The following is a 57671-nucleotide window of genomic DNA, read 5'->3' on the forward strand; positions in this document are numbered from 1 at the left end:
ACAGTCTCTCGCTCGACGAAGTGCTGCCGGGAACAGACGGATCGGCGAAGGTCAGCTCTGTCGTTGTCGTGACCGAGCCCACCGTACCAAGGAGTATCAGCTCACCGTCACCCTGCCTGTATTGCGCATGCCCAAGCGTGGAGAAAAAAAAGCACATGAGGGAAAGAATCAAGAATTGTCGCATGCATCCTCCGCTTGCTGAAATTCATGGCTGCTGGTACGTGGCGTACGTGTGTGTGCGCTAGACTGAAAGTGACATCGGCGGAAATATACGATGTGCTCCGTCAAGGTTCAAACGACTGCCACGAGAGCCAAAGACACGGGATACCGGCCATCGGTTTTTGTCGTGTCCCCTAATACCCCCTATTGATTTTTCACCCCGTCTCCCCATCAACGAATCACCTTGGAGGCGGCCTTGCCAAGGCGATTCATAACCGCATAACCGATGCCCTCCTCAGGAATGCCGGGACAGAAAATGATGTCCGCACCTCCGGCGTCGAGTGCCCGTAGCCCTGCGTACATCATACGCGCATAGTCCACCGCAGCGCCTTCCCCAAGACTGAAGCGCAGATCCGCCCCGGTGGAATCGAAACGCTCTGGTGCGAGCAAAGCCGTCCGTTTACCGGTGCGCTGTGCCTGAAGCATACGGCGTTTGAGAGTTCCTTCCGCATCGGGATGCTCACTGCGTATCACGACCAGCTCCGCCTCCGGAGCATAATGCTTGTACTTCATTCCCGGAGCGGCCGGCCGGTCAGGGATGTCTGTCGCGAAATAGACGCGTGATTGAATAACATCTTCGAGGTCTTCGCGTGTCACGGTACCTGGACGGAGTATGGTCGGCAGATCTGTGGTCAAATCAAGCACCGTGGACTCTATTCCGACATCACAGCTCCCTCCGTCGAGCACGGCGAAGATCAAGCCCTTCAAATCGTGATACACGTCGAGACCGCTGGTAGGGCTGGGCCTCCCCGATATATTCGCCGATGGTGCGGCAACGGGCACAGCTGCTGCACGCAGAAACTCCCTGGTGAGCTGGTGATCCGGCATACGCAGCGCGACAGAGGAGAGCCCCGCAGTCACGATGTCCGGAACCGCTGCATTGCGCGGTACGACCATCGTCAGCGGACCCGGCCAGAATTCATTGGCCAGTTCGGTGAACAGAGGGGGCACGTCCTGCATTAGCTCTGTCGCCTGTTTGCGTGAATGTACGTGCACGATCAACGGATTGTCCTCAGGGCGCCCTTTCACACGAAAAATTTCCCGGACTGCCCGCTCGTCAAGCGCGTTTGCTCCGAGCCCGTACACCGTTTCGGTTGGAAAGGCGACAAGCTTTCCCTGCCGCAATGCGTCCGAGGCTTTGACGACACTGTCGCTGCGTTGCGACGCTGTCTGTGTCTGGAGAAAAATGGTTCTCATACCGGGCTGCCTGCAAGCGGTTGGAGTTGCCAGCGGAACGGGAGCGAAAAAATGAATGGATCGCTCCGATGTATTTCGAGGAACGGATTCCGCAAAAAGTCAGAATAGTTCTTCCTGTTCCAGAATACGGTCACCGGAGGTGTTCTTGTCCGGGGTCTGATACAGTTCTTCCATGAAAAAATCGTTGGCGCTGCGAAGGAGACCGGTCACCTCGCCCACGGTGTGCGGTATGCCCTCAAGAGAGTCCCGCGCGAGCTGCGCGGCGACGGTGGTAAACGCCCTGCCAAGTATCAGCGTGCGCAGGATGCTGTCCGCACTCCAGGTGTGCAGCGCTATGCTGCAGTGCAGGGAATTCCCGCCGGAAAAGCTCATGCGGATTCCGAAGGTTTCCGCTGCCTGTGCGAGTGTATCCCAGCCAACATAGGCACGGATGAGAAGATCGGTAAGCAGAAAATGATCGTCCTCGACGACAAAGCGCACCTCCTCGCGGAAACCCTCGCGAAACACTCTGGCCGGGAAAGGATACACGGTGTCGAAGAGGCGGAGGAGTGCTTCGTCCTCGTGCTCTTCGAAGCGGACGCGTTGCAGCACCTTGCCCTGAATGCGGTAAAACACCCCCGATTCGGAAGCGAACGGGTGCCAGCAGCCATCCCGCTGCAGCCAGGCGGAGGCTTTCGAAAATCGTGATGTCGGTGTCTGCTGGTATTTCATAGCCGGTCTGATAATACGAAATTTTTCGATGCGGGGGGGACGCTGAGTTCGCAGATCAACGAGGAGAGTGAGCATGGCTCCAGTCAGACCTCCTCGGCCCCCGTAGACAGCAGACAGAACGCTCTCTTGCATTTTCATTCCGCAATTCCTATCGTTCAGGCGGTACTTCCATTTCAGTTGTCGCAGGAGTGTTCGCATGAAGATCAAGGATATCGTCAAAGCCAAGGGCGCCACCGTGTTCAGCATCCACCCGGACAAGACGGTACGCGATGCCATCGGCATGCTGGTGCAGTACAACATCGGCTCGCTGCTTGTCGTGGAAGACGCGCGCCCCGTCGGCATCTTCACAGAGCGCGATACGCTGCGCATCTGCGCGAAAGAGGATGTACGCCTGGAGGACGTCCGCATTGCCGATGTCATGACCAGGGATCTCATTATCGGAGAGCTCGAAGACGACGTTGAAGACATGATGAAAGTCATGACCTCCAAACACATTCGCCACCTCCCCATTCTCGAAAATGGGTATCTCGCCGGCATGGTGTCCATCGGTGATCTCGTCAAATCCCAGTTGGACGAAAACGCTGTCACCATCCATTACCTGCGCGACTACATTACCGGGAAGGACATGCGGTAGCGGAGAGCGAAGAGCGAAGAGCGAAGAGCGGAGAGCGGAGAGCGGAGAGCGGAGAGCACGCTCGTGCGTTACGAACGTCCGTGTAGCGAACAATATCCGCTGTTTGGGTATTGTGCTCATCCGACCGTCCCGCCTTCTGAAGTCAGGTGCCAGCACGATTCGAGCCCCCCGCACGGCTGTGCGCTTTGCTCTACATTTCCCGCCTGCGCCAAAACAAATTATCGGGATCCCGCAGCGCTGTGCAATGGCTTCGGCGGGCAGGCCCTATCCTCCTGAACTGGGGTGCTTGTACAATGCGAGCGATTCCGCACAGACATGCTCTCTGCTCTTCGCTCTCCCCGCCTGCGCCAAAACAAATTATCGGGATCCCGCAGCGCTGTGCAATGGCTTCGGCGGGCAGGCCCTATCCTCCTGAACTGGGGTGCTTGTACAATGCGAGCGATTCCGCACAGACATGCTCTCTCCGCTTCGCTCTCCCCGCCTGCGCCAAAACTAATTATCGGGATCCCGCAGCGCTGTGCAATGGCTTCGGCGGGCAGGCCCTTTCCTCCTGAACTGGGGTGCTTGTACAATGCGAGCGATTCCGCACAGACATGCTCTCTGCTCTTCGCTCTCCCCGCCTGCGCCAAACAAATTATCGGGATCCCGCAGCGCTGTGCAATGGCTTCGGCGGGCAGGCCCTATCCTCCTGAACTGGGGTGCTTGTACAATGCGAGCGATTCCGCACAGACATGCTCTCTACGCTTCGCTCTCCCCGCCTGCGCCAAAACAAATTATCGGGATCCCGCAGCGCTGTGCAATGGCTTCGGCGGGCAGGCCCTTTCCTCCTGAACTGGGGTGCTTGTACAATGCGAGCGCAAATCGTTAATCGGCCTTCGTAAATCGTTTTACCGCTTCGCGAGCCATTGCAATGGATCGAGCTTTTGGCGTTTATACCAGAGTTCGAAATGCAGTCGAGGACCGCTGATGCCTTCGCCGCTCCTCGCTATGCTCTGACCTGCCGTTACCTGCTGGCCTTTGCGGGCATTGATCTGCGAAAGGTGGGCATACACAGTAAAGAAGCCGCCCGCATGCTCTACGATGATGAGACTACCGTAGCCGGGAATGAACTCCTGCATCTTGACCGTACCATCGGCGACGGCCTTGACGGTGGATCCAAGTGGCGCCGCTATGTCAATCCCGGGACTGATGGTAACGGTACCAAGTGTCGGATTGACGTTTTCTCCGAAAAATTCGACGACCGCCCCTGTGCCACCGGGCCAGGGAAGCCGACCTTTCAGTTTTCCGATAGCGGTATTCGCGATGGGTACGCTGGGTAATTCCTTATAGTCGCTGCCTTTCTTGCCGCCCGGAGTTTTTTTCCTGGATTCACTTTCCATGCGACGACGCTCACGCTCGATGAGATCGGCAATGATGCGTTCGACACGTTTGGCTGCTTCCTGCTTGCGGCGAAGCTGTGTCTCGTACGACTGCCTGTCCTGACGCACCTTGACGAGCAGTTGTTGATGCTCCTGTACTCGTCGCTGCAGATTCTGCTCTTCGCTCCGTTTTTCGCGGATGTTCTGCTGTTGTTCGTTCAACTTCTGCTCAAGCAGAGTCTTCTGCAGAGCGATCTTTTCCTTGCGTAAGCGGATTTCCTCCGCATCGAGACGGGCACGTTCCGAATAGGCTTTCAGATATTTCGAACGGATGAACAATTCATTGACACTTCCTGAGCTGAATAACAATTCGGTATCATGCGTCCGTCCGCGACGGTACATATTCACGATCGTGCGCGCGTACTCGCGCTTCAGCTGTTTAAGCTCGTTCTCGGCGACACTCAGATTCAATTGTGCAACGGCGATTTCCTTCTGATTCTGAGCAATATCCTCGGTCAGTTTGTTCACCAGCGACCGAATCAGCAGTGTTTGTCTGTCGAAGTCGTCAAGACGCTGAATGGTGCTCTGTTCACGTTTCCGGTTTTCCTGAATCTGCTTCTCGAATTTTTTGATTTCCTCGCGCAGGGATTTCAATTCGGCCTCTCTGCTCTTGACCCCGCCGGAGCGCTTCTGAGCGGATGCATCAACCGATACCAGAAGTTGCTGGAGTGCAAGGAAACACACGATGGAAAATATGATGCCGGGACGAGCTTGCATGGGGTGAGGATATGCTACAGATATTCGCAAGTTACGTGTTTTCACCAGCATTGACAATGTAAAATGAATGGGTTACGGCGATGAGCTGACATCTGGCTTCAAGAATTTGCGCAAATGCATAGCAATTGGTTGTCTGATAGCAAACGAACGCCTGCCTGCTGGAACGGGATCCAGCCAATGGATGCTCCATTTGATGTACACCGGATCAAGGCGGAATGTCGTAGTTTTCGGCGCCCCGTGGCGCAGGCAATAGGCGGGGCGACAGACCTTCATTCCGACCTCCGGGATAGGAACTGCGCGTGCCGGACAAACAACCGTCGGTGCGCACGGGACCGCACCCGGACAGCACGAAGAACTGAAGACTTCCGGTCTATGTGTCGAAGACCAGATTTTCAGGGAAGGAGTCGTACGGGAGACCCGCCGGTCAATCGTGTATAGATCGGCGGATGTATGAAGTTCCTTGGGGAGAAATCAGAAATACACGCGTTTGGCCGACCGCGGTGCCGTGAAGGAAAACTGCACCGGATAATCGTTCACCGTCTGGTTCTGAAACACGAGCGAGAGGCTTTCCTCGGAGGCCGGCCTCGAGATGGACATGACTTGTGGCAGATGATGCTGTCCGCGCTTGCGGAAGTCTTTGTAGTTGACTTCCTCCAGAATGTCGCCCGTACTGTCGCGACGGATGTAGCGGCGGACAGCGCGGTATCGTAAATCAACGGTATACTCCCTGCTTCCTGCGTTGTCCTTCCAGGTGAGAACGTAATTGTCATTGTCGCGAAAGCCTTCAGGCGACGCGAGAGACTCGTCGGGCAAGCGGATAGCACCGGAGACAATATCCAGGATATCCTCGAATTCCAGACCCACACGGAGCACTCTCCGCAAATTCTCCGACGTCGTCGGACCCTCGGCTACCGTATTGTTGAAACCATCATAAAAAATGAAGGAAGACCTGGTGACGAGACTGCGCACCACGGTGACACCGAACGGGCCGTTGATATCCAATTGCAGGGAATCGGGCCGGAGCATCTTGACGGAGATCGAAGCACTGTTGGACATTTCCGGTGAGTCGATGGAGATGGTGCCATATCCTTCCACGGCATTAATGGCCTTATTCCTCTCTGCAACGAGGCGGAGCACCTCGCGCGTTTCGATTGGTCCGGACGTATCAATACCCGGCGTGGAAGAGCAGGCGGCGAGCAGGAGCACGCTCAAAACGAATGAAAGAAAAGGAAGCACGTGGTTCGGACGTTGAAATTCAATGGCCATGTTCTGCGGGTAATTGTTGGAGAAGTTTCCTGATACGGTCATTGTCGGGTTGGAGTTCCAATGCGCGCGTCCAGGCGCGTCGGGCGTAGGCGTGTTTTTCAAGGGCATGAGAAATGGCACCCAGGTGTTCGAACAGTACAGGGTTGTTTGGCGTGCGTGCGACCGCGTCTTCGGCGAATGAGAGCGCTTCAGCATTTCTTCCAAGCCGATGCAGCACCCAGGCACGCGTATCGAGATAGGAGCTGTTGTCTGGTTCCTGTTCGCAGGCTTCCTCGCTCATTGCGAGCGCCCGTTCCAGTTGCAGCCCGCGTTTCGCAAGCGAGTACGCCCAGTTATTCAGGAGGAGATAGTACGTATCGTCCTTGACGCTTCCCTCCAGTTGATACGCGTGCACGGATCGCTCGTACAGCGGATCAGATTTCTCGAAATTCCCGGATTCATCGTAGGCGAGCGCAAGGGAAACGAGTGCTTCCATATTGGATGGATCCATGTGCATCGCACGCTCCAGTGCCTGCATGGCCTCTTCCTCGTTCCCACGGCTGGACTCGGCGTATCCGAGCAACAACCAGGACTCCGCCGACGCGGCGTTGCGATCGATGAGGGCGTGAAGCGTATCCACGGTTTCGTCGTAGCGCTCGAGAGTCAGCAGGGTGCGAGCAAGGATGTTCGCAGCGTCCGTATTGGAGGGAACGCGTTCGAGCACACGGGAGAATGATCGGGCCGCGTTTTCGAAATCACCTTTACTGAATTCCACGGCGCCACGGAACCACAGCGGCCGCCAGTCGTCGGGATACTCGCCATGGATATGACGGAGCACATCGATTGCGTCGTTGGACGTCTCTGCATGCTCCATCGCGTGTTGAAAAAAGAGTCGTCCGATTTCCACCTTGTCCTGTTGACCGACATCCTTGTGCATCACTGCGCGTTTCATTCGCTGCGAGGCCTCCGTCCATTCACCCATGGAAAGAAGGGCCTCGGCAAGCTGCAGCTCATAGGCGGGTTCGCCCGGATGCAGCGCGCAAAGTTTTCGGTACTGTGTCGCCGCAGCATTCCAATCGCCCCGTCCGATGGCTATCTGCGCGAGACTCTGCAGGAGAGCGTCGCTCTCTCCGTCGAGTTTGCGGAGCGTCTCGAGGACGGCTTCCGCCGAATCCGCTTCACCGCGCAGCGAGTAGAGGCGGGCGAGGTTGAACGCTGTCTCAGGCGAGGGAGCGTTGCGCAGCAAGTGCTGATACAGGAGGATAGCTTCTTCCGGAGAATGTTCTTCAAGAAGACCGGCCAACATGTCCATCGACTCCAGATCGCTGCTGTCAGACCGCAGCAGACGACGGTATACGACAGCAGCCGAGTCGTATTGTCCGGCTTGGATATGGATATCGGCAAGCATTCGCAAGGCGACACTATTTTCGTCCCCGGTGGCGGTTGCGGCACGCAGATGCTCCGCCGCGGCGTCGGCTTTTCCGGCCGCAGCCGCACAGAGGGCGGCAACAAGATGAATGGCGGGATTGTCGTCGTACAGCAAGGCCGCTCGGTATGCGGTGAGCGCTTTGTCCGGCTGCTCGGAGATTTCGAACGCGCTACCGACGGCAAAGGCGTTGAGCGCGATGTCCCGCCGCTGCTCGAGGGGCATGTCCGGGGCCGGCGGTTGAATCCATCTCCCGGACTGCGCCGCGGCGAGATGTACCGACATCAGGAGAAGTGGAACAACGAAGAAACACGTGCGGATCATCAGACAGCTTGCCCTTTCATAAGAAAATAATATAGGCGCGCATCGCAGGCCGAACAAGCGCATTCCGCGTGACCATCACCCAATACCGCCTTGACTGCGTACCGAATGACGGGCAAATCCGCCGGAGATAACTTCGGCCCGAAAGCGGCGATTGGAAAGAATATGCGTGCGGATTTTGCGGGGGGCATGCCTGTCATACACAGGATCATCCCGGCCACTCATGGGCTTTGCCCGGCTTCCTGCAGCAAAAATTCATGCACACTTGACTCTTGTCCGGAAATTCCCTAATTTCAATATTCTTGTAGAGTGCAGGAAAATGCAGGAACAAAAGGAAAAACAATGTACGCGATCGTGAATATCAGCGGGAAGCAGTTCAAGGTGACGACGACGGAAAAAGTATTCGTCCCGCTTCTCGAAAGCGCGCCCGGCAGCAAGGTGGAATTCTCCGAAGTCATGTTGTACTCCGACGACAGTGGTGTGCTCGTGGGTTCGCCCACCATCGCTTCCGCGAAAGTAACCGCCACCGTACTCGAGCATGTCAAGGATGACAAAGTGCTCGTGTTCAAGAAGAAGCGCCGCAAAGGGTACCGTGTGCTCAACGGTCACCGTCAGCAGCTGACGCGCATCGAAATCGACAGTATCGAGAAATAATAGAACGGAGTGTAGCATGGCTCATAAAAAAGGTCTTGGAAGCTCCCGCAACGGACGCGACAGCAATCCCCAGTATCTCGGCGTGAAGGCCTACGGCGGCACGTTCGTCACCGCTGGTTCCATCCTCGTCCGTCAGAGGGGCACGAAGTTTCATCCCGGCGTGAATGTCAAGCGCGGCAAGGACGATACCCTGTTTTGCGTTGTGGACGGCACCGTCACATTCGAGCGCGTCGGTCGCGACCGGCAGCAGATCAGCGTGTATCCGGCGTCTGCGGACGCCTGATCCGTACCAACGACGATTGTAAAAGGGATGTCGAACAGACATCCCTTTTTTCGTATATTCCTCTCATGGTATCACGAGGATCACTTTCTCATAGGAACAGGAGTTTTTACCGTATGAGCTTCCGCAGAATAGCCACGCTGCTGCTGGCCTTTGCCATGCCGGCTACGCTCACCTTCATCGGGTGCAGCGACGACGACACACCAACCGATCCCAATGCCGGAATTCAGCAGGTGAATATCCGCATGCATGCCGGTGATCAGTTTACCTACGACCGCTGGGACCTCGACGCCAACAACCAGAAAATCGCGACGTCGAAACGGGGATACGATATCGAGATCAACAAGGGTGTCGGTCTTGTCGGGCAGTACAGCGACTGGTTTTTCCGTCTTGGTAAAGATCAGCAGTCGCAAAAACGGGACACGCTGTTCATCCGCACCGAAACCGTCACACGCCAAAGTAACGGCTCATCCTACACGGAGGAGGTCATGGCGTATGGTTTCGGTTACAAAGTCCTGCAATCCTTCATTGCTGAAGTGATGAAGCTCGGCAATGTCGGTGTCCCGACCATCGCTGCGCCGCAGTGGAACACTATCGCGCGGTACTACGACAAGAGCGGCAATGCCATTCCCGTGGGCTCCGAATGGTTCATCGGTCCGGAAGATGGCGTGACTATGAATTTCACCATCAACGGATTCCCCATCGGCGTGAACGCCAAGATCAAGGGCACGTATGCCGCGCGAGAAGAGAAGATTCAGGCCGGGAACCAGCAGGTAACGACGTGGAAATCCACGATCACCGCCAGTTTCACCCTGCAAGGACAAACGATCGTTGAGTCCAAAGTGCATCTCTGGTTCTCCGACGATCCCGACGGTCAGATCCGTGTCCTGCAGGAAAGCGCACGCGCCACGATTCCGGTCGTGGGAATCACCTTCGACATTCCCGGCGAAACGCAGGAGCTCGTCTCCTGGTTCTGAGAAACGTAGAGGTGGCTCCGTTCGTGTAGCTGCCCCGCAGACCAAAGAGTCACGTACAAGGCGGAGAGCCTCAGAACTCTCCGCTTTTGTATTATTATGAGCCTGAATCGCGGGTATTGCGCACACAGGGGAGTACGGGCGGTTGCGTGATCGCCAGGGGCAGGAAGTCTCGGCCAGAAAAATCCCGACGAAAACGCGATGATCAAGCGGGATGATGCGCTTCACCAGGGCGGTAATATAAAAGGCCCGGCTGACGCCGGACCTTTTCGCCTGATAGTGTGATGAGAGGAATAGAGGAGGAGGGAAGGTATGTGAGCGGAGTGTGGCGCGGGGCCACACATTCTAGGGATTTCGAAGTTTCAAAGAACGTTTATGCAAACATACACATTTCTTTTGCATAACGCCAGTAGTAAGGCAAGATATGTGCCACTTTTTTTATCGCTTTCTAAAATGTTTGTTTTCAACAAAATGTTAGATTAGCGGGAAATGAGTGTTCGGATATCGAACAACATCGCCGGACACATGTTAAAAAATAAGACAGCAGGCGCGCTTATGCGTACCTTCTCAGGAACGTTTTTCCACAGGGCAACTGCTGATTCCAAGTATGGAATACAGCGGACAGCTACGCATGAGCGCTGTAGCAAGAGGGATTATTCCGATCAGACCGAAGAAGCGCACATTGCCTTCGAGGAGGAAGAGAAGGCTGAAAAGCCCTGCGCCGACGATGATTCGGATGATGCGGTCTGCCGACCCGACATTGGTTTTCATATGGTATTCTCCAGGTGTTAGGTAGAAAATGTATATCGAAAGGTAACACAGCTTGCGCCGGACTTCAGTGATTTCGTCACGCTCTTGCCTTGGACGGGTAGCGATCAGCGCAGAGCGATGCTGATTACACGAAGCTCGAGGGTACAACTCATGCTAAGGAAAATGGGTTCTAAAAGCGCGATCTGCGTCTGTGTGAAACGGCGACCTGGCGGTGAGGTCGAAGCCGCTTCCAAAGGACGTGTGTGCAACTGCATTGACAGGATGACGAAGAGGCGCGGAGTCCGTATATTAGTCAGATCATGGTCGCATACAGCCGTGCCGAAAAATACAGGATTTCCTATGTTCAACCGCCACCTGCTCACTGCATGCATTGCTTCGCTTTTCATGGCGATATCTGTTCATACATCATCCGCGGGTCCCGGTGACACGCTGGTCGTACAGACGTTCACCTGGGGATGGCCGGTGAATCCCGGCTGGTTGAGTCCGAAGGAAGGGAAATTCTGGTTCCCGACGCAGGGAAAACAATTTGAAAAAATACTTCTCTATTACACGCTGAAATGTGATCCTTCGCAGAACCCGGCTTGCGGCGAATGGGATTATCTTACCTACACGCGGCTCTTTGAACACACCGGTGTGTTCGATTCCACACAACTCACGCATCCCAATTTCACGGTGTTCGGCGCCACACCCGATACTTTGCATTACATGAACGCACCGCTGCCCACACTGCACCGGCGGCAGGAAAGGACGGCACGCTACGCATCGGTCACGCGTCTCGATTCCGCAACGCTCGGAACCGGGGTAAGTTCAACGGACGCACTGTTCTCGTCGCCGGTGGATGATACACGCAGCTATATTCTCTGGACGCGATCACAGCTCGAAGCGGCGGGTATTTCCACGGACACGCTCACAGCGCTGCGCTTCCGCGTCGAAGGTGCGGGCGGACGGGCCGGACGCGTCACCGTACGCCTGAAACGATTTACCGGGACGCAATGGCAGGACGACATTCCGCTGCAGCGTAGCGGCTACACGACGGTGTATGATGCCGCACTGGATCTGCCGGAGAATGACTGGGTCTCCGTTGTGTTTACGCAGCCCTTTCTTATTTGGGGAGGAGGTCTCCTGGCGGAAATTACCGTGGACGGAGCGCCGGGTGTACGCGTGGCGGCAGATCCGCTCGCCGGCGAAGGTTTCGCCTATGTCGCACGCGATGAAGACCGCTTCCTCAATTTCCAGTATCGCAGTCATGTGCAGTGCGGTGACGTAGCGGAGCTGAACGCTGCCCAGTCCTTTACTGCGGAAGCATGGTTCAAGGCGGACGTGTTGCGAAACTGGAGCAACGTTGTCATTCGTGCGCAAAGCAACGAACATCGCATCGCGATTCAGCTTGGTGGTCTGGAAGCGGGCAGAGTCGATGTGTACGGCATTGTCGGTAACGGCGAGAATTCCTACGGCTACACTAGCGGACGTCCGGTTGCGGAGGGAAATTGGTATCATGTCGCGCTGGTGTATGACGGAACGGCGAATCAGCAAGCGGAGCGGTTGAAAATCTATCTCAATGGAGTGGCGCAAACGCTGCGTTTCAACGGCACCATCCCTTCAATCACAACAACAATTTCGCAACCCTTTACCATCTCCTCGTCGGGTACGAACACGATGACCGGCGGCATGGACGAGATTCGCATCTGGCGCAGCGCGCTTTCCGCTGCGGATATCCGCTTGCGCATGCATGCACACATCACAGCACAGGATCCGTTGTACGCCGATCTCATCTCGGCATGGTCCTGTGATGAGGAGAGCGGCGATGTGCTGACGGACCTCACCGGACGCTATCCCGGGCGTCTGGCTTTTCCGCAGCGCAGCGCGTATCGGGGAGACAGACCACGTGGTTATGCACCAATGGACGCTCGGCCATCCGTGGTACTGGAACGTGGCAATGTGACTCTGACCACCACGACGAGGAACGTCATTGATTCGCTGCTCCCCGCCCCTTTGATGATCGTCCTGTACGGCGATACGTCACGCGCAAATATCCCCACGGATACCGTGGTGGGTTGGCCGGCCGGCTTCACGTATAGGTTGACGCCGGATAATTCCATTCAGGACTCTTCGGCCGTGAACCCCGATCACACGCTGCTCAAGCAGCTGCATTTCTACTACGGGACGCCCTTCGAGCTCACCAGGCGGTATGAGCTCGGCCGCTATATCACACCGTACGGAATCGGGTTGAGTCTGGGCGAAGGCTGGACCTGGGTTTGGGATGTGACGGATTTCGTCCACCTGCTCAAGGACACCGTGCATCTGACTGCCGGGAATTTCCAGGAGCTTCTGGATATGAAGTTCGTTTTTATCGAAGGTACGCCCCCCAGGGATGTCGTGCGCATAGAGAATGTCTGGCAGGGGGATTTTGCGCTCAAGGATTTTGCGGCTCGCGTACAGCCGAGGCGGATCGCGCTCGATCCCGCCGCAAAAACCTTCAAACTCCGGACCACGGCCACAGGACATCAGTTCAGCAATGCGACGAACTGTGCCGAGTTCTGTCCGAAAATCCACTCCGTGCTCGTCGATGGTCAGACACGCTGGAGCTGGCAGATCATTCAGGAGTGTTCCACGAATCCGCTCTATCCGCAGGGCGGCACCTGGATTTACGCGCGAGCAGGGTGGTGTCCGGGCATGGAGGCCATGACCAAGGAATTTGAGTTGACACCGTTCATCACCGGTTCCGAAGTGGAGATCGATTACGAATCCCAGTACGACGAATTTGGCAATTATGTGTTCGAGTCACAGCTGGTATCCTATGGTGAAATCCATCATCAGCTCGACGCTGCCATTGATCGTATCATTGCTCCGAGCAATTATGAACTCAACGGCCGCTTCAATCCGACCTGCGGTCGGCCACGCATTGCCTTGCAGAATCGCGGTGCGCAGAATCTGACGAGCGTGGACATCACCTACGGGTATCGCGGTGGTGCGATGCAACGCTACACCTGGCGAGGGACTCTCCGCTTCATGGAGAAAACCGAGGTGTGGCTCCCGCCGCTGGCGGAGCAGCCACCGGCGGAGAACCGGATATTCGATGTCGTGTTGAGTGCGCCGAATGGAGGTACGGATGAGTACGCACGGAACGATAGTCAGCACAGCCACTTCACCACGGTACCAGTGTACGACAAGCGTTTGATCGTGCTGTTTCGGACGAATAACGCGCCCGGCGAGAACCGCTACGAAATACTGGATGCGGAAGGCACGGTGGTGCACAGCCGTTCGGGCTTCGCGGCGAATACGACGTACCGCGACACCTTGCGTCTTATGCCCGGGTGTTACGAATTCATTCTGCACGACAGCGGTGAGGACGGCATCGCGTGGTGGGCGAACAATGATGGAACCGGATCGTTGCAATTCCGTCTCGATGGCGGCGAACTTTGGAGTACGGTCAATCCGGACTTTGGCAAGCAGGCGCGGTATCCGTTCATCTACTCCGGTCTTGTGGCTGTGGGAGACGTGGCAACTCCCGCAACGTCGCTCGACATATTTCCGAATCCAGGAACCGACGTATTGCACGTACGTTACGATGCTTCCCCGGGCCAAAGACTTCAGTATATCATCCACGACATGCTCGGGCAAATCGTGGCGCAGGAAGATTTCAGCAAGGCGAATGATGGAATCACAGTATCGACGTTACTGCCCGGGACGTATGTTCTGAGCATTGTCAATGGTGCGGTGGTGCAGGCGCAGCGGCAATTCAGCATTGTGAGATAGTGCGTCGGTCTCCTTCCGGACGTCGGTGCGAAGCCTTCTGAACGCACTGTTCTGAGTTCTCCCTATCCAAGGAAATGAACGGACGCATCGTCATAGTACTTCTCTTCCAGACCTTCCTGTGCGGAGTTGTTACCGCACAGGAAACGCCGGACAGTCTGGTCTCCACCGCCGGGCTCTCACTGCTCACGCCAGAACATCGGCTGCTTCTTGCTTATCCATCCGAATTGAAAATCCTGGCATTCCGCTCCTACGACATCTCCCGGGAAATGGAAATCGCTGAGCAGTCGGAGTTCGCGGCGATGGATTTGCCTGTACCGGATCACAGCGAGAGCTCAGGGATAGAGACGAGAGGTCATCAGCGTGCGCATCTCACCCTGCCGCTCAACCCGCGGGGAGATCAGCTGACGCTCGAAGGCGCTGGTCGTTTTGTGTTATTACAGGCCCTCCGTCTGGGATATCAATTCTTCAGAGAATCAACGAGACGCGGGTCGCTCACGGAATTCGATTATCTGGAATTGCCTCAGGGAACAGGGATGCTGCGTACCTTTGAGGAAGTGCAGCGTGAAGCGCAACTTCGCGGTGAAATGCAATCCCTGCGTACCCATGAGGATAAACGCGAGCGGGAAAAGAATAAGGTTCCGAAGGAGGAATGAGTAGCTGTATATCCCCGCGGTGCATACCGCATCATTGCAACGCAAAGGAATATTCGTACCAGGGTCAGGAGTGCGGCTTCATGTGATGACCCGAATTTCGGGGGGGAGATGAGAGACGATTCAAAGCTGCATGAACCGCGAGGTGATGTATTTCACCGAGTTGTGATGATCGTGTGTGATGCGTGGAACGTGGCGCTCGCAAGACTGTAAACAAGGTCACAATCTTCCATTTCAGTATCCAGACGGGTGTCAACACGCCCGCGAAAGACAAATCCGTTGCGCTCCACCAAATTGAGCGCAGGCTGATTCTTGCTGAAGATGCGCGCGGTGATCATATGCATATGCATCGTAGAGAAACAGTACCCGATGAGCCCGCGTAAGACCTCACCCGCAAATCCCTGATGCTGCGCTTCGCGTTTTAGCGTAATGCCGAGCTCGGCACTCGCAGGATCGTCAAGTGACACATGTACTCCACAGTCGCCCAAGAGATCATCCGAGTGCAGGGAAATTATCGCCAACTGATACCAGATTCCCGGCATACCGGGGATGCACCCGCTCTGTTCTCTGATGTAGTCGCGTATTTCGCGGAGATCGACAGGATGCCAGGTCTGATAGCGGATGATGTCGGGATCGGAACGGTAGGCCAATACCGCCTCCGCATCGGCTGTCCGCAGAGGACGGAGCAGAAGCCTTGGCGTCGAAATTGTAAGCATGTATTTCCACCTCCATGAATATCGAAATATACGATGCTCCGGTGACTCGCTCAATCGGAATATTGCATCCGCAGGTACGAAGCATCGCGTTCCCCCCCGGATCGGGACACAGTGACTGAGGCGGGTACCTCCGAAGCTGCAGTCGCACCCCTCTGGGTGTCACCGAAGGCACGTGTGCAGACGCTCCCGGGTATGCTCGACAGGAGAGGCGTTCGAAGTCCGGATGTTCTCCTTTTCCGAAGTGTCCATCGGGTTCGATTCCGCAGGGCAGCGCATTGACAGGACCGTTTCCTGACACCGGGCATTGATCGTCTCCTTCACGAACGAACATCGTGCCGCAGGTTGAGACGATCAGAGGAATCCCTCGCGACGCTGAGCAAAGAAGGGCGACGTTGAAATGCGTTGCGTACGGGACAGCTTTTTGCTAATTTTATTTTCTGTATGAAAAACACCGACGCAAGCTTTCTGCTCCGTTTTTTGGTCGTCCTGACATCGGGAATACTTCTCCTGACACATGTTGTCCAGGCGCGCCAGGGATTACTGCCTGGCGGCAACGGTGAGTGTTTCGAGGAACTCGATATCTTTGAAGCGGAATACCGCCTCACACCGGTGGATATTTCCGGGGGCGACAAGGAAGCGAGCATTATTGAAGCTCCGCTGCTCATTCCCGCCCTCACAGGTGTTTTCCCATCGGTTGATCACACACTTGCCTCCGCCATCGCAGGCCTTGCCACGAACGCGAATCCGACGATCCACGGGACGCGGCGGGACTATTGCGGGGATGGACGGCAGTCATTGTTTTTTATCCCGCCGCTTCCTTTCTCCTCGGTTCTTCGCTTATGAGATACGGCAGAATTCCGCGATAGCGGAATTCACGTGACGTTTTCCGCGCCGGGCTCGAATTCGGCGCGGCCGTTTATCCGTATCAAATCCACATTCAGAAGAACACCACAATGGCGAACAACACACAGAACACCAAACCGCAACTCGGTTTCTACGCATTCATGGGGCTCATGCTTGTCGGCTTTGTCGGCATCCTGGGCTTTGTCATCTATTTGATGTTCCAATAAGAAAAGTTCCAGAAACACATCCTGGACACGACACACTGATGCGCGGCGAGGGCATGCTTCATGCTCCGCCGCGCATCGGTGCTATTATACGGTTTGCCATGTTGGGGAGGGAGAGGGCTTGCAGCTGTCTCCATGCCACGGTGTTCAACGCGTTTCAGCGGGGACCTGTCAAGCATCCTCCGCTTGAGCGTGGGCCGATGATGGCGTGTCTGATAGCTCGTCCATCGAAGACCCCGACCACACGCTGCCGTATGATGATCAGCAGGAGATACTCGTTGCTGCTCGCACGACTCATCGCAAAATGACTTTGGAGGCCCGCACACCGTCCACACCAACGAGCCGCAGAATGTACACACCCGGAGGCATGACCGAGGAGCTGCGGCCTGTCGTGAATGTTGCGACGTGTAGTCCGCGTTGATGCACCCCTTCGGTAAGCACGACAGTTTCGCGGCCGAGCATATCGCAGATACTGAGACGTATGTGCTGCTCCCGTTCCAGCGCGAAAGGGATACGAAGCACAGCGTTGGATGCCAGAGTCAGGGGATTCGGCCAGGCGTCGCCGAGTTGCAGAGCATCGGAGATGTCGCTCAGAGTTTCGACTCCCACCACGCCGCCGGTTGTGGTTTTTTGTATCAGTCCGCCATAGCTGAACGCCCAGCCGGTATGCCGGTCCAGGAAGAACCAACCGTTCCAGTACACCTGACCGCCGAGTGATTCGCGATTCCAGGTGCCGCCTCCATCGTTCGTCCTGTACAGCCAGGCCCAGTCGTCGCTGCCGCTTTCGCTGGAAAGCAAAATGCCATTTGATGCATCGAAGAAATGGTACAGTTCCGTATTGAGCTGGGAGATCCGTTTCCAGTTCTGCCCCCCGTCTGTTGTGGAGCAGAGGCGCCCCTGTATTGTGGAGAAACCACGGTTGATATCCAGAAAACGCATGTCCAGCATCGAAGAACCGGAAGGATCCTGCCGCACATCCCAGGTCTGACCGTCATCCGTGGACACCGCGAGCGCATTATACAGACTGTAGTAAATCGTGGAGGGAGGGAAAAACTGCATTTCCGATCCAGTGAGAAAAGGCATATTCCCGGCTGTCCTGACGAAGGAGGAATCCCAGCTCATACCCGCATCCGTACTTCGATACAGCCGCGCATAGCTGACACCGATAAGCAGCTCCTGGTCGGATATCGCAAGCAGGGATTGCGGGATCAATTGATCGAACGGGGTATACCGGATGGGAAGTGCGGTGCCGACGGCTTCCCAATTGTGGCCGCGATCCGGACTGCGGAAGAGCTGGTAATCGTTGGACGTCGAGAAGCCGATGGCATACATCAGTCCGGACGGTGCGACGGAAAATTGCCGCAGCGTGTGACCGCTCGAAGGAATGGACTCATCCCAGCGGTCGCCCCCGTTCGTGGTGAGCAAGACGGTATTGGAGTATGTGAAAGCGATACCGTCCCGCTGATCGAAGAAATGAATGCCTGCTATCGTACCGATATAGCCCAGCCCGTGGACTACAGACCAGGACTGCCCCCCATTCTCCGTTCGTAAAATGCGTCCGCCGTCACCCACAAGAAAACCCAACCGGCTGTTGGCGAAGGTCATGGCCGAAACGTTTGCGTCGGCGAAGGCGGACTCCGTGAGGCTGATATTCCATGTCGCCCCGGCATCGGAGGATTTGTTCACCAAATACCTGCCGGTGCTGAGGCAGTACACGTCGTTGCCGAGAGCGTTGCCGGCCGCGACATCCATTACGACGCCGAAGCCGAAAATATTCATCTCTTCCCAGGTGGTGCAGCCGTCGAAGGTACGCAAAAGTTGTCCCTCGCGACATTGGAACCCGGTGAGACTGTCTGTGAACACGAAACGTTGTAAGCCACGAGCAGGGTAGGCATCATTGGCCAGATTCCAGGTCTCTCCCGCAGTATTGGTCACCCATGTGTTGCGATTGGTGATCAGCCACCAGGTGTTGGGAGATTGAATGGATATGGACCGGGGTGTTTCCGAGAACAGACTCAGCGATGTGATGGCTTGCCAGGTCAGACCGCCATCAACTGATTTGACCAATTCAGCGCCATTGAGAAACGCAACGACGGTTCTTTCGTCCACGCGGGCGATCTCAGAGGTATAGCCGGCGGCCTGCGTGCTGCCTTGATACACGAGCGTCCAGGAATATGCATTGTCCGTGGATCGGAGGATACGCCGTCGATCCGCCGCAATGAGCAGGGTACCGTCGTCCATGCGCACAATATCATGGAGGTCCACGGTGGCGATACGGTAAGACGCCCAGCTGTTCCCTCCGTCGGCGCTCCAGAGCATAATGCCGTCGTCACATACGGCAACACCGCGCAACTCGTCCAACATGGTGAGGGCATGGACTGTATTGCCACGTGGCAGAGGATTCTGCCATTGCCAGCCTTGCGCGGAACTGAGCAGGGGAAGCAGTGGAAAGATGACGAACAACACGCATATTCGCTTCATGGCGCACCTTTCAGTTTTCGGGTGAAGCACAATTACGAAAGGTGCGCAGAAATTTTCGCAGGTGCAATCACATTTTCCGTCCCTGTGCTGTCCGGAAGAATGAATCGTTCAGGAGTATGCCGGATGCGGCCGCCATGCATTGCAGCAAGGTAGACGCTCACAGCCGCGAAGGTAATGACGAAAACGTAGGCGACTTTGCGCTTGCCGGTATACTGTCGTTTGAAATGCAGGAAAGTCCGCCACAGGGCAGCGGCGAAAAAAACCCAGACGGCGATATTGGCATACGAGATATGGTTCTGCAGATGTGCTGCGGGCGTCACGGCGCGCGCATAGGGCTCGGCGAGGTTTCCGCTCAACACCGCAAGGAGAAGGAATGGCAATGCCGCGATCATGAGCGTAAGACCTGTTTCTTCGAAGCGGCGCCGTTGCAGGAAAAAATCCAGTATGTCAAAAACAGCGCTTCCAATAGCGAACGCGACTGCAAAGTGCACAAGAAATGGATGCCAGGATGCTATGGTTTCGGTCATGATGTATGCATGGCTGTAAATGCGTTTTCGTAATGTACGATGTGCGGCTTCCCCGCGCGAAATATCACGACAATGACATCGAAGCGGCAGTTCAGTTCGCCGAGGTTTTTGACGTACATGTAGCCCTGTGCTACACGCATCAGTTGCTTCTGCTTTGCAGGTGTTATGGAGTACAGCGCCTCCTCCGGAGCACCGTGACTGCGCGTTTTCACTTCCACGAACGCAGTCACCTCGCCTTTGGACGCGACAATGTCGATTTCCCCATTGCGACCGAAGTGGAAATTTCTGGTGTGTACGTCGTACCCGTTCCGTGCAAGGTAGGCCGCCGCTGCGTCTTCGCCCTCACGGGCCAATTCCTGGGTTGTCATCGAATATCCCTGTTTGTGATGAGATGGATTTGAGAATGAAGCTGCGTCGGTGCTGCGGACATCTGCCGTGCGCGCGTATCGCCTCGATATGCGCGCGTGTCGCGTACCCCTTATGCACCGCGAAGCCATATTGCGGAAATTCCTTATCCAGGCGGCGCATGATTGCGTCCCTGTGTGTTTTTGCAAGTATGGACGCGGCGGCGATGCTGAAGCATTGACTGTCGCCTTTTACCACCGCCGTGGCGGGAATATCGGAGGGAAACTTCTTATTACCATCAATAAGCAGATGTCCGGGACGGACGCGCAGTCCGTCCACCGCCCGCCGCATTGCCAGCAGTGTGGCCTGGAGAATGTTTCTGTCGTCAATTTCATCCACCGTGGATTCTGCGATCGCAAAGGCGAGGGCTTTCGCGCGAATGTCCATCGCCAGTAAATCACGACGAGCTTCGGAGAGCGCCTTGGAGTCTGCGACGCCCCGGATGACGGTACCGGGTGCGAAAACCACGGCTGCGGCGACAACGGGACCGGCCAGAGGGCCTCTTCCGGCCTCGTCCACACCGCACACCAGCACCGAGCCGCCCATCATGTACCGCTCTTCGATGCTGCCGTGAGTCTGAAGAAGCGGGGCGGTCATCGGAGACTCCCCGCCGTAAATGCCACTATGCCCGCAACCATTCCCAATTTCAACAGGATACTGGAGCGGCGCAGCACTGCGGGCTCTGTCGTGCGGGTGAGCGGCAGGACGGCCGCCAGAATGAGCGCATCGACCAGAAAGACGAGAGGCAGGTACCAGAAGGTGAATTGCCGGAGGGTCCACGGCAGCACGGTGGCCACGGCGGTGGCGAACAGCAGAATGCCGGCAAGTCGAAGCGATGGCTGCGCCCCGATGAGCAGCGGCAGGGTGCGATGACCGCCCGCCTGATCGCCCGGCATGTCCTCTACATCCTTGATGATCTCCCGTCCGATATTCACAGCGCAGGCGAAGAAAGCCGGTACGACACCGGCAAAGGGCGCGCCTGCGGCAACTCCGCCATAAAGGAATGCCGCACCGGTAACGAGACCGACAACGAGGTTACCCACAATAGGTATGCGCTTGAGCATCGCACTGTAGAGAAACAGGAGCAGTACGCTGCCGAGGGCAATGGCGAATGCTCCCGGTCCGAGTATCGAGCCAAGCAGCACTCCCACGAGTCCGCATATCGCAGCCCAAACCATGCCTGCTCCGGGAGAGACCATGCCTGAGGCGATGGCGCGCCGTGGTTTGTTTATCCGGTCGATACCTCTGTCGAACACATCGTTGATAATGTTACCGGCGGAACCGATCAGCGCAGCCGATACGGCGGCCAGGAGCATCGCGGTACTGCTCCACCATGTACCGGTCGCAAGTATGCCGACGGAGAGAATCGCCAGAACGGTCACCATCGCATTCAACGGACGCATGAGGGACAGATAGCCCTTCATCACCGTCAGTGCAGGTATGGAGTCAGTTTCCCTTCTCATCAGAATTCGTTTATCAGTCCGAAATGAATCTTTCCGTCTCCCAGCGCATCACCGTAGCCCAGTGCATAGCTGACGCTCATGATACCGAGGCCGGTTTCCAGACGCAGCCCCAGGCCGTAACCGCCGCGGGAAAGAGACGTCTCTTCGCGTCCCTGTTCCGGGTCGGCGGATTGAAACATATAACCGATATCGTAGAAAGAAAAGGCGAAAGATCGTCGCCCCAGACTGTAGCGCATTTCGGCGTTGATCCAGCCGAGCCGTGTTCCGGTGAATTGCTCCTCTCTATAGCCCCGCAAGCTGGCGGCGCCGCCCAGGCGGTACAAGTCGCTCAAGTCCAATGCACCTCCGCGCAACTCGCGCCCGTGCAGAGAAACAGCGGCGACGACACGGGGCAGAAGTTCGCGATAGGCGGCCGCATCGAGCTCGATGCGTTGCACGAAATGCGTGGTACGTTCCGATGTCGCGGTGATCGTACGGGTTTTTGTACCGCCATTCCAGGAGTTGCGCAGTTGAATGCCGCTGCGCGGATTATACACATCATCCCTGGTATCGATGAGCAACTGTGCGCCGCCGCTCCACGTCGTGCTGGAAGTGAGGCCCATGATGGTGCTGAATTCCGAAGGGATGACGTCGGTACGTATCCCACGGGCGGTGAGCTGAACGTCGCGGCCGGCGAGCAAGGTCACCGATGCATCGACGCTGCGGCGTACGTAGGAAGAGTCCTGCTGACGCTGAAACAATCCCGCCTGAATGTTGAGCGGAAGGCCGAGCAACCAGGGTTCCAGATAGCGGATTTCAAGCTCGGATATGCTCTGTGTTGTCCGTTCCCAGCGAGCGTCCATGCGCCTGCCGGTACCGAAAATGTTCCTGAACGACACATTCACCAGGCCGGTCAGGTACCCCTCCTCGCCGTCTCGTCGCGGCGGCTGATACCCGATGACGCCATCGAACAGGTTGGTGCTTCCTTCAGCCACACGCAGCAGGACGCCACCGCGGCCATCGCGGACGTACAATTGCGGATCGGCGACAGATGAAAAAAAGCGCAGACGCTCGAGACTGCGGCGTGCATCACTCAGCTTCTCGGGGTCGAAAATGGATCCTGTTTCAAGACGCGTTTCACGAAGGATGACCTGTGTTTTCGTCAGCGCGTTCCCCTCGACGGTGATTTCCGAAATGACGAACAGCTCGCCTTCCTCAATAGTGACGCGGATGTGCGCGCAGGCAAGGTCATCACGCTCTGTTACATCGAATGCGGCGAGGTGCAAGGACGCGAAGGGATAGCCCCGCTGCTCGTACAGGTCGAGAATGCGTTCCATGTCTGCGGCGAATACCGCTTCCGAGAAGAGAGCATTTTCTTTGCTGTCACAGGCCTCGGCCAGCTCCGCGCCGCTCACCGCCGTGCCACCGGAGAAGAGAAGCTCACACACGACAAGAGCGGGCCCTTCATCCACAGCTATCCGTATGGTCACGTCGCTACTGTCTGTACTCCAGATGTACTCGGAACGGATTACGGAAGCGAAATACAACCCCTGCTGCAGCGCTCTTGCTTCGATAATACGCGTCGCGGCCAGAGACGCGACGCTGTCGGGACGCAACACACCCGCGGAGCGCAGTTCGCGTTCCAGGTCGCGGTCATTCAGGCGCGACAGTCCTTCGAACGCGACATCGACGCGCGTCTGCGCTTCGAGTGCCGAAGCCCGGCAGAAGATGGCCAGCGGAAGAAAAACGTAGCGCAGCAGGAAAGTTATGTGTCTGTGACTGCGAAACATATTGAGACAAAATACGGCCCCCGGCAGCGCAGAGAAAGGGTAAAGCGCAGAACGCGCAGCGGGCGTCTTCACACGACGGGGCTTCATTCCTTCATCGTCCTTCCGTAGCTTGTAAAGGTACATTCCGGAGTCCCGATGCGCACGGTCAAAACGCTCGCGCTTCTTCTCATGCTCACTGCCTCACTCTCCGCGCAGCATCATCCGGGGGAGGGGTGCGTCGACTGTCATGCGAATCTTGCGCTCGGTGGAACGGTGTTCGTATCCAACGATGGAGGCGGCACCAGCGAGGGTGCGGCCATTTCCCTTGTTCGGGAGGACGGTAGCCGTATCATCCTTCCCGCCTCGGACGGAGACGGCCGTATTTTCTCGCCTTCGCTTGACAGCGGACGCTATCTGATGCGGCTTGGAGCGATCCGGAGCCGTAGCTGGCATACGCTTCCCGCACAGCGGAACTGCAACTCGTGTCATATTCCCGGCGGCAATCCGGAGGGGATGCGAAGCAAGCGTTTGCCATCGCTCCACACGGAAATTCCTGCGGACAACAGCTGTTTGCCTTGTCATCACTATCCGGCCAGTATGAACCTCGCGCAGCTGGTAACCCCGGGGACGCTCAACGCCACCGCCATCAGACCCGCGACGCAGAGCTCCGCGGTAGTCATTCGCGGAAACACGTATACATTCGATCCGGCGGATTACCGCATTCAGACCCTGCGACCCGATATTTTCGCGGAAGGTCATTACTCCCTCTTCGATGTACTGATCGCTGTTGCCCGGAGAAACGGCCACAGCGTTGCCCTGCACTGGGACGCCGATTGTATGACGCACTTCATCGATTCCGTGGACGGTATCGCGGGGGATTTCTGGTATCATTTCAGTTATGACGCGGGAAGCGGAACAGCCAACGAACTGCAGCATCGTCGTCAGATTCGCTGGGACGAACTTCTCTATCAGCCAGGCGCATGGGTACGGCTCGTGGTCGGCGAAGCGGTAAGCGAATTGAAGCAGGAATACCGGGAAGAAATTCAGCGCCAACGCCAATACGGTCACATGATCCCCCAGGTGCGCATTGCTATCAACCCCTCGAACTATCACGGAAATCCACCGGAGAGCAATCGGATTACCGTCACACGGAACTGGAGGGACGTGACCGTCAGCGCTCATGACCTGCGGGCGGAGGGTAGTGATTCTCTGTATCGTTCACCGTTTCAACCTGGTGTAGTCACCGCCATGGACGTGTTATTCTCGCTGCGGGCTCAGGGTTTGCTCGATGTTGTCGGTACAGCCTATTTCACGCATCTCGCCGGCAAGGTGATGGAAAGCTATCGCGTGCGCAGTCTTGGCTTCCCCGATGCTGGTCTGGCGCATGCGTCGGGCAGGCAGGGCTTCGTGTATACGACGGGTAACGGGAGCTTCACGCGACTGGCCAACGATGCCGATGCCAAGCAGCATGTCCATGCGGATATTCACGTGATTCACGCCCCCGACTTTGCCGTATGGCGCTGGATCGAGTTGGGAAATCCTTTTTACGAGACGGAGACACCCACAGGACTGGACGAGGTGCTGGCGGATTACGAGGCCCGGGACAGAGGGTTTCGCTTACAGAGACCCTGGCCGCAACCTTCATCCGCCGCTGTCAACATATCCTGCAATATTTTCGAAGCGGGCAGCTTCGTGATCGATATTGTGGATGTCGCGGGTCGGCGAATCGCCCTGCTGCATGATGGACCTATTGACCATGTCGGCGTTCATCGCTTCATCTGGGAGGAAGGGCGGGATTGTATTTCATCCGAATGACGGACGGGAAGAACCTGGATATGCAGAGGGCGTTGAGCGGTATCCGCTGAATGCGGTCCACAGCACGATCAGCGGCGCTTGCGCCTGAAAAGCGCGACACATTTTCTAAGCACGCATTCGCCACGGAGGAATGATGCGCTATACGATTGATCTTCGTACATTGATCGTTGCATCATCGTTCATTTCGTCATGGAATTTCTCGATATACTCCTTCTCATCGGCTCAGCGCAGGGATTTTTTCTCGCCGTGTTCCTGCTGCACCGCCATCGCCGTCTGTATGCCACCCGCTTTCTCGCCGCGTTGCTCTTCCTCTACTCGGTTGTCCTGCTGCATCTCTTCATCGGCGACAGAGACTGGTACCACGCCGCCCCGCGCATCATGCTGGTGCTCAGCGGACTTCCGCTGGTAACAGGACCGCTGCACTATCTGTACGCCCGTCATCTCATTGATCCAGCGCGCCGATTACGGCAGAAGGACGCAGTGCACGGAATTCCGTATGTAGTGTACCTTCTTGCGATGCTGCCTCTTTTTCTGCTGCCGGCCGAATCCATTATTCCCGCGTTATTCCGGAATTCCTGGTACGGTTTTCCGCGGCATTTCATGGTGCTCAACTGGGTGCTTGTGGTACAGGCGCTCAGTTATTTAGGGGCAACGTTGCTGTTGTTGTTTCGGTATGAGCGCGAGGTGTGCGATTTATTTTCCTGCATTGAACGCGTGCGCCTGACCTGGCTGCGGAACATCACCCTCGTCGTTATCTCCGGCTGGGTAGCGTTCCTCGTGGAAAATATCCTGCTGGTAAGCGGACTCCATTCACCGCAATTGTTTGGCATGTCGGGTATTCTGGGTGTGGTATGTGTCTATGCGATGGGCTATCTCGGGCTGACGGCTTCGGGGGTGTTCAGCGATCCCGAGGTGGACGCTTCCATTCGTGAGATCGCCGCCAAACATGAGCGGCACGTTCCCGAAAGCACACCGCAACGGACGGCGCGGTATGAAAAATCCGGTCTGAGCGCAGAGCGTGCCGAAGACATCATGCATCAATTACTGGACGTGATGGAAAACGAGCGCCCGCATCACGACAGCGACCTGACCCTGCCCAGATTGGCAAAGCGTCTGGATATTTCGCCGCATAATCTTTCCGAAGTCCTGAACACCCGCACCGGGATGAACTTTTTCGATTTTATCAATTCCTATCGCGTGGATCAGGTAAAGCGCGATCTGGCCGATCCCGCAAAGCAACAGTACAAGGTTCTGGCCCTGGCCTTCGATGCGGGCTTCAGTTCAAAAACCACCTTCAACACGATTTTCAAGAAATTTACCGGTATGACGCCTTCCGAGTGGCGGGAACACGCGGAGCGGGTGGAGCAAAGAGCGTAGAGCAAGGAGAGCCGAGAGCAAAGAGCTTAGAGCAGAGAGTTCTCATCTCGAATATCCCTGGCCATTGACAGCTACCCGTTCTTCGCATACCCGGGGAAGTAGCACCAGAAATAAAAAGAGGGATGAGTCTTTATACTCGCCCCTCTTTTGTTTAGAGCTCGATTCTTAGAGAGACAGGCGCTTCCGCTCTCTGCTCTCTGCTCTCAGCTCTACGCTCCTGCCGCCGCAATGAGATTCAGCGCGCTGCCGGCTTTCCACCACTCGATCTGTTGTGCGTTCATGGTGTGGTTGAGCATAACGGTGTCGGTGCCACCGTCGGCGTGATGCAGAAGCATAGTGAGCTGTGTGCCGGGAGCGAGTTCGTCGACCTTCAGCGTGATACGATCATCTTCCTGAATTTTGAGATAATCCGCCGGATCGTCAAAGGTGAGCGGAAGCATGCCTTGCTTCTTGAGATTGGTTTCGTGAATGCGCGCGAAGGATTTTACGATAATGGCCTTTCCTCCGAGATGACGCGGCTCCATAGCTGCATGTTCGCGGGAGGAACCCTCGCCGTAGTTTTCGTCGCCGATCACCACCCAGCCCTTGCCGGCGGCTTTGTACTCGCGCGCCACCGCCGGTACCTCGGCATACTCTCCGGTGCGCTGGCTCTTCACTTTGTTCGCGACACCGTTGTATTCGTTGATGGCTCCGATGAACATGTTATTGGAAATGTTGTCCAGATGACCACGGAATCGCAGCCAGGGACCCGCCATGGAAATGTGATCTGTTGTACACTTCCCGCGTACCTTGAGGAGTAAATGTAACTGCTCGTAATCTCCCGCCTGTGGCGGGGCGAACGGCGTAAGCGCCTGCAGACGGTTGCTCGCGGGATCGATGATGACGTCAACGCCGGAACCGTCTTCGGCGGGCGCGACGAATCCTTCGGTATCCGGAAGAAATCCGTTGGCGGGGAGTTGTTCGCCCTGCGGCGGATATAATCGTACCTCCTCTCCGCGATCATTGCGCAGCGTATCTTTCGTGAAATCAAACGTCAGCGTACCAGCCAGTGCCAAAGCTGCCACGGTTTCCGGGCTGGCGACGAATGCGTGTGTGTCGGGATTCCCGTCGTTGCGTCCGGTGAAATTGCGGTTGAAGGAGGTGATGATGCTGTTCTTGTCGCCCTTTTGCACGTCATGACGTTTCCACTGGCCGATGCACGGCCCACAAGCATTTGCGAGCACCGTACCGCCTATGCCTTCCAGCAACGCGAGCTGTCCGTCGCGTTCGATGGTGGCGCGCACCTGCTCGGATCCGGGGGTGATGGTGAACTCCGAACGGGCCTTGAGGCCGTTGGCTTTCGCCTGACGGGCGATGGAGGCCACGCGATCAATATCTTCATAGCTGGAGTTGGTACATGAGCCAATCAGTGCGACGCGGAGTTCCTCTGGCCAGCCGTTTTCGCGGACGGCATTGGCGAACTCCGAAATCGGAAAAGCGCGGTCGGGTGTGAAGGGTCCGTTGATATGCGGTTCGAGCGTATCCAGATCGATGTGAATGACCTGATCGTAATACTTTTCGGGATCGGCTTCGACTTCCGGATCGGCCTGTAAATGCGCCGCGACAGCATCCGCCGCGTTTGCGACATCCTCGCGATCGGTGGAGCGAAGATAGGCCGCCATCTGGTTGTCGTACGGAAAGAGCGAGGTCGTAGCGCCGATCTCTGCGCCCATATTACAAATTGTACCTTTACCCGTTGCAGACAAGCTCCGCGCACCATCGCCGAAGTATTCCACAATGGCGCCGGTCCCGCCTTTCACGGTAAGTATGCCAGCCAGCTTGAGAATGATGTCCTTGGGCGAGGTCCAACCATTGAGGCTTCCCGTCAGTCTGACGCCGATAAGTTTCGGGAATTTGAGCTCCCAGGGCATGCCGGCCATCACGTCCACGGCATCCGCGCCGCCGACGCCAATGGCGATCATACCGAGACCGCCGGCATTGGGAGTGTGGGAATCCGTGCCGATCATCATGCCGCCGGGGAAAGCATAATTTTCCAGCACAACCTGATGAATAATACCCGCACCTGGTTTCCAGAAGCCGATGCCGTATTTCTTCGAGACGGATGCGAGGAAGTCGAATACTTCTTTATTCGTGTCCAACGAGGATGCGAGATCCTGCGTTGCGCCATGCTCGGCGAGAATGAGATGGTCGCAATGTACGGTGGACGGCACAGCCACCTTAGGGATACCCGCGCTCATGAATTGCAGTAAGGCCATTTGCGCAGTGGCGTCCTGCATGGCTACACGGTCGGGACCGAAGTTGACGTAATCCTTTCCGCGTGTATATGGGGTTCCGGTCGCTTCCCACTGATGCGAATAGAGAATTTTTTCGGCAAATGTCAGGGGACGGCCGAGCAGCGCACGGGCAGCGGCCGTCTTTTCCGGCAGGTTCGCGTACACCCGCTGGATCATGTCCAAGTTCATCGTCATAGTGTCCTCACTGGGATAAAATTCAGGGTCAATCTCTTAATATAGAAATTTGATGCGCGAGGGGCAAAAAGTGCTGGTATCCGTGGAGCGGGTACTCAGCGTTCGGTTTGCTACATCAGTTGCTGATGAGCAGCACCCCGAATGACCCTACCAGTACGTGGGATCGCCATACCGCCAACATCATGTGACCGGATGGGTGCTACCGATGTACTCATCGGCTCGCACCTCCCTCTTTGCTCTCATCGGCCCGATGAGGTCTCCGTATGTCTGGATGACCACGGTCCATCTGAGGGAATCAGTATCACCAATTGAAAGGTACTTTATTGTACACTTTCGACATGCTTCAATACCATGCTCAGATCGGGCCTGGATTGATACGTTAGCGCTCCAGCAATAAAGCGTTCTGCCAGATGTGCAAACCATGACGTACTCGGCAAAAATACAGACCAGCCGACAGCGATCCGGAACGAAATTCCAGGCTGTGTCGCCCTGCCTCGAAAGGTCTCTCCGCAAGCAGTGCCACCTCACGACCCAGCATATCATGAACACTGATACGTAACGCTGCGTTGCTCGCCGCGGTAAACGAGATCGTGGTAGCATTGGAAAACGGATTGGGGTAGTTCTCCAGCAATAGAAGTTCCGACGACAGACGGTTCATTGGCTGTCGTACTACCAGTACCAGTTCTGCGATTGGACGGGTCCAGATACCACCAACCCCACCTGCGACAACATGGGTCGTAGTGAGCGTAAGAGCGCGGATGTCGCTGTTCTCCATACCTTCACTTGCCATTGCCCACGTCCCCCCGGCATCTGTGGAGAGAAACACTCCTCCAGCGGTTCCGGCCAATACCGTGCTTCCATATAATGCGAGTGAATGAACGTTGGTGCTACTCAAACCGTTGTTCGCTGCGGCCCACGTCGTACCCTGGTCCTGTGATACGTAAATCCCCTCGTTCGTCCCCGCGATTACCTGCGATGAAGACGCCACGAGCGAACGCACCTGTGCATAGATCATGCCGCCGTGTGCGGCCGTCCAACTCCCTCCGCCGTCGGTTGAGCGGAATACACCATCGCCGCCCGTCCCTGCGTAGAGCATACCATTCGATTCCACGAAGGAGTAGATCCGACTGCTCTGCAAGCCGGTGTTTGCAGGCATCCAATCCAGCCCATTGTCCAATGACCTGAACACACCGTTTGCGTCTGTTCCACAGATCAAAAACTGTCCGTGGTTGACGAGCGCGTTGATTCTCAAGTTTGTCAGGCCACTATTGCGTTGGTCCCATGTCCTTCCGCCATCGATTGAGACGTACACTCCTCCGCCTCGTGTGCCGGCAAAAAGCATGTTCCCCTTGCTATTAACACATCGCACATCCGCTACACCGATGCCAGCGTTCGTCGGCACCCATTCACTGCCATTATTTTTTGAGACGAACACCCCCCCGGCGCCGCTGCCGGCAAACAGTTCCGTCGCGGTAGCATGCAGTGCGAACACAGTGTTCTTCCGGATTCCTGTTGCTACCAACTCCCAAAGCGCGCCCTCATTCGAGCTTGCGAACAGGCCGGCCCCGTAGGTGCCGATATACAATCTGCCATTGTGAGATGCCAGACAGTTTGCCCCACTGAGCGTTAGACCAGTGTTCATCTTTGACCAGTTGGATCCCTGGTCAGACGATACATACAGCCCGTTGTTCGCTGTACCGGCGAAGAGCTTCGTGCCGGCAGAATACAGAGAATGAACATATTCACCAGCCATCCCGTTGCTCACAGATGCCCAGGTCAATCCATCATCGATGGATTTGAACACACCGTCACCATCTGTACCAGCATATATACCTTCAGGAGTGACCAGCATGCAGCGTATGTATGGATTCGAAAGACCTGTGTGTGCTGCTTCCCAGCTTTCGCCGGAATCGGTGGAACGATAGACCTTGTCTCCAAACGTCCCTGCAAGCAGCGAGCCTCCCGTCTGTACAAGAGTGTATATTTGCTGACTCGCCATGCCAGTGGTGTTTACGGCAGACCAGCTGTTTCCGGCATCAGCCGACTTGAAGATGCCGCCGCTCGTACCGATAAACACTGTGCTGCCATCCACCGCCATGCACCGCACATCATTTGTGATTGTGCTGCCGCTTCGCCTCGTCCAGGATGCGCCATCATCTGTCGAGAAGTACACGCCTCCTTTCTCTGTACCGGCAACGAGCAGCGATCCGTTCGCTGCCAGCACCCAAACCGTCATTGGTCCCATGCCCTCGCTCGCCGCGGACCAGCTCTGTCCGCCGTCTGTGGAGCGGTACACGCCCGCTCCCTGGGCTCCCAGGAAGAGCGAATTACCGCTCGAAGCAAGACAGAATATGCTGCCTCCTTCGGGTCCCGCAGAGGGCGACCACTGCGCGGAAACCGTTTGAAATGCTCCGACAGCAATAATGCAAGCAACCATGAGTGGAGACGATAGACGCATGACAGGTACTCCTTGAATGTGTAATACGGTACTGATGGAATATTTCTGATCGCAACGTTTCCTGCGGCGACATTCCCCCGACCGCTCCGGGACTCAATAACACGAGGAAGCGCGACCTTCCAGCCTGACGCATGCAGTCGACAAGTGTGTGATGCAGATAGTGCAGTACTGAATCATGTAACCTGGCCGGGGTACGACAATTCAAATGGGATAGTATGAGTCAAATATCAGGAATAATCGGATCAGCTGCAATTCGCGTGAGGCATCCTGCTCTAACGAGAATGGTGCTGCAGACAGCGCATAAAAGAGTTTGATTCAGGGTTGTTGTTCGGATCAATTGCGGATTGTCAGCGAAAGCGCTGCAACAATGCGCTGCTGCTTCCTCCTCCCGTTACCACACGGCAGATGTACATTCCAGCCGGCAAAATCGACGCATCGAAGACCGCAAAATACACGCCCGGACTCCGCCTCGCATCCAGCACCACGACGACCTCCCTGCCGAGCATATCGTGAACACTGATGCGAACAGATCCATGCGAGCGTACGTTATACTCGATCGTCGCAGATGCGGACACAGGATTGGGATAGACGAACACCGGTGTCGAGGCATTGGCGACGTCCCGCGCTCCGATGGTGTTAACTGCATCCATACGTTCCCATCTGACATCCGCGCTGTGCTCCTGCCCCATTTCATCAATTTCGTACCAACTGTAATGCTTGCGAATAATTCCCTTACCTCTGGCTGCGGTAAATGTTATCAGGGGATACGCCCACATCCGGAGACCGATGGTGAACTGCATACTGTCCGTATCGGCAAACACGGATGAGGGATAATGGCATAGAAATGGTCCGGAGGATTGGTAGAGCATAGTGGAATCATTCTCGATTTCCAGCGGCGTCAGTCTTTCAAAGCCGAGAATACCGAAGGATGGAAATCCACAGGGCTGTGCAAAACTCGGTTCCGGACCGCGATATTCATGAAGGCAGTCCCGTGCCTGCAGTGTGTCGCCTTTAGGAGAGATCACTGTAACTTCAAACGTATGCACCCGCTCCCACCTTGACGAGTCGACGTAACCACGATATGTACAAGTCAGGATGTTGGCTGCAGGTCCTCCACCACCAGCAGCAACTGGATATCTGAATTTGATTGGCTCATCTCTGGGTTGAAGGATATAGGACAGAAAATTCACATACACATCCGGCAGCGCTGTGAGTGTATCAGAGATTTGCCGTATCGAACCTTCGGGCGTAATCAGCGTCACGCGATAGCGGACCGAGTAACCAGGAGTGAGCATCTCATCGATGAAGTACTGATCCGGCGGTAGCACAGAACCGACGTGTACCCACTCTGATCCCGCATATGATCGCTCAACGGCAGCACTCTTGTAGCTACCACAGCTCGGATCGCTCCACGTGAGGGTAATCCGCGGAGCATCGAAGCTGCTCGTGTTCTTTGCTGTGAGAATGAATGACCTCTCATCGGTGAGCGTTACCCGCAGCAGTCTGTCTTCCCGTGTTCTGAAAAGTACCACCCCCGGTGCAATACCGATGGCTGTGTGCAGCGCATCCGGAGCTTGGGTCCTGAACCAGCGCTCCCCGCCATCACTGCTGAAATAAATGTAGCCCTTACTGTGACTACGTCCGGGATATGAAGGAAGCCCGATTGTGCTGTAAAACCCTCGATGCAGTGAGTCGATATAGATGTACTCGCTGTGTTCCGAATAGGCGAGTTCCCAACCCGAAGGAACCCCGGTCGGTTCCAGAGTAATCTCGTGTGGTGCTGTTGCATACACATCCCGCGCGACTGGGCCACCTTGAAGTATCCCTCGCCCGCTGGGATGCAATTCGAATTTCCTGACGATCACCGGCAGCTCAGGTTGTGACCAGGTAGCACCGCCATCCGTCGTTACATGAAGCTCTGTGTCGTTTTCCCTGATATGCCTGACAATCTGCATCCATCCGAATTGACCGTCGAAATGCAAATTGTTCACATACCCCGGTTTTTCGATATGATAATAGGTCCTGCCTCTGTCCTTTGTCCCGTACAATCGTGCATCGACAATGGTGAAGAAGCTTGAATCTCCGGTGAGTTGTATTGGCGAGAAGGCACCGTACGTTTTGGAGAATCCAAAGCGCTCGCTCGGGATGAATTCGTCAACAGTCCAATGCGCGCCGCAGTCCTCCGTCCACGCGAATACATAGCCTCCGGCAATCGTGGATGAAGCAGCGTGTAACAGTCCGGAAGCATTGTCCCGCCACACCATCGCGATTTTTCCAACATCTCGCATCTGATCCGGCAGCGGCAGAGGCTCCCAGCTTTGACCATCGTCCCTGGAATGGAGCACGGCATCATTGGTTTTCAGGAACAGATCGCCTGACTTCAACCGGACGAGCGAACTCACTCGCTGCGCATTCAGTAAGGTATCGATGCGCAGCTGGGCGATGCAGGGTGTAAGCAGCATGCTCTGCAACGCGAGCAACATGAGCAGTCCGGTACGCAGCTTCGAGTCAGTGCGTCCCTTTTGTGTCATCTCATTCATTGCGCCCTCCTATGGCCACTGTTCAGTACTGGAGCAATTTCGCGCCATCATTTCTCAGAGAAAGACGGGGCGATCCGCGACGCCCTGTATCCACCCGGAACAGAGGTCTGTCAGTAATTTCGACACTGCCCATCTCCCGCGCCTCCCATAGATATGTGATTTTTCATCGACGCTGAAAATATTTTCCGGATTAGCAGAGCCTCGATGTGCGGAGTGATTCTGGCGGATTGCCGCTGCTTTTGCTTCGCTTTCTGCCCGTTCCGCGCTATTTTCCTGAAGATCCATATACGAAACAGGATATCCGCGATGCCTCAACTTCCGGGAGACTTCGATACAACCTTCCTCCCCTTCCAAACGAAGATGGAAGCAGCCGGCATGCCGACGCTGCTGATCGAAGCATTCCGGCGAAATTTGGTTCAGCTTGTCTCGGGCGCATCCGTCACGCTCGGTCGTGAGCAACTCGCCGAACTCGCAGACGTCCCCGACGCGGACACGCTCAACGGCTATGCCGCCACCGGTGCCGAGGCGCTGAAGCATACCGTGCTGATCAAGCTCAACGGCGGACTCGGCACGAGCATGGGGCTGGACAAGGCGAAGAGCCTGATCCGGGTGCGGGACGGCCTGCGCTTCATTGACATCATCGCGAGGCAGGTACTGAAGCTGCGCGAGCGCGCGAACTCTGCCATCCCGCTGCTGCTGCTGGACAGCGCGACGACGCAGGCCGACAGTGTCGCCGCTCTCGCAGAATGGGCGATACAGAGGGATGATCTTCCCGCAAGTCTCCTGCAGCATCGCGTACCGAAAGTCGTGGCCTCGTCGCTCGCGCCGGCGGAATGGCCGGAACAGCCCGCGCTCGAATGGTGTCCCCCGGGTCATGGCGATCTGTACCTCGCTCTCGAAACCTCCGGCCTGCTCGACGAATTGCTCTCGCGCGGCTACCGCTACGCCTTCGTGAGCAATGCCGACAATCTTGGCGCCGTCATGGACACCTCCATTCTTGGCTATTTCGCGGAAGAAAAAATCGACTTCCTCATGGAAGTGGCCGATCGAACACCGGCGGATCGCAAAGGCGGCCATTTGGCGAAGTTGAAAGATGGCCGTCTTACTCTGCGGGAACTCGCACAGTGTCCCGAGAATGAAGCAGAAGAGTTTCAGAACATCACCCTGTACCGCTATTTCAACACGAACAGCATCTGGCTGCATCTGCCCGCCCTTCGGGCGCTTATCGACCGGTACGCCGGCATTCTGCCCTTGCCGTTGATCCGCAACCGGAAGAATCTGGACCCGCGCGATCCTGCCTCACCTATAGTGTATCAACTCGAAACGGCCATGGGCGCAGCCATATCCCTGTTTGATCGTGCGTCGGCACTGCGGGTATCGCGGACACGCTTTGCGCCTGTGAAAACCACCGACGATCTGCTGGCCGTGCGCTCCGATGCCATGATGCTCGACGAGCAATTCCGCATCGTGCCGAATCCCGCCAGAACTCTGCCGCCGCTGCACGTGTCCCTTGATCCGAAGCACTACCATTTCGTGGGTCAACTGGACGAACATTTTCCGTACGGAGCACCTTCATTACTCAATTGCGCTTCTCTGCGCATCGATGGCGACGTCCGTTTTGGTCGCGATGTCACATTGCGAGGTGATGTATACCTCGCCGCAGATGCAGGAGGGCCGCGAACTATTTCTGACAACACTGTTCTGGAGGGATGATGAAGACGAAACTCAAAGCCTCGCTGCTCGGCATCATGGTTGTCGCTGCATTGTTACAGACCGTGCAACCTGATCGCAGCAATCCGGAAGTCACTGCGCCGCTCGAGGCGCCCCCCGAAGTGATGGCTGTACTGAAGCGTGCCTGCTACGACTGCCACAGCAACGAAACGCGTTGGCCATGGTACAGTTACCTCTCACCCGTTTCCATCCTGGTCGCAAATCACGTCCAGGAAGGGCGTGAGCATCTGAACTTCTCCGACTGGACGACCATGGATGCCGCAAAACAGATGCATGCGTCCTCTGAAATTCTCGAAGTGCTCGAATCCGGAGAAATGCCGCTCAAATCCTACCTGCTGCTGCACGGCGACGCGGAGCTGAGCACTGCGGACAAAGAACTGCTGCGGAGCTGGGCAGCGCAGGGCGAATAGATTACGGTCATGGCACAACGATTCGACTCACGCACGATGAACATGCACAGCGGCTTCCTCCCCATTCACCCCGGCGAGTATCTTGCAGAACTCCTTGAAGAACTCCGCATTTCCCGGGCTGCCCTGGCCCGCATACTCGGAGTCTCGCCTATGCGCATCTCGCACATAGTGAATTGCGGGCGACCGGTCACAGCCGAAATGGCCTTGCTGCTCGGTAAGGCATTCGTGCAAACCCCCGGGTACTGGCTGAATTTACAGAGCAGCTACGATCTTAAATCCGCCGAAGCGACGCTGGCGAAACGCCTCAAATCCGTTCGCCGTTTTGCTGTCGACTGACGATAACTCCGCACCGGAAGCACCATGAGCAGCACGCGCTTCACCTTAGTCCCCGCGGCAGACAGTGCGCTGCACGATGCGTCCGATGTCCGGTTTTCGCTCAAAGATTCGCGACTGTTCGCTCCGCTCTTTGCCCTCTCCGTCATCACGCTGCTTGTGGCCGATGCTCTTCTGCACGGCAGCACCGAAGGGATTGCGGAAGTCACCGCAGTGACGTCGGCGTTCACCGCACTGTACAGCGTTTCGTGGAAACTCCGCCATCGCTACCCGCGCAGCTCGAATTCCATCCGCGCCTTCGCACCGATACTGATGTACGGGCTCATCTACGGCTTTATCCACGCCGTGATGACAGGCGCGCGTCCGTCGGATGCGCATCTCGTCGATGCCGCACTGCTGCGGATAGATGAATGGATGTTCGGTGTGAATCCTGTCGTGTGGATGGGCGCGCACGGACACCCGCTTCTCACAGACCTGCTCTACCTCTGCTACTTTTCCTACTACTTCGGAATGCCCGTGTTGCTCGTGCTGATGTTCCGCGGAAATCGCGCACGAGATTTCTTTCAGGTGCAGTCCGTCATGGTTGCCGGATGGTATGGAGCGCTGCTCTCGTATGCGCTGTTCCCTGCTCTGGGTCCCTGCCGCTGGATAGCCGACGAACTGCCTGTGCTCACCGGGCTGTTGCCAACGACGCAGTGGATACAGGCCTTTCTCGACGCCAACCTCACGCCCGTCGTGCGCGACTGCGTACCCAGCATGCATACCGCCATCACCTTGCTCACGCTCGCGTATGCGCGGCGCTTTCAACCGATGTACTTCCGCATATTTCTGCTGCCGGGCATAGGCATCATCATCGCAACCATGTACACACAGGCGCATTATGTGATCGATGTGCTGCTGGGAGTGGCGGTTGCGGCTGTGTTGTATGGGGTGATGGAGAAATGGAAACGGAGTGCGGGTTCGGTGTAACGCCATCCATACTTGACGGAGCTATATGTTGCTTTCGAATCTGCATTGCGGCATATCCAGCCGTCGTCTATCTTCAATGTGAATAAGCATGACGCACCAAGCCAGGTTGCATTTGGAGGAATCATGGAACTGACCGCCATTCTTACGGCAGACCCCGATGGAGGGTATGTCGCATACAATCCTGAAACCGGAACAACAAGCCAGGGTGAAACCGTCGAGGACGCGCTGACGAATTTGCGTGAAGCGACTGAGCTGTATTTGGAGGAGTTCCCTCTTCGCGAAACCAGCAGACCCTTATTGACAACGTTTCATGTAACCGCACATGGCTAAGACACCCATCCTTTCGGGCAAGACTGTCATTCAGGTGCTCGAGAGATTAGGATTCCTGATCATGCGGCAACGCGAGAGCCATGTGATCTTGAGGCGCGGTTCTTCAGGATGTGTCGTACCACTCCATCAGCAGCTCAAGACAGGAACCCTCAGCGGTATTCTGAAGCAGGCCGGGGTGTCGCGAAGGGAATTTGAGGATGCAATGAACCTGTAAGTCCTTATGCATCGGTCAACGTTGGCGTGTAAAGCGCAGAAAATGTCCGGTCGCACTCTCAGATCGCTCGTTGTCCAAACCCCCTGCCCTGACTTCCCTCCCGTAATTGCCAGACACCCATCACACCGCTCACGTTCGCGTACGCGCGGCGCTTTCAGCCCATGTATTTCCGGATATTTCTCTTACCGGGCATAGGCATCATCATCGCAACCATGTACACACAGGCGCATTATGTGATCGATGTGCTGCTGGGAGTGGCGGTTGCGGCTGTGCTGTATGCGGTGATGGAGAAGTGGGGACCGGGCAGACGGTAATACCATGCCGGATTACCTTCACATGCAATGTCGCAACAGGACGGGGATATGCTACAAGTGGATTGCGAGGATTACGCGGACATCCACAAACACGGACCGGTGCACTGCGAGCCGGCTGTGGGAATGGGAAAAAAATGAAAAGATAAAAAAACGCCGGAGGAACATCACGCCGGCGAGCTGAAACGGAAAAAGGTGAAAAGGACGAGCCTTTTCACCTTTACCTTCGTACGAACAGGGTTCCCGAAACGTAGCGCTCCAAGATCACAGCAGGAAGGAAATCAGGATACCTGCCGCAACCGCCGAACCGATCACGCCCGCGACGTTCGGTCCCATAGCATGCATGAGCAGATAGTTATTCGGATCCTCCGTGATGCCGATGTTGTGGACTACACGGGCCGAATCCGGTACTGCGGAGACTCCCGCCGCGCCGACAAGGGGATTGATTTTGTTCTCCGTGGAGAGGAAGAGATTCATGAGCTTCGCGAACAGTACACCTCCGGCGGTTGCCACCCCGAAGGAAACCGCTCCGAGAACGAAAATCAGTATGGATTGCGGTGTCAGAAACGTTGTCGCCTGCGTTGATGCACCCACCGTGACACCGAGCAGAATGGTAACGATGTCGATGAGCGGATTACGCGCGGTTTCCATCAGGCGCTTCGTTACACCGCTTTCCTTGAGCACATTGCCGAAAAAGAGCATGCCGAGCAGCGGCAGCGCGCCGGGAGAGATGAAACCGGTCACCAGAAAGCCGATGATGGGGAAGAGAATTTTCTCCTTTTTCGACACAGCGCGGGCGGGTTTCATGCGAATGAGTCGCTCCTTTTTGGTGGTCAGCAGCTTCATGATGGGCGGCTGAATGATGGGCACCAAACCCATGTAGGAATAGGCCGCGATGGCGATAGCACCGATGAGATGCGGGGCAAGCTTCGATGCAATGAAAATGGCCGTCGGACCGTCGGCGCCGCCGATAATACCAATGGCCGCTGCCTCGTCGGGGCTGAATCCGAGATACAGTGCTCCAATGAGCGTAATGAAAATTCCGACCTGAGCTGCCGCTCCGAGCAGGACGAGTTTGGGGTTGGAGAGCATGGCGGAGAAGTCCGTCATCGCGCCGATGCCGAGGAAAATCAACGGTGGATAAATACCTTTCACCACACCGTAGTACAGATAGTTGAGCACGCTCCCCTCTTCGTAAATGCCGATCTGCATGCCGACATTTTCGAGAAAGGGAATGTTGCCGAGAATGATGCCAAAACCGATGGGCACGAGCAGCAAGGGCTCGTAGTCCTTGGTAATGGCGATGTAGATGAAAAACAAGCCGGCAGCGATCATGATCATGTGACCGAGCGTCACATTCGCGAAACCGGAGAAATCAAAAAAATGCAGAAGGCCTTCCATCGCGATCAACCTCCGATCTCGACGAGCACATCGCCTTCCAGGACGTTGTCGCCTTTGGAAATACGAAGCGCTGTCACGGTGCCGTCATTGGGGGCGACAATATTGTTTTCCATTTTCATCGCTTCCATGACAAGCAGCACTTGCCCCGCCTTGACCGTGTCTCCTTCGCGGACGTGCATGTCCAGAATGACTCCCGGCAGCGGTGCCTTGATGATTTTGCCCTTATTCTCTTCCGGTTTGGCCGTGGTTTTCGGGCGTTCGCTTTCGGTCGTGTACGCGGGTGTGCGGACCAGTGTCGGGGTTTTGGAAATTTTCTTCTCCGCCTCGAACGAAACGTCGTAGACCGATCCGTTTACCTCGACAGTGGCGAGTCCCTCGTCAACCTTCTTGATCTCGACGGCGTAGTCCGTGCCGTTGATTTTGATATTGAACTTGCGTGCGGAATTCATGACGATGCGTCCTCTGTCAGCGTTTGATGGTGAGATGGGTCGGTGATGGCGTCATGGTGTACAGCTTGGAGCTCCACGGCGAATACGGCCGCGACACCTTGGAAATGGTCAGGACGGTTCGTTCTTCATCGTGCAGTTCATACAGATGCGACTGCAAGGCGAGCGCGATGGCGGCGACAACCTCGCCGCTGATACCGTTGCGAACCGGTGCCACCTGCGGGTCATCGTGTGTGGCTTTTGGTGTCGCGGGATTGGAGAGTACTTTCAGCGCTTTGATGAGAAAGGTGATCGTGGTCAACGCGGCAAAGACCACGAGGATACCGACGATAGTGATCATGATTCCGTCGCCGGCTTGCACGGCATCCCAGCCGCTGAGTTTCCAGGCCGCTGCGGCACTATCGGCCGCGGCGGCGGCGATGCTGTCGGGCACGGCGAGGGAGCCCGCATCGTTCAGGGCAAGAGCCTCTGTATACTGAAACATGCTCTTGACTCCTTACAACGGAATATTGCTGTGCTTTTTCATCGGGAGACTGTCACGCTTGGTAGCGAGACTCTGCAGGGCGCGAATGACGCGGAAGCGCGTGTTGCGGGGTTCGATGACATCGTCAATGTACCCGTACTTCGCCGCGACGTAGGGAGTGGCGAATTTGCTGCGATACTCGCTCTCCATCATGCTGATGAACTGCGCACGGGCTTCGGCGTCTTTCTGTGACAGCTCGCGTCCATAGAGCACCTCGATTGCGCCGCGCGGACCCATGACGGCGATTTCGGCCGTGGGCCAGGCATAGTTGATATCGCCGTTGAGATGTTTGGAGCCCATCACATCATACGCACCGCCATAGGCCTTGCGCAGCACCACCGTCACTTTGGGAACGGTAGCCTCACCGTAGGCAAACAGGAGCTTGGCGCCGTTGGAAATGATGCCGCCGTATTCCTGCTGCGTTCCCGGAAGAAAACCCGGGACGTCGACAAAGGTGACGATAGGGATGTTGAACGCGTCGCAGAAGCGGATGAAGCGCGCGCCCTTCCGTGAGCAGTTGATGTCGAGCACACCCGCAAGATAGCTGGGCTGATTGGCGACGATACCCACGGACTGTCCGTTGAACCGAGCGAAACCAACCACGAGGTTCGGCGCATAATGGCGCTGCACTTCGAGGAATTCTCCGCAATCCACAACCGCGTGAATCACGTCCTTGACGTCGTACGGTTTATTGGGATTTTCAGGAATGATGTAGTTGAGACTGTCTTCCAGGCGGTTAATGGGATCGCTGCAGTCAATTCTCGGCGGTTCTTCAAGGTTGTTCTGCGGCATGTAGCTGAGCATTTTCCTGATGATCATGATCTGTTCTTCATCATTCTCACAGGCGAAATGCGCTACACCGGATTTCGCGGTGTGTATCGCCGCACCACCGAGCTCTTCGGTGCTCACATCCTCGTTGGTCACGGATTTGACAACCTTGGGACCAGTAACAAACATGTAGCTGGTTTCCTTGGTCATCAGGATGAAGTCCGTGATGGCCGGGGAGTACACGGCTCCACCCGCGCACGGTCCGAAGACGCCGGAAATCTGCGGAATCACCCCGGAAGCGATGATGTTTCGCTGGAAAATATCCGCATACCCGCCAAGGCTTTTCACGCCTTCCTGAATGCGCGCGCCGCCGCTATCGTTCAGACCAATAACGGGAGCGCCGGCTTTCATGGCCATGTCCATAATCTTGCAGATCTTCTTGGCGTACATCTCGGAAAGCGATCCGCCGAACACGGTGAAATCCTGCGAGAATACATACACCAGCCGACCGTCGATGGTACCGTAGCCGGTTACCACACCGTCCGAAAGATATGCTTCATTTTCCAGCCCGAAATCGATGCACCTATGGCTGACGAACATATCGAATTCTTCGAAGCTGCCTTCGTCCAGCAGCAGGTCCAAACGTTCGCGTGCCGTCAGCTTACCTTTGGCATGCTGCGATTCAATGCGTTTTTCACCGCCTCCTTTTCGCGCTTCAACGCGCTTTTCCAGGAGTTCCTTGATCTTGTCTTCGATTGCCATGTTTCGTCCTTGGACGGTCTAGTGGTACAGAGATGCGTGTTTGCCCCGCAAAAGTCAGGAGTTTTACTTCAAAACCCCCAATTGTAACAAAATTAGCGATTAGAGTGGTGAGTTACAATGTTTTTCTTTCATGTCGCTGCGTGGTCACGTCGATTTACCAGAAACATGAGCCGATTCGTCCGAAATTACCGTATTCCAGAGATATCAAAACAAGAGGGTTTGCTTTTTCGAGAATGCCTTCGAGGAAGGACGAAAGCTCGTTGTGCGAACGCCGGCAGGTGGAGGAGATGCACCTCGGCGGTGAGAAAAGAATGGCTACGCTTGAAGCCGACCGTTCCGCGGCATGCTTCGAAAAAAAATCCAAGCGGAAGCCGAAGAGAGTTTGTTTTCGCTTCTTTTTTACAGTTTCTCTCTGCAAATTTCCGAATACATGAAACGAGAGCAGCTCCTCACCTTTATCAAAGTCGGCGTCACAGTCCTCATCATAGGATTCTCCATTTATTTTTCTGTCTGGAAAGTGGATTTCCGCGAGTTGGGACGCAGCTTCACCACTGCGAATTACTGGTACGCGCTGCTCATTATTCCCGTCATCATTCTTTCGCATTACGTCCGGGCGCTACGCTGGAACGTCATTCTCGAGCGGATTCATCCCGGGGTAAGAACCGGCAATCTTTTCGCGGGCGTGATGATCGGCTATTTCATGAACAATCTGATCCCGCGGAGCGGCGAGATCGTAAGACCGTGGTTCACCGCGCAGACGGAGAAGGACACCACGTTCAGCTCGCTCCTGGGTTCCATCATCGTGGAACGTTTTATCGACACCGTGGCATTGCTGCTTGTCATTGCGGCGATACTCTTTTTCGACCAGACCCTCTTCAGCGGCTTCGAAGAGATCGGTGTTGACGCCGGTGTGATCCAACCCATTCTGTACATGGCCATTGTGCTCGGCGTGGTGTTCATCATCATTGCGCCGAGCCGTGTCGGTTTATGGATGGCCGAGACGTTCAGTACCCCGTTCCTCTGGGCGGCGGGTCTGCCGGGATTGGGCAAACTGAGAGCATTGCGGGAGGGAGTGCTGAGCATGTTCCGCAAGCTGCAGCTGGGTTTCGGGGCCATCAAGTCGGTGCGGCAGGTGCTGCTGGTGACCGTTCATACCGTGCTTCTGTATTTCCTCTATCTGCTTCCGTTGTACATCATGTTCTTTGCTTTCGGAAGCGGGGAGCAGGGGACGACCACGATGTTCGCCGCGCTGGAAATCTGGGCGGTGACGGCGCTGGGCTATGCGGTAGCCCCCACACCGGGTGCGTTCGGGGTGTTTCACGCCACCGCGCGCATCGCTTTGATGAAATTCGCCGGTTTCTCCGAGGCCGACGCCGTCGCCTATGCAACACTGACGCATTTTGTGAACTACCTGGTCCCCATAGCTCTCGGAATTTACTATCTGCTGACGCGTAATATCAGCATGGGAACGCTGATGAAAGCCCGCTCCGCCGCCTGAAAGACGACCTTCCATTTTCCCGCACCGCCACATGTCCCGAACACATATTCTCGATCCCTGGAAGCTGCGATCGGGCTTCGTCGCCCGAAACCGTCTCGTGCTGGCGCCTATGACCACCTGGTCATCCCATGACGACGGCAGCATATCCGACGCCGAATGTGCGTATCTCCGGCGACGGTCCCAAGGTGTCGGTATAGTCATCACCGCCGCGTGCTACGTCCAGCGCTCGGGCAAGGCTTTCACCGGACAGTGGGGATGTGACGGCGCGGACAAACGCCCCTCGCTCGCCGCAGCGGCCGACGTGATTCATGAAGGAGGAGCTCTTGCAGTGCTGCAATTGCATCACGGCGGACGCATGTGTCCGGAATCCTTGCTCGATCACCCGCCGCATGCGCCGAGCGCGGTGCGCGCCGAGCGGCCCGGTGCCGATCTTCCCGCTCCGATGACGGAGGAACAGATACAGAGCAGTATCGAGGCCTTCGCTCGTGCGACGCGCCTGGCTGCCACCGCGGGATACGATGGAGTGGAAATTCACGGCGCCAATCACTACCTCCTCCAGCAATTTTTCTCACCGCACTCCAATCGACGGGACGATACCTGGGGCGGTGATGTGCGGGATCGGTTGCTCTATCCCCTCGCCGTAACCGACGCCGTGCTTGCTGCCGTCCGGGACATGGATCAACCGTTTATCGTTGGCTACAGACTCTCGCCCGAGGAGGCTGAGCAGCCCGGCATCACCATGGAAGACACGCTCGAACTCGTGGACGCGCTCAGCCGGCGCACCCTGGACTGGCTGCACATCAGCACCCGGGACTACAAGGCAACATCGCTTCGCGATACGGACACGGCGTGGCGGCCAACACGGCGGGTTGTTGATGCACTTGCTTCCGTAACGGACGTCATCGGTGTCGGCTCGGTGTATACTCCCGCAGACGCGCAGTTCCTGCTCGACGACGGCTGCGCGGCCGCCGCGCTGGGGCGTATTCTGCTCATGGAACCCGAGTGGGTGGGTCTGCTTCAGAGCGGACAGGAGGGGAGTATACGTCAACACCTCCCGGCGGAGGATGGTGATGTACGACTTACCATTCCCACGTCCATGTACCGCATGCTGCTGTCGCGACCAGGGTGGTTACCGCTGGCCCGGGACTGACAAGCGGGAAGGGTTTCATCGTTTTGAATCCGGTGTTGAAGGAAGAGAAGCAAGCCATGGGGCGCAGCTCCATGCGCGGCATGGATACGTCTGTTGCTTAACGAACGGATGGCGGATCAGATTTCGCTGCGGCAGCAACGAGAAAGAAGTCCCGGGTAACAAGGTACAACACGCCGCGATCCACTCTGCCAGTGGGCACTTTTTCCTGATTCCCCCATTGCGGCACCCACAGTCACGCGAAAATAGCTCCTGAGAGTTCTTTGGATGCTTCTCTTACGAGTCGCCGCGTCCTGGGAGCAGCGGATTGCCGACGGTCACTCTCTCCTCGATAGAACCGTCGTCTGACTGAGAGCTTGTTCGATGACCGCAGCTCCATAGTTCGGGGTGAAGGAGTTTTTACCGATCACAAGTGGGCGATTCATGAAGCACCGACATTTACACAGGCAGTGGGCGATTCATGAACCACCCACATTTGCATCACAAATGGGCGATTCATGAACCACCCACATTTGCATCACAAATGGGCGATTCATGAACCTCCCACATTTGCATCACAAATGGGCGATTCATGAACTCCCACATTTGCATCACAAATGGGCGATTCATGAACCACCCACATTTGCATCACAAATGGGCGTTTCATGAACCTCCCACATCTGCGTCACAAGTGGGCGATTCATGAAGCACCCACATTTGCATAGAAAATGGGCGATTCATGAACCACCCACATTTGCACAGAAAGTGGGCGATTCATGAAGCTCGACAAGCGCGCGGCAGCCAAATCTCAACGGCGCTTCCCGCAACCCATTGAACAGCATCTATCATGATCATTCCCCGATACCGCGGCGATTCAGATGCGCGGCGTGGTTGTGTCTGTCCATCCACGATCGGAGAGTGCGTTATACCCGGGCCACTGCAGCGGCGAAAATGAAGCCGTCAGGCAAGGAGGTAGAAGACACCGCGATCCTCCCTGCGTGTGCGCAATTTCTGCTCTCCGATCATGACGTCAAGATACTTCCCGACATCGAGCGGGTGTAATTGCAAACTGTCGGCGAGGTCGTCCAGCGTACAGGGACGCACGCGAAGCAGGGAGAGGATATGGGTTTCCACATCCGCGCTATAGGCGGTGCAGCGGTGGCGCAGAAGAGCTTTGCCGACTACTTCGACGTCGGGTCCCAGCTGTCGTGCGAGAGCGACAAGATTCTCTCTGGGCATGGGCTGTATCCAGTCCACAGCTCCTGGTCTGTCGAGTGCGTTGAGTTGAATGTGTGTCGTGCGCAGACGCTGCAGAGTGTGTCTGAACAATGCGATCTCCTCTTCCGTGTCGTTGATCCCGGGAATAACGAAAATCTCCAGCCAGATTTCACCGGTGAATTCCTGCGTGAACGCGACGAGTCCTTCGATGAGATCCGTGCTGCGCAAACCCGGACGCGGCCGGTTGATCTTGCGGAACACCTCTTCGGAAACGGCATCGAGGGAGGGCACGACAACGTCGGCCCGCAGTAATTCGGCGCGTACCGCCGCATCCGGCAAAAGAGTACTGTTGGTGAGAACGGTCACACGATATGCGGGGAATTCGTCCTTGAGCATGGCAATAATGCTGCCAATGCCGCTGTGCAGTGTGGGTTCGCCGGAACCGGAAAACGTGATCGAATCGAGCTCGGGAGAGGCGGACAGGTATTCGCGTAATTCTGCGATGACGGCGGTGGTGGGGACATATTCCCTGCGCTCCAGCGTCAACTCGTCCGTCTTCCCGCACTCGCAGTAGAGGCAGTTGAGTGTACAGGTTTTATTGGGCGTGAGATCAATACCCAGCGATGTGCCAAGACGTCGCGAGGGGACAGGTCCAAAAAGATAGTTGTAGTGCATAGGGCAGTGCTTCGCTCCGTTCCTGTAAACTACGGCACGCCGATTTGCGGGGCAACGCGTGTCGGGTGCTCCCTGATGCATGCATGCCGGACAGAGTGTGAGACGGGCAGCGACTCTGTTCGTAGCAGGAGAACCCACATTCGACCAGGCTTCAGAAGTTCCATTGCTCTCGAGCCGGCGCGCCTCCCCGTAGCTCCTGTTGTCTGATAACGGACATTCCGCGCACGTTTTTCAAGACGGTACAATCCCTTTCGCCGAATTTCCTGTGGGCATTCCGATTTTCCTTGTCTCTGATTCAAGAGATTCCGATCTTACAAAGAATGTGCGTACTGCACATTGTTTGAAACAGGAAGTGTGTGCATGATGCATTGCGGCGTACATACGAACAGGGCGACGGCGGCGGTCTTACGCAGACTGCGCAAGCCCTCGCATTCATGCACGACGCGCTCCAGGAAGATCCTGCAATTCAAACACTACTGCACCGACGCCCCTATTTGACCCCAGCTCCTCCCCGCCGTAACGGCTTTCGCTCCGTCCCACGACAATCACGACCTTGTACCACATATTTCGGGCACGCTGTGCCCTTCAGGAGTATCACTGTGAAAGCGACCGACTTCCTCTCCGTCCGCGACATGAATCAGGAGGAGATCCTGGCCACCTTCGACATCGCCCTCGATATGAAAGCCGACCGCACGAAATATGCCGAAGCCCTCAAGGGTCAGGCGCTGGCGATGATTTTCGAGAAGCCCTCCCTTCGCACCCGCACGACCTTCGATATTGGCATTCAGCAGCTCGGCGGATATTCACTCTACCTCTCACCGGCTGAAATCAGCCTCGGAAAACGCGAATCCGTGTACGATGTCGCGAAAAATCTCGAGCGCATGGTGCAGGGTATCATGATTCGCACCTTCGCGCATCAGATCGTCATTGATATGGCGAAGTTCGCTTCCATCCCCATTATCAACGGACTCACCGACTTCTCGCACCCCTGCCAGGCGATGGCGGACTACCTCACCGTCAAGGAAGTGAAGGGCGAGCTGAAAGGCCTCAAGCTGTGCTATGTGGGCGACGGCAACAACGTGGCGCACAGTCTCATGTTCGCCGGCGCTATCCTCGGTGTGGACGTCACTGTGGCCTGCCCCGCTGGTTACGAGCCCAACCTCATCGCCTTCCAGCAAGCCACGGAAGATGCCAAACTTTCGGGCGCGAAAATCGAAGTAGTACACGATCCGGCCGCCGGTGTGAAGAATGCCGATGTTGTGTACACCGACGTCTGGGCCTCGATGGGGCAGGAAGCCGAAGCCGCCGAGCGCCGCCGCATCTTCATGCCCTTCCAGGTGAACGAAGATCTCATGGCCAAGGCGAAGACCGACGCCATCTTCATGCATTGTCTGCCTGCACATCGCGGAGACGAAGTGACAGACGGCGTGATCGACGCTCCGAATTCGGTGGTCTTCCAGGAGGCGGAAAATCGCCTTCATGCGCAAAAGGCCATCATGTATCAGTTGATGAAAAAGTAAGGGCCGGCCATGTCCCGTACAGCGCTCATTGCCATCGGCGGGAACTCGCTCATCCGCGCGGGTGAGCGCGGCACCATTGACGAGCAGCTCGCCAACGCGCACGCCACGGCGCGTTGTCTTGCCGAAATGGTGCAGCGCGGCTGGCGCATCGTTATAACGCACGGCAACGGTCCCCAGGTGGGGGCCGCCCTGCTGCGTTCCGAACGCGCCGCCGGTGAAGTCTACACCCATCCCCTTGACGTCTGCGTCGCCACCACGCAAAGCGAAATCGGCTACCTGCTCCAGCGCGCGCTGGAGTACGAGCTTCGGCAGCTGGGCCTCACCACACCGGTGCTGACCGTGCTGACGCAGGTGCGCGTAGACGAACACGATCCCGCTTTCGCCCATCCCACCAAGCCTATCGGACCCTTCTATTCGAAGAAGGAAGCCGAGGACCGGCAGCGGCGTCTCGGCTGGAATATCGTCGAGGATTCGGCCCGCGGCTATCGCCGCGTCGTGCCCTCGCCCGAACCGAAAGAGGTGTTCGAACAGCACATCATCCGTAAACTGCTCGACGACGGCATGATTGTCATCGCCTGCGGTGGTGGCGGTATTCCCGTCATCGAGCGGGCGAATCACGAAGTGATCGGCTCCGAGGCCGTGATAGACAAGGATCGCGCATCGGCCCTGCTCGCCTCGGAACTGGGTGTGGACCTCTTCATCATCAGCACTGATGCGCGGCAGGTGTTTGTGGACTTCAAGAAACCCACGCAGCGGGGTCTCGACACAGCCAACGTATCCGAACTGCGGCAGCTCGCCGGCGAGGGGCAGTTCCCGGCCGGGAGCATGGGACCGAAAGTGGAGTCCGCCATCCGCTTCATCGAAAGCGGGGGCCGTGAAGTCATCATCACGTCATTTGAATATCTCACCAGCGCGCTCGACGGCAACGACGGCACGCGCATTGTTCCATAACCGGCACAGGAAGGACAGAGCATGAAACTCCGCCATCTCGTCGAATCTCAGCAGTTCACCGTGCCTCTGCTGATGGAGTTGTTCGACCGTACGCGCATGATGGAAAAGGTGCTGGCCCGCGGCGGCACCCGCGATTACGCACAGTACATCATGGGGACGCTGTTCTATAAGCCGAGCACGCGTACGCGTTTCTCCTTCGAAGCCGCCATGCACCGTCTCGGCGGCCGTGTGCTCTCCACCGAGCACGCAATGGAGTTCTCCTCCGAAATCGAAGGAGAAAAAATCGAGGATACCATCCGAATCATCGGCAATTATTGCGATGTTATCGTGTTGCGCCACCATGAGGAGGGAGGCGCCACACGCGCGGCAAGCGTGTCCACGATTCCCGTCATCAATGCCGGAGACGGTGCGGGCGGGCAGCACCCCACACAGGCGTTGCTCGATCTCTACACCATTTACAACGAATGCAAAACACTGGACGGTCTGTCCGTCGCGCTCATCGGTGCCCTCGATCACGGGCGCACCGCCCGCTCGCTCGCGTATCTGCTCGGGAAGTTTGACCGTACGAAGCTGTATTTCATCGCTCCCGAGGAAATGCAGATCGGCCGGGACATCCTCGACTATCTCGACAAGCACGACGTCGCGTATGAATTGGCCTCCACCACGAAGGGCATACTGAAAAGCATGGATGTCGTTTATCAGACACGCATCGACAAAGACCGTCTGCGCAAGCGCGATATCGATTTGTCGCATTACAACATCGACAGTACGGTTCTGCGCGAATTGAAAAAGGACGCCATCATCATGCATCCCCTGCCGCGCTCGGTGGAAATTGACCATGCGGTGGACGACGATCCGCGCGCGGCGTATTTCCGCCAGACGCGCAACGGTCTCACCGTTCGCATGGCGCTGCTCACCATGCTTCTCGAACAAGAATAAACCGATACGACAACACAGGTAGCACTATGAACACACAGGATTATATCGCTCTCGAAGAACAATACGGCGCTCACAACTATCATCCCCTGGACGTTGTCGTCGCACAAGCCGAAGGCGCCTGGGTCACCGACGTCGAAGGTAAGCGCTTTCTCGACTGTCTGGCCGCCTATTCCGCGGTGAATCAGGGTCATTGCCACCCGCGCATCATGGAGGCCTTCGTGGATCAAGCGAGGCGCGTCACGCTCACAAGCCGCGCTTTTCGCAACGACCAGTTGCCCATGCTGTATAAGAAGCTGCATGAGATGACCGGTTACGACATGTCCCTGCCGATGAACTCCGGCGCCGAAGCTGTGGAAACAGCCATCAAGACCGCGCGTCGCTGGGCCTATGACGTCAAGGGCCTTCCGGAGAACAAGGCGGAGATCATCGTTGCCTCCGGCAATTTTCACGGCCGCACGACCACCATCGTCGGTTTCTCCGATGATCCGTCGTCGTTCAAGGGCTTCGGACCGTATTGCACCGAAGCCTTCCCGATGCACGAATACGGCAATCTCGACGATCTGAAATCGAAGATCACGCCGAACACTGCGGCCATCATGGTCGAACCGATTCAGGGCGAAGGCGGCATCGTGATTCCGCCCGATGGCTACCTGAAAGGTATCGAGCAAATCTGCCGCGAAAACAACCTCCTGTTCATCTGCGATGAAATTCAGGCGGGTCTCGGTCGCAGCGGTAAGCTCTTCGCGCATTACTACGAAGGTGTTCGGCCAGACATTGTGATTATCGGCAAGGCGCTTTCCGGTGGCTTTTACCCCGTATCCGCCATTCTGGCCGACAAGCATATTCTGGGTGTGATCAAGCCGGGCGAGCATGGTTCAACCTTCGGAGGTAATCCTCTTGCCGCCGCCGTCGCCGTGCGTGCTCTCGAAGTTATCGAGGAGGAAAAACTCATCGAGCGTTCCGCCGAACTCGGCGAATATTTCGCCGGAAAACTCCGCTCCATGGATTCTCCGCATATCGTGAAGGTCCGCGCGCGTGGATTGTGGATCGGCCTCGTACTGGATACGAAGGCACGACCGTACTGCGAAGCACTCATGCGCGAGGGCATTCTCTGCAAGGAGACGCATGTGAACATCATCCGTTTCGCTCCTCCCCTCGTCATCACGAAGGATGAGATAGACTGGGCGCTCGAGCGCATCGAAAACGTACTCAAGACCGTGTAATACAAGTTCATCGTTCATTTATCCGATCAATGGAGAGATCCATGGCAGTAACAAGCAATCGCATCAACACCCTCATCGTCGGCGCCGCCGGACGCGATTTCCATAACTTCAACATGGTGTATCGCGACAACGAGCTGTACAATGTCGTCGCCTTCACCGCAGCCCAGATCCCGGATATCGCGGGCCGCAAATATCCCGCTTCCCTCGCAGGCAAGCTCTATCCGAAAGGGATTCCCATCCACGCCGAGGCCGACCTCGAGAAGTTGATCGTCAAGCACAATGTGCAGGAAGTGGTGTTCGCCTACAGCGACGTCACGTACGAGCATGTGATGAGCATCGGTTCCCGTGCCACCGCGGCCGGCGCGCATTTCAAAATCCTCAGCGCGAAAGACACGATGATCGTGAGCAACAAGCCCGTGATCTCGATCTGTGCCGTACGCACCGGCAGCGGAAAGAGCCAGACCACGCGCAAAGTGGCGAATATTCTCCAGGCCATGGGTCTCAAGGTTGCGGCTATTCGCCACCCCATGCCGTATGGTGACCTCGCCAAGCAGAAGGTACAGCGTTTCGGCTCCATCGCCGATCTCAAGAAGCACAATTGCACCATCGAGGAAATGGAAGAGTATGAACCGCATATCGTCAACGGCACCATTATCTATGCCGGCGTCGACTACGCGGCCATTCTCGAACAGGCGGAGAAGGAAGCCGATATCATTCTGTGGGATGGCGGCAACAACGACATGCCGTTCTACAAGCCGGACCTCAACATCGTCGTCGCCGATCCTCTGCGCGTCGGCAACGAGCTCGAGTACTATCCCTCCGAGGCCAACCTTCGTCTCGCCGATGTGGTCATCATCAACAAGATCGACAGCGCGGATCCTTCCGAGGTGCATGAACTGCGCGAGAACATCCGCAGCGTCAACAAGACGGCGCGCATCGTCGAAGCCGCCTCTCCGCTCATCGTCGAGCGCGGCGAGCAGATCCTCGGCAAGCGCGTGCTGGTCGTCGAAGACGGCCCCACGCTCACCCACGGCGAAATGCAGTTCGGTGCCGGCACTGTGGCCGCGCTGAAATTCGGTGCCGCAGAGCTCATCGATCCCCGTCAGTGGGCCGTCGGAAAGATCAAAGAGACCTTCGAGATCTATCCCGAAATCGGTACCTTGCTCCCCGCCATGGGCTACGGTGAAAAGCAGATCAAGGATCTTACCACCACCATCGACAAGGTGCCCTGCGACCTCGTCGTCGTGGGTACGCCCATTGATCTCAAGCGCGTCGCAAAATTCAAGAAACCCGCGGTGCGCGTCCAGTACGAATTGCAGGAAATCGGCGAGCCCAGTCTCAAGACCATTCTCGACGAGTTCACGCAAAAACTCTGATGCGCCCTTCGGTACGGCGACGTACCCGCGATAATGAAAAACTCCCGCCCATCGGCGGGAGTTTTTTTGAGCGGGGCGTCGGTTGCGCGCGGAAGGGCTGACCGGGCGAAATCCGTTGTCATCGCCTCACGGATTGATCGAGATGCCGAGGAAGTACTGTTTCCCTCCATTGAGCTGCGTAAGGCGATGCCCCACATCCACGCGCAGCAGACCGAAGACACGATCAAGAGATAATCCCGCCTCGAAGAGGGGGCGCGTCGCTGTGCGTATCTCCCGCGTGAGCATGACTGCGGAAGCCTCGCGCATGCGCGTCCAGCCCGCTGCTGCGAAAATTCGGAGTTCCCACACATCTGCGGCAAGCAACCCCATGGAGGGCAGCCCCAACAGAAGGAAAGGCAGCTTTCCGAAGTTGTGCTCCAGAAACACCGTTGCTTGCTCGTCGCCCCCGAATTCTCCGAGAGCGAGTGTCCTGAAGCGGAACGGCGCTGTCATCCACGTTTCACTCCCGGGAAGCGTGAGCATGTCCTGTACCGGCAGTTGCGCTGTGGATCGCTGCCAGGAAAGGCGGAATGCGCCGCTCCCGAGCGTTCCGAGTGTGTATCCGCCTCCTACCGCCGCCCCGGGAATAAAGACGTCCCACTCTGCGCCGGCTATGGAAAAGGACCGATATTCCAGCCAGAGGTCCGGCGCCAAATCGGAAGGCTTGAATGCCGCTCGATGCACACCGTCCGCCTCGAGTGTCCTGTTCCTGAAGTCGCCGCGCAATCCGAGCTTCAACCGCCATGCGCTGCCGTCATTGATCGGTGGGTTTTCCAGATACGTTCCCTCGCCGACCAGACTCCAATCCGAGTGTTTGCTTGCGGACGCGGCGTGGGAATACTCCACTCCGAGGTCCGCTTTGAGCCACGGCAGGGGATGTGTTTCCCAGAGCAGACGACCGCCGCTGCGGTAGTAGTAATCGAAGGCGTCAAAGCGGTCCAGCAGAATCATGCTTGTAACAAAAAACGTGTTGAGCAGCGGTTCATCGCGATACAGGATCGCAAGATCGTGAAAAGCCGAGACGGTCAGTTGCGAGCGGTCCCGCGATCCCAGGGACAGCTGCATGTTGCCGCTCCCTTTCGGCCGTCTGTCCAGAAAACCGTAGCGCAACGAGGCGGACCAGCTTCGCAGCCGATCCGTCACATGCGTCGAGGCGTACGGGAAGCCTATCGACAGACCCTCCACACGATTGAACTGCACGGCTTCAACCAGACCCGGAATTTGCGAGATCAAATCCCCTTGTTGTAGTTCCTTCCCGGTCACGACATGGCCGAGGTTATAATCCTTCATTTTCGCAGCGCGGACCTGCGCCACACTGTCGGAAATCATGTAGATGGTATCATCCACGAGCGACCGCGGCTGCAGGCGGCGCAGTTCCCAGTCATCGGAAGTGAAGGAATCGGCTGTCGGGAGCACCTCCACCTGATAGTCGTCGAACACGGCAGCGATATCCGGCGGGTTGCATATATATTCGGCTATCACCGAGCTTCCCTCCAGCGAGAGCCACGCCTTCATCCCCATCAGGTTCAGATATCCCTGGACCTGCAGATTTGCCGCGCTGGGAAGCCAGAAGCGCTCCTCGTACAGGCTGAACTGTTGCCGGAAGGTGAAGCTCGACATCATGGGGAGTATTACGGCGCAGGCCTCTGGCGTGAAGCGCAGATCGACCTGCGTGATGGACCAGGTGGAATCTTCGATGTAATAGTATCCCGAGACCGCCGCGGCCAGGCGCGAACGGGGCAGGACGCGGATCCGCCAGATGCGGAGGCGCTCTCCTTCCGACACCCCTGCGACGCTGTAGTAATACACATCGTCAAGACCCGCCTCGGATATGGGACCCGTGATGCTCGCGCTGTAAAAACCGAGTTCCTCCTGCGAGCAGTCCATGCGCGCGAAACCGCTGGTGATGTTTCTTCCCATTTCTTTGAACAGGTCGGACTGCTGGCGTGCGTGCACCTTTTCCTTCCGTTTGTTCGGGCACGCAAACCACGCCTCTGTTTGTGTTTCCGCTATGTCGAGAAAGGAGGCCTTCAAATCCTTTTCCAGTTCCTTCGACATGTTCCATGTGCTGTCGATGCGGGAATACACCTTGTTATGTGCGCGCATGTGATAGGAGTGCAACGTTCGCTGCCGTTGCTCGCGCGCGAGCCGGGCACGCGTCACGATCAGGCGGGCGAGGCTGTCGTCCGGTGTGACGGTGACCTCGTCCAAAGTATAGGTGCGGGGACGCAGCGCGAAATCCATCCCGCTCTCGTTTCCCTGCACGGTGAAGCGGCGCGTCTTCGATTCGTACCCGATGGAGCTCACACGGATGGTCCAGGAGCCGGGCGGAAGCTGCAGACGGTACAGACCTTCCTTGTTCGTGACCACGCCGCTTGCGTTTTCCACCACAAAGACATGCGCGAAAGCAAGACCTTCCCTGGTGGAAGCGTCGCGCACCTCGCCCGTAATGACGTGTGTCTGCCCGCGCGCGCCCGCGGTCACGATCAGGAGTAAGAACAGAAAGATGCAGGAAGTATGACGGGACATGCGGCTCTCCTCTTTACGGCACAACAAAAGGAGCAATGTATCCTGTTATATTACGAAGACTCGGTGACAGCACCAAGGGAAAAATCCCTCCCCATCGCATGCGCCACTCAAGGCGCCGTGATGCAGCGACTCGAGAGTACTTTCGTTCGGAAGGAGTGTGCCCAACACGGAAGCGACTGAAGGACGTCCTTAAAAAAAAACCGCCCCGTGGAGGGGGCGGCATAGCGTTTGCTGTTGATGTCGGAACGGCGGGATTTGAACCCGCGACCCCTACTACCCCAAAGTAGTGCGCTACCGGGCTGCGCTACGTTCCGATCCGCTCGCCGTGAAGCGAGACCACTAATATACGCAAATGTTTCGGGATTTCCATAATGCCGTTGAAGCAGCAATCGGTCCAAGCAGCAATCGGTCCACCAGCGCGGACCGATTCACGATTCCGGATTCCCGATTATCCTCTGATCCGCTCCCGCAGATCTTCCAGAAACACTTTCACCTTTATGAGATCGTTTCGGAGTTGCCCTTCGGGTTCGAAGATCAAGGCGGTCTGTGCCGGATCCACCATCTCTTCCTTCTCATCGCGGCCGAATTCCGCGTCGCCTCCGGGTGTGTAGGTTTTCAGGACCTGCTTCGCACCTTCTATGGTATAGCGCTCGTCGCGCAGCAGCTTCTTGATGAAGAGAATGAGCTGAATGTCTTTGTTCGTGTAGATGCGGTTGCCGGCGCGATTCTTCGCGGGCTTGAGCTCGTCGAATTCCGATTCCCAATACCGGAGCACGTATTGCTCGAGGTTGGTGATTTTACTCACCTCGCTGATGGAGTAGTAGAGTTTTTTAATCGAAAAATCTTTCATCTGCGCACCCGAGGATAGTGAGCCGGAATCAGAATCTAACCATACGTTTTTGAACATGCAACAGGCGCTTCTCTCGAAGGTTTCATGAAGTATTCCGCGTAACCTCACCGTACCCCTTTCCCTTCGTCCCAACGGCTCAAGCGATGTGCGAATTCCCGTAAGGTCCTGAGTCGCAATTCAGCGTACGTAACTGTGGTGAGCGCGCGTTCGTTCTGGTAAAGCATGCTGTTCGACCTCTTGCTGAAACCGGGATCCGCGTCTACCAGGGATTGGAGGATATCTTGCGGGGAAAGACAATTGCGGCGGTGAGCACGGCGAGCGCGAAACCGCCCAGCACATCGAGCAGATAATGTTGCCGCACCAGCATGGTGGAGAGAGAAATCGCCGGTGCGACGAGGAGAAACAGCATCGATGGCACGGAAAACCCTCTTTCCTTCAGGGAGAGAAACGCCACGAGCCAGGGATTTGCGACGTGCAGACTGGGGAAGGCGTTGAAACGTGAATCCACCAGATGCACGAGAGCAATGACACCGCCACCCTCCGCGGCGAAATCCCGTTCCGGTCCCTGCGCCGGAAACAGCGCGAAGAGTGCGAAAGCGCCGAGGTTCATGACTATGAAGGACGAGAACGCCAGATTCAGGAATTGCGCGTTTCTGCGTATGACGAAGAGCCCCAACACAATCACATACGCGAGCAGGTAAATGAAAAACGTCCAGGGAACGATGGGGAAGGTGGCATCGATCGGGAGGGAGGGATCGAACACCGGTCCGCGCGACGCTCCGATCCAAGCCGTGGTGTAGTACAGCGTCACCCATCCCGCATAGCACAGCAGCATGATGAGGACGTAGCGACGAAGGGAAAACGGGCGTACGCGCTCAGTGTTCATGCGGTAAAATATCGCATTCCGCAATGGAAAGGAATGCGCCGTGTGATCGCAGATCATCCGCCGCATCGTTCATCGCTTCATATCATCCCTGGTCTTTCGCCAATCTACACTACGTCTCGCCATCGCAGCCGCATTTTCCCCCGACGGGGGATTTTCTCGCCGGCGACCTTGCGGATGGCGGCGATGCGCTGAAGCAGCGGCGGATGGGAGTGATGCAGGGCCACGTAGAGCGGATGCGGTGTGAGATTGGCGAGATTGGAAACGGAAAGTTTCTTGAGCGCATCGATGAGCGCCTCGGCATTGCGATAACTGCGCACGGCGTAGCGGTCCGCCTCGAATTCGTGTTTGCGGCTGAGGGCGTGCAGGGCGAGTGAGAGCAGGAAGCTTACCGGGGAGTACAGCATGCCGAAAAACACCAGCGCGGCGTAGACGGAATGCTCTTCGACGAAGAACGCCCGCGAGAGCGCGCCGCTCTCCACGAACAGCGAGAGCAGGAAGAGCATCATGCCGCTCTGTGCTATGCCGAGAGCGGTGCTGATGAGAATGTGCTTGCGGCGGTAGTGGCCGATTTCATGCGCGAGCACGGCGGTGAGCTCGGCGGGTGT

The 57671-nt window shown here is 56.6% G+C and carries 49 protein-coding genes and 1 tRNA gene (2 of these 50 running past the window's edge); 23 read left to right on the forward strand and 27 right to left on the reverse strand.

Annotated elements, in window-relative coordinates; all coding sequences use genetic code 11:
• From M5R41_14995 to M5R41_15005, 3 genes are all read right to left on the reverse strand, one after another.
• A protein-coding gene (locus M5R41_14995; GenBank protein MCZ7557703.1) for a hypothetical protein crosses the window boundary here: on the reverse strand, positions 1-184 show its beginning. 416 nt of this gene lie to the left of the window's left edge; only the first 184 of its 600 coding nucleotides appear in the window; its start codon is at positions 182-184; its stop codon lies beyond the left edge, outside the window.
• A gap of 206 nt (positions 185-390) precedes the next feature.
• A complete protein-coding gene (locus M5R41_15000; protein ID MCZ7557704.1) occupies positions 391-1416 on the reverse strand; it encodes an L-threonylcarbamoyladenylate synthase in 1026 nt (341 codons plus the stop codon).
• Positions 1417-1515: 99 nt separating this feature from the next.
• Positions 1516-2127 carry a hypothetical protein gene (locus M5R41_15005; GenBank protein ID MCZ7557705.1) on the reverse strand — a complete coding sequence of 204 codons (612 nt, stop codon included), beginning with the start codon at positions 2125-2127 and terminating at the stop codon, positions 1516-1518.
• Between the two features lie 196 nt (positions 2128-2323).
• On the opposite strand from M5R41_15005, the gene M5R41_15010 reads away from it, so the two are divergent.
• On the forward strand, positions 2324-2761 hold the full coding sequence (locus M5R41_15010; GenBank protein ID MCZ7557706.1) for a CBS domain-containing protein: 438 nt from the start codon (positions 2324-2326) through the stop codon (positions 2759-2761).
• A gap of 887 nt (positions 2762-3648) precedes the next feature.
• On the opposite strand, the gene M5R41_15015 is transcribed toward M5R41_15010, so the two are convergent.
• From M5R41_15015 to M5R41_15025, 3 genes are all read right to left on the reverse strand, one after another.
• Complete coding sequence (locus M5R41_15015) at positions 3649-4896, reverse strand: peptidoglycan DD-metalloendopeptidase family protein (GenBank protein MCZ7557707.1); 1248 nt, start codon at positions 4894-4896, stop codon at positions 3649-3651.
• 471 nt (positions 4897-5367) lie between these two features.
• Positions 5368-6162 carry a DUF4292 domain-containing protein gene (locus tag M5R41_15020; protein ID MCZ7557708.1) on the reverse strand — a complete coding sequence of 265 codons (795 nt, stop codon included), beginning with the start codon at positions 6160-6162 and terminating at the stop codon, positions 5368-5370.
• Positions 6152-7891 (reverse strand): tetratricopeptide repeat protein, encoded by a 1740-nt coding sequence (locus M5R41_15025; protein MCZ7557709.1) that lies wholly within the window; start codon positions 7889-7891, stop codon positions 6152-6154. The genes M5R41_15020 and M5R41_15025 overlap by 11 nt, the downstream gene beginning before the upstream one ends.
• 339 nt (positions 7892-8230) lie before the next feature.
• Between M5R41_15025 and rplU the strand changes: the two genes are divergently transcribed.
• The 3 genes from rplU (at position 8231) to M5R41_15040 (ending at position 9799) form a co-directional block, all read left to right on the forward strand.
• Entirely contained in the window at positions 8231-8542 is a 312-nt protein-coding gene (rplU, locus tag M5R41_15030; GenBank protein MCZ7557710.1) for a 50S ribosomal protein L21, read from the forward strand.
• 16 nt (positions 8543-8558) lie between these two features.
• Entirely contained in the window at positions 8559-8825 is a 267-nt protein-coding gene (rpmA, locus tag M5R41_15035) for a 50S ribosomal protein L27 (protein MCZ7557711.1), read from the forward strand.
• Between the two features lie 113 nt (positions 8826-8938).
• On the forward strand, positions 8939-9799 hold the full coding sequence (locus M5R41_15040; protein ID MCZ7557712.1) for a hypothetical protein: 861 nt from the start codon (positions 8939-8941) through the stop codon (positions 9797-9799).
• A 564-nt stretch (positions 9800-10363) separates the two neighbouring features.
• Here M5R41_15040 and M5R41_15045 read toward each other — a convergent pair.
• Entirely contained in the window at positions 10364-10567 is a 204-nt protein-coding gene (locus tag M5R41_15045) for a DUF2892 domain-containing protein (protein MCZ7557713.1), read from the reverse strand.
• A gap of 339 nt (positions 10568-10906) precedes the next feature.
• Between M5R41_15045 and M5R41_15050 the strand changes: the two genes are divergently transcribed.
• The gene (locus M5R41_15050; protein ID MCZ7557714.1) at positions 10907-14323 is read left to right on the forward strand and encodes a peptide-N-glycosidase F-related protein; all 3417 of its coding nucleotides are present in this window, start codon (positions 10907-10909) and stop codon (positions 14321-14323) included.
• Positions 14324-14397: 74 nt separating this feature from the next.
• Positions 14398-14976, forward strand: coding sequence for a hypothetical protein (locus tag M5R41_15055; GenBank protein ID MCZ7557715.1), 579 nt, complete (start codon positions 14398-14400; stop codon positions 14974-14976).
• A gap of 152 nt (positions 14977-15128) precedes the next feature.
• On the opposite strand, the gene M5R41_15060 is transcribed toward M5R41_15055, so the two are convergent.
• On the reverse strand, positions 15129-15689 hold the full coding sequence (locus M5R41_15060) for a GNAT family N-acetyltransferase (GenBank protein MCZ7557716.1): 561 nt from the start codon (positions 15687-15689) through the stop codon (positions 15129-15131).
• A 441-nt stretch (positions 15690-16130) separates the two neighbouring features.
• On the opposite strand from M5R41_15060, the gene M5R41_15065 reads away from it, so the two are divergent.
• Entirely contained in the window at positions 16131-16532 is a 402-nt protein-coding gene (locus tag M5R41_15065; protein ID MCZ7557717.1) for a hypothetical protein, read from the forward strand.
• 518 nt (positions 16533-17050) lie between these two features.
• On the opposite strand, the gene M5R41_15070 is transcribed toward M5R41_15065, so the two are convergent.
• Genes M5R41_15070 through M5R41_15095 form a run of 6 tightly spaced genes read right to left on the reverse strand, consistent with a single transcriptional unit; the run spans position 17051 to position 23401 of the window.
• On the reverse strand, positions 17051-19237 hold the full coding sequence (locus M5R41_15070; protein ID MCZ7557718.1) for a YCF48-related protein: 2187 nt from the start codon (positions 19235-19237) through the stop codon (positions 17051-17053).
• 32 nt (positions 19238-19269) lie between these two features.
• On the reverse strand, positions 19270-19764 hold the full coding sequence (locus M5R41_15075) for a hypothetical protein (GenBank protein ID MCZ7557719.1): 495 nt from the start codon (positions 19762-19764) through the stop codon (positions 19270-19272).
• Positions 19761-20132 (reverse strand): YraN family protein, encoded by a 372-nt coding sequence (locus tag M5R41_15080; protein ID MCZ7557720.1) that lies wholly within the window; start codon positions 20130-20132, stop codon positions 19761-19763. Before M5R41_15080 ends, M5R41_15075 begins: the two co-directional genes overlap by 4 nt.
• Positions 20107-20766: a ribonuclease HII gene (locus M5R41_15085; protein ID MCZ7557721.1), complete on the reverse strand. Its 660-nt coding sequence runs from the start codon at positions 20764-20766 to the stop codon at positions 20107-20109. The genes M5R41_15080 and M5R41_15085 overlap by 26 nt, the downstream gene beginning before the upstream one ends.
• Complete coding sequence (locus tag M5R41_15090) at positions 20763-21632, reverse strand: geranylgeranylglycerol-phosphate geranylgeranyltransferase (protein ID MCZ7557722.1); 870 nt, start codon at positions 21630-21632, stop codon at positions 20763-20765. Before M5R41_15090 ends, M5R41_15085 begins: the two co-directional genes overlap by 4 nt.
• Positions 21632-23401 carry a BamA/TamA family outer membrane protein gene (locus M5R41_15095; protein ID MCZ7557723.1) on the reverse strand — a complete coding sequence of 590 codons (1770 nt, stop codon included), beginning with the start codon at positions 23399-23401 and terminating at the stop codon, positions 21632-21634. Before M5R41_15095 ends, M5R41_15090 begins: the two co-directional genes overlap by 1 nt.
• A gap of 135 nt (positions 23402-23536) precedes the next feature.
• Between M5R41_15095 and M5R41_15100 the strand changes: the two genes are divergently transcribed.
• A complete protein-coding gene (locus M5R41_15100) occupies positions 23537-25195 on the forward strand; it encodes a hypothetical protein (GenBank protein ID MCZ7557724.1) in 1659 nt (552 codons plus the stop codon).
• A gap of 189 nt (positions 25196-25384) precedes the next feature.
• Positions 25385-26572 (forward strand): helix-turn-helix domain-containing protein, encoded by a 1188-nt coding sequence (locus tag M5R41_15105; protein MCZ7557725.1) that lies wholly within the window; start codon positions 25385-25387, stop codon positions 26570-26572.
• A 209-nt stretch (positions 26573-26781) separates the two neighbouring features.
• Here the strand turns inward: M5R41_15105 and M5R41_15110 are convergent, their stop codons facing one another.
• The 3 genes from M5R41_15110 to M5R41_15120 form a co-directional block, all read right to left on the reverse strand.
• A complete protein-coding gene (locus M5R41_15110) occupies positions 26782-29040 on the reverse strand; it encodes an aconitate hydratase (GenBank protein MCZ7557726.1) in 2259 nt (752 codons plus the stop codon).
• Between the two features lie 379 nt (positions 29041-29419).
• Positions 29420-31498, reverse strand: coding sequence for a T9SS type A sorting domain-containing protein (locus tag M5R41_15115; protein ID MCZ7557727.1), 2079 nt, complete (start codon positions 31496-31498; stop codon positions 29420-29422).
• Between the two features lie 347 nt (positions 31499-31845).
• Complete coding sequence (locus tag M5R41_15120) at positions 31846-34038, reverse strand: T9SS type A sorting domain-containing protein (protein MCZ7557728.1); 2193 nt, start codon at positions 34036-34038, stop codon at positions 31846-31848.
• A 306-nt stretch (positions 34039-34344) separates the two neighbouring features.
• Between M5R41_15120 and M5R41_15125 the strand changes: the two genes are divergently transcribed.
• The 7 genes from M5R41_15125 to M5R41_15155 all read left to right on the forward strand — a co-directional run bounded on the left by M5R41_15125 (position 34345) and on the right by M5R41_15155 (position 38339).
• Positions 34345-35751: a UTP--glucose-1-phosphate uridylyltransferase gene (locus M5R41_15125; GenBank protein MCZ7557729.1), complete on the forward strand. Its 1407-nt coding sequence runs from the start codon at positions 34345-34347 to the stop codon at positions 35749-35751.
• Positions 35751-36179, forward strand: coding sequence for a heme-binding domain-containing protein (locus tag M5R41_15130; protein MCZ7557730.1), 429 nt, complete (start codon positions 35751-35753; stop codon positions 36177-36179). The genes M5R41_15125 and M5R41_15130 overlap by 1 nt, the downstream gene beginning before the upstream one ends.
• A gap of 9 nt (positions 36180-36188) precedes the next feature.
• Entirely contained in the window at positions 36189-36515 is a 327-nt protein-coding gene (locus M5R41_15135; GenBank protein ID MCZ7557731.1) for a HigA family addiction module antitoxin, read from the forward strand.
• A gap of 24 nt (positions 36516-36539) precedes the next feature.
• Positions 36540-37481: a phosphatase PAP2 family protein gene (locus tag M5R41_15140; protein ID MCZ7557732.1), complete on the forward strand. Its 942-nt coding sequence runs from the start codon at positions 36540-36542 to the stop codon at positions 37479-37481.
• Between the two features lie 123 nt (positions 37482-37604).
• Entirely contained in the window at positions 37605-37811 is a 207-nt protein-coding gene (locus M5R41_15145) for a type II toxin-antitoxin system HicB family antitoxin (GenBank protein MCZ7557733.1), read from the forward strand.
• Positions 37804-38025, forward strand: coding sequence for a type II toxin-antitoxin system HicA family toxin (locus M5R41_15150; GenBank protein ID MCZ7557734.1), 222 nt, complete (start codon positions 37804-37806; stop codon positions 38023-38025). The genes M5R41_15145 and M5R41_15150 overlap by 8 nt, the downstream gene beginning before the upstream one ends.
• A 119-nt stretch (positions 38026-38144) precedes the next feature.
• Entirely contained in the window at positions 38145-38339 is a 195-nt protein-coding gene (locus M5R41_15155) for a phosphatase PAP2 family protein (protein ID MCZ7557735.1), read from the forward strand.
• Positions 38340-38600: 261 nt separating this feature from the next.
• On the opposite strand, the gene M5R41_15160 is transcribed toward M5R41_15155, so the two are convergent.
• From M5R41_15160 to M5R41_15175, 4 genes are read right to left on the reverse strand one after another with little or no spacing between them, the layout of a single operon-like run.
• Positions 38601-39737, reverse strand: coding sequence for a sodium ion-translocating decarboxylase subunit beta (locus M5R41_15160; GenBank protein ID MCZ7557736.1), 1137 nt, complete (start codon positions 39735-39737; stop codon positions 38601-38603).
• A 5-nt stretch (positions 39738-39742) separates the two neighbouring features.
• Complete coding sequence (locus M5R41_15165; protein ID MCZ7557737.1) at positions 39743-40186, reverse strand: biotin/lipoyl-binding protein; 444 nt, start codon at positions 40184-40186, stop codon at positions 39743-39745.
• Positions 40187-40202: 16 nt separating this feature from the next.
• Entirely contained in the window at positions 40203-40667 is a 465-nt protein-coding gene (locus M5R41_15170) for an OadG family protein (GenBank protein ID MCZ7557738.1), read from the reverse strand.
• 12 nt (positions 40668-40679) lie between these two features.
• On the reverse strand, positions 40680-42236 hold the full coding sequence (locus tag M5R41_15175; GenBank protein MCZ7557739.1) for a methylmalonyl-CoA carboxyltransferase: 1557 nt from the start codon (positions 42234-42236) through the stop codon (positions 40680-40682).
• Positions 42237-42666: 430 nt separating this feature from the next.
• Here M5R41_15175 and M5R41_15180 point away from each other — a divergent pair, with 430 nt between their 5' ends.
• Together M5R41_15180 and M5R41_15185 are read left to right on the forward strand one after the other, a co-directional pair.
• Positions 42667-43734 carry a flippase-like domain-containing protein gene (locus M5R41_15180; GenBank protein MCZ7557740.1) on the forward strand — a complete coding sequence of 356 codons (1068 nt, stop codon included), beginning with the start codon at positions 42667-42669 and terminating at the stop codon, positions 43732-43734.
• Positions 43735-43765: 31 nt separating this feature from the next.
• On the forward strand, positions 43766-44884 hold the full coding sequence (locus M5R41_15185) for an NADH-dependent flavin oxidoreductase (GenBank protein ID MCZ7557741.1): 1119 nt from the start codon (positions 43766-43768) through the stop codon (positions 44882-44884).
• Between the two features lie 936 nt (positions 44885-45820).
• On the opposite strand, the gene M5R41_15190 is transcribed toward M5R41_15185, so the two are convergent.
• Positions 45821-46753 (reverse strand): radical SAM protein, encoded by a 933-nt coding sequence (locus tag M5R41_15190; GenBank protein MCZ7557742.1) that lies wholly within the window; start codon positions 46751-46753, stop codon positions 45821-45823.
• 593 nt (positions 46754-47346) lie between these two features.
• Between M5R41_15190 and argF the strand changes: the two genes are divergently transcribed.
• The 5 genes from argF to M5R41_15215 are packed head-to-tail and all read left to right on the forward strand — an operon-like array spanning position 47347 to position 52762.
• Positions 47347-48273, forward strand: a complete 927-nt coding sequence (gene argF, locus M5R41_15195; GenBank protein ID MCZ7557743.1) for an ornithine carbamoyltransferase — start codon at positions 47347-47349, stop codon at positions 48271-48273.
• 9 nt (positions 48274-48282) lie between these two features.
• A complete protein-coding gene (arcC, locus tag M5R41_15200) occupies positions 48283-49224 on the forward strand; it encodes a carbamate kinase (GenBank protein ID MCZ7557744.1) in 942 nt (313 codons plus the stop codon).
• 21 nt (positions 49225-49245) lie between these two features.
• Positions 49246-50163 (forward strand): aspartate carbamoyltransferase, encoded by a 918-nt coding sequence (pyrB, locus tag M5R41_15205; GenBank protein MCZ7557745.1) that lies wholly within the window; start codon positions 49246-49248, stop codon positions 50161-50163.
• A gap of 26 nt (positions 50164-50189) precedes the next feature.
• On the forward strand, positions 50190-51386 hold the full coding sequence (gene rocD / locus M5R41_15210; GenBank protein MCZ7557746.1) for an ornithine--oxo-acid transaminase: 1197 nt from the start codon (positions 50190-50192) through the stop codon (positions 51384-51386).
• 41 nt (positions 51387-51427) lie between these two features.
• The gene (locus M5R41_15215; protein ID MCZ7557747.1) at positions 51428-52762 is read left to right on the forward strand and encodes a cyclic 2,3-diphosphoglycerate synthase; all 1335 of its coding nucleotides are present in this window, start codon (positions 51428-51430) and stop codon (positions 52760-52762) included.
• Between the two features lie 126 nt (positions 52763-52888).
• On the opposite strand, the gene M5R41_15220 is transcribed toward M5R41_15215, so the two are convergent.
• The 5 genes from M5R41_15220 to M5R41_15240 form a co-directional block, all read right to left on the reverse strand.
• On the reverse strand, positions 52889-55330 hold the full coding sequence (locus M5R41_15220) for a DUF5686 and carboxypeptidase regulatory-like domain-containing protein (GenBank protein MCZ7557748.1): 2442 nt from the start codon (positions 55328-55330) through the stop codon (positions 52889-52891).
• Positions 55331-55570: 240 nt separating this feature from the next.
• A tRNA-Pro gene (locus M5R41_15225) sits at positions 55571-55644 on the reverse strand.
• A gap of 134 nt (positions 55645-55778) precedes the next feature.
• Entirely contained in the window at positions 55779-56180 is a 402-nt protein-coding gene (locus M5R41_15230; protein MCZ7557749.1) for a MerR family transcriptional regulator, read from the reverse strand.
• 259 nt (positions 56181-56439) lie between these two features.
• Positions 56440-57066, reverse strand: coding sequence for a phosphatase PAP2 family protein (locus tag M5R41_15235; GenBank protein MCZ7557750.1), 627 nt, complete (start codon positions 57064-57066; stop codon positions 56440-56442).
• A gap of 104 nt (positions 57067-57170) precedes the next feature.
• Positions 57171-57671: the 3' end of a M48 family metallopeptidase gene (locus M5R41_15240; GenBank protein MCZ7557751.1), read on the reverse strand. Its footprint extends 789 nt past the window's final position; the window shows 501 of its 1290 coding nt (coding positions 790-1290); its start codon lies beyond the right edge, outside the window — the gene reads right to left on this strand; the stop codon is at positions 57171-57173.

It is taken from the genome of Bacteroidia bacterium (assembly GCA_027493955.1).
In the GTDB taxonomy this organism is placed as follows: Bacteria; Bacteroidota; Ignavibacteria; order SZUA-365; family SZUA-365; genus JAOSJT01.

Excerpts from the sequence above, each read along its gene's own strand:
- M5R41_15040 (MCZ7557712.1), top strand. The coding sequence starts at position 8,939 with ATGAGCTTCCGCAGAATAGCCACGCTGCTGCTGGCCTTTGCCATGCCG.
- M5R41_15070 (MCZ7557718.1), bottom strand. The coding sequence starts at position 19,237 with ATGAAGCGAATATGCGTGTTGTTCGTCATCTTTCCACTGCTTCCCCTG.
- M5R41_15115 (MCZ7557727.1), bottom strand. The coding sequence starts at position 31,498 with ATGCGTCTATCGTCTCCACTCATGGTTGCTTGCATTATTGCTGTCGGA.
- M5R41_15175 (MCZ7557739.1), bottom strand. The coding sequence starts at position 42,236 with ATGGCAATCGAAGACAAGATCAAGGAACTCCTGGAAAAGCGCGTTGAA.
- rocD (MCZ7557746.1), top strand. The coding sequence starts at position 50,190 with ATGAACACACAGGATTATATCGCTCTCGAAGAACAATACGGCGCTCAC.
- M5R41_15000 (MCZ7557704.1), bottom strand. The coding sequence starts at position 1,416 with ATGAGAACCATTTTTCTCCAGACACAGACAGCGTCGCAACGCAGCGAC.
- M5R41_15160 (MCZ7557736.1), bottom strand. The coding sequence starts at position 39,737 with ATGGAAGGCCTTCTGCATTTTTTTGATTTCTCCGGTTTCGCGAATGTG.
- M5R41_15005 (MCZ7557705.1), bottom strand. The coding sequence starts at position 2,127 with ATGAAATACCAGCAGACACCGACATCACGATTTTCGAAAGCCTCCGCC.
- M5R41_15235 (MCZ7557750.1), bottom strand. The coding sequence starts at position 57,066 with ATGAACACTGAGCGCGTACGCCCGTTTTCCCTTCGTCGCTACGTCCTC.
- M5R41_15095 (MCZ7557723.1), bottom strand. The coding sequence starts at position 23,401 with ATGTTTCGCAGTCACAGACACATAACTTTCCTGCTGCGCTACGTTTTT.
- M5R41_15015 (MCZ7557707.1), bottom strand. The coding sequence starts at position 4,896 with ATGCAAGCTCGTCCCGGCATCATATTTTCCATCGTGTGTTTCCTTGCA.
- M5R41_15130 (MCZ7557730.1), top strand. The coding sequence starts at position 35,751 with ATGAAGACGAAACTCAAAGCCTCGCTGCTCGGCATCATGGTTGTCGCT.
- M5R41_15020 (MCZ7557708.1), bottom strand. The coding sequence starts at position 6,162 with ATGGCCATTGAATTTCAACGTCCGAACCACGTGCTTCCTTTTCTTTCA.
- M5R41_15120 (MCZ7557728.1), bottom strand. The coding sequence starts at position 34,038 with ATGAATGAGATGACACAAAAGGGACGCACTGACTCGAAGCTGCGTACC.
- M5R41_15230 (MCZ7557749.1), bottom strand. The coding sequence starts at position 56,180 with ATGAAAGATTTTTCGATTAAAAAACTCTACTACTCCATCAGCGAGGTG.
- M5R41_15125 (MCZ7557729.1), top strand. The coding sequence starts at position 34,345 with ATGCCTCAACTTCCGGGAGACTTCGATACAACCTTCCTCCCCTTCCAA.
- M5R41_15060 (MCZ7557716.1), bottom strand. The coding sequence starts at position 15,689 with ATGCTTACAATTTCGACGCCAAGGCTTCTGCTCCGTCCTCTGCGGACA.
- M5R41_15170 (MCZ7557738.1), bottom strand. The coding sequence starts at position 40,667 with ATGTTTCAGTATACAGAGGCTCTTGCCCTGAACGATGCGGGCTCCCTC.
- M5R41_15110 (MCZ7557726.1), bottom strand. The coding sequence starts at position 29,040 with ATGACGATGAACTTGGACATGATCCAGCGGGTGTACGCGAACCTGCCG.
- M5R41_15050 (MCZ7557714.1), top strand. The coding sequence starts at position 10,907 with ATGTTCAACCGCCACCTGCTCACTGCATGCATTGCTTCGCTTTTCATG.
- M5R41_15010 (MCZ7557706.1), top strand. The coding sequence starts at position 2,324 with ATGAAGATCAAGGATATCGTCAAAGCCAAGGGCGCCACCGTGTTCAGC.
- M5R41_15220 (MCZ7557748.1), bottom strand. The coding sequence starts at position 55,330 with ATGTCCCGTCATACTTCCTGCATCTTTCTGTTCTTACTCCTGATCGTG.
- M5R41_15075 (MCZ7557719.1), bottom strand. The coding sequence starts at position 19,764 with ATGACCGAAACCATAGCATCCTGGCATCCATTTCTTGTGCACTTTGCA.
- M5R41_15065 (MCZ7557717.1), top strand. The coding sequence starts at position 16,131 with ATGAAAAACACCGACGCAAGCTTTCTGCTCCGTTTTTTGGTCGTCCTG.
- M5R41_15165 (MCZ7557737.1), bottom strand. The coding sequence starts at position 40,186 with ATGAATTCCGCACGCAAGTTCAATATCAAAATCAACGGCACGGACTAC.
- rplU (MCZ7557710.1), top strand. The coding sequence starts at position 8,231 with ATGTACGCGATCGTGAATATCAGCGGGAAGCAGTTCAAGGTGACGACG.
- M5R41_15105 (MCZ7557725.1), top strand. The coding sequence starts at position 25,385 with ATGGAATTTCTCGATATACTCCTTCTCATCGGCTCAGCGCAGGGATTT.
- M5R41_15135 (MCZ7557731.1), top strand. The coding sequence starts at position 36,189 with ATGGCACAACGATTCGACTCACGCACGATGAACATGCACAGCGGCTTC.
- M5R41_15150 (MCZ7557734.1), top strand. The coding sequence starts at position 37,804 with ATGGCTAAGACACCCATCCTTTCGGGCAAGACTGTCATTCAGGTGCTC.
- M5R41_15215 (MCZ7557747.1), top strand. The coding sequence starts at position 51,428 with ATGGCAGTAACAAGCAATCGCATCAACACCCTCATCGTCGGCGCCGCC.
- M5R41_15185 (MCZ7557741.1), top strand. The coding sequence starts at position 43,766 with ATGTCCCGAACACATATTCTCGATCCCTGGAAGCTGCGATCGGGCTTC.
- M5R41_15145 (MCZ7557733.1), top strand. The coding sequence starts at position 37,605 with ATGGAACTGACCGCCATTCTTACGGCAGACCCCGATGGAGGGTATGTC.
- M5R41_15055 (MCZ7557715.1), top strand. The coding sequence starts at position 14,398 with ATGAACGGACGCATCGTCATAGTACTTCTCTTCCAGACCTTCCTGTGC.
- M5R41_15080 (MCZ7557720.1), bottom strand. The coding sequence starts at position 20,132 with ATGACAACCCAGGAATTGGCCCGTGAGGGCGAAGACGCAGCGGCGGCC.
- M5R41_15100 (MCZ7557724.1), top strand. The coding sequence starts at position 23,537 with ATGCGCACGGTCAAAACGCTCGCGCTTCTTCTCATGCTCACTGCCTCA.
- arcC (MCZ7557744.1), top strand. The coding sequence starts at position 48,283 with ATGTCCCGTACAGCGCTCATTGCCATCGGCGGGAACTCGCTCATCCGC.
- M5R41_15085 (MCZ7557721.1), bottom strand. The coding sequence starts at position 20,766 with ATGACCGCCCCGCTTCTTCAGACTCACGGCAGCATCGAAGAGCGGTAC.
- M5R41_15025 (MCZ7557709.1), bottom strand. The coding sequence starts at position 7,891 with ATGATCCGCACGTGTTTCTTCGTTGTTCCACTTCTCCTGATGTCGGTA.
- pyrB (MCZ7557745.1), top strand. The coding sequence starts at position 49,246 with ATGAAACTCCGCCATCTCGTCGAATCTCAGCAGTTCACCGTGCCTCTG.
- rpmA (MCZ7557711.1), top strand. The coding sequence starts at position 8,559 with ATGGCTCATAAAAAAGGTCTTGGAAGCTCCCGCAACGGACGCGACAGC.
- M5R41_15180 (MCZ7557740.1), top strand. The coding sequence starts at position 42,667 with ATGAAACGAGAGCAGCTCCTCACCTTTATCAAAGTCGGCGTCACAGTC.
- M5R41_15090 (MCZ7557722.1), bottom strand. The coding sequence starts at position 21,632 with ATGAGAAGGGAAACTGACTCCATACCTGCACTGACGGTGATGAAGGGC.
- M5R41_15190 (MCZ7557742.1), bottom strand. The coding sequence starts at position 46,753 with ATGCACTACAACTATCTTTTTGGACCTGTCCCCTCGCGACGTCTTGGC.
- M5R41_15045 (MCZ7557713.1), bottom strand. The coding sequence starts at position 10,567 with ATGAAAACCAATGTCGGGTCGGCAGACCGCATCATCCGAATCATCGTC.
- M5R41_15140 (MCZ7557732.1), top strand. The coding sequence starts at position 36,540 with ATGAGCAGCACGCGCTTCACCTTAGTCCCCGCGGCAGACAGTGCGCTG.